The sequence below is a fragment of the Streptomyces adelaidensis genome (genome assembly GCF_016598475.1).
Lineage (GTDB): Bacteria > Actinomycetota > Actinomycetes > Streptomycetales > Streptomycetaceae > Streptomyces > Streptomyces adelaidensis.
In genome coordinates this window covers 1-56,039 of record NZ_JAEMUX010000025.1, presented here as the reverse complement: position 1 = coordinate 56,039, position 56,039 = coordinate 1, and the positions used below count along the sequence as shown (strand labels likewise).

Below are 56,039 nucleotides of genomic sequence, written 5' to 3'. Positions count from 1 at the left end.
CCGGGTCACGGAAGCGGATGAACCACCATGGTGGGTTGCCGAGTTGTTTGAGTAGGACGGGCAAGTGCTGGGAAAGCAGGGTGTCTTGGAGGCGGGCATCTCCGTACAGAGCGGCCAGAAGTACGGGGGAGGAAGCAGGGGTCTGGATCTGGGCCGGGCAGAGGAGACGGGCCTGCGTGGGCGCGGGCAGGGGCGGCCACGTCGACGGCCGGGTCGACTTGAGGGGCACTACGACCTCGTGTGCTCGCCCGTCGCACCAGCCGTACGCCTCCGGTTTCGGGGCCTCGACGAGTACGGCCAGGTGCGTACGGTCGAGGTGTTGGCGCAGGAGCGTCCGGTGGCCGGCCTCGTCGAGGTCGAGGAAGAGGCGTCGGTCGTCCTCCACGAGGTGGACGCGGCGAGGCAGCCGCCGCCGATCCCGCCAGCCGGTGAGCGCGGCGTCCCACTCGGCCCGAGGACGGGCGCGGCCGGGCAGCTCGAACGCCTCCAGCCGCCAGCGTGCCGGGGCCAGCACGGTGCGCCCGTACCGCAGGCGTGGAAGGAACGGCATCGCCGCGGCGGCGCCCCAGTCGAACACGGTGACCGGCGCGCACTGGGCGCGGGACAGTTCTGTGAGGAACCGCGCCAGCGGCGGAGTGTGGGTGCGCAGGTTCAACGCGTGCACCCCGACGGCCTCGACACGGTGGCCGCGGTCAGGGGCGGCGAGATACATGCGGCGGCCGTCACACCCCACCGCCAAGTCCGCCGGGGTGAGGACAGCGTCCTGCCGGGCGCGGTGTTCCTGGAGGCTGATCACGGTGGGCAGGACCTGCGGGGCGCGGGTGACGTGGGCGCTCTCGGGGAGCAGGGGCGGGAAAGAGAGCTGCGCGGGCACGGTGTTGCTGTCCGCCGTCGGGAGGTCGGCGAGTTCTGTGGCCAGAGCCTCGCGGTCGGAGGGGGCCAGCACGCTGAGGAACCGGCCCGTGGAGACGCCGACGCCTCGGGACACGCTCACGACCTCCAGCCGGAACCGCCCGCGCTGCAACTCCTCCAGGCCGGCCGCATACACCCTCACACCGACCTCCAAGTGCGGTGGCACCCGAGGCTCATCCGGCCCCACGTCCAGGGCCGCAACCAGGTCGTCGGTGAGTAGCGCCTCGTCGCGGCCGTCGAGTACGGCGGTCTGCGCCAGCCGTACGAGGGCGTCATCCCGGGCGGAGACGCGAGGCCGACGCGCGCCGGCCGGACTGCCCGGGTAGCCATCGGGATATCCGGTGCCGCTGTCCGCCACGACCTCTCGGAGCGGCACCATGGTGCCGATGCCATACCGCTCGTAGAACCGCTGGTGGTACTCGCCCCACGCCGCGGTCCCGTACGGGCGGGTGCTCACCCGGGTCAGGATGAGGGCCGCACGCTCGATCTCCCGGGCTGCATCGTCCGGCAGAACGATCTGCGCGTCCAGGCGCAGGTCGAGCGCGACGGGGTGGCGGCGCAGGCTGGGCACGAGGGCCCGCATCCGTGCTGCGACGCTGTCTCGGCCACCGCGTGTGGCGCACTCTTCCAGTCCCGCCCGGACCGCGCGAAGCTCGCGCACTGTCTCTGTGACCGGAGCGAGGGTTCCGGCATCGATCGCGTCGAGCTGGTCGAGTAGATAGCCGAGGGCGTCGGTCTCGGTGCTCGGCGCGTGCAAGCTCGTGATCAGCACCCGCCGCCGGATCAGCTCTGCCAGCAGATCACGCGCCCTTGCTGCCCCTGCTTCGGGGAACTCTGCCCGAAGCTTGTCCATGAGCATTCCGACCTGGATCGGCGCCAGGGCCACGGCGAGGATCGCGCGCACCGGTGCGGTCAGGGCCAGGGACGTTTCGACCGCGCGTGTCCGGTCGTCCTGGACGTCGGGCTGGAACGGCACGATGAGCCGGTCTCCCCGGCTGGTCACAGTGTTGTTGACGACGACGGGCAGCCGTTCGAGGAGGTCCGGGCACGACTCCAGCCGGTCGACCACGGCGGCCAGCCACTCTGCCCCCGCGCGGCCGACGGCCACATGCTCCACGCCCCAGCCCGAACGCGGCTGCGGACCGAACACTGCGGTGGTCACGCCGGCGAACAGGCCGAAAGGCGTAGCACGGTGCTCGGCCCGCAGCAGATAGCGGGCTTCGGACTGCGCCGCGCGCCGTACGTCCCGCACAGGAGGCCGCTCGGCCTTGCAGAGGGCCTGTAGCTGCGCGGCCAGGACCGGGCTGGAGTGTTGCAGTGCCTCGGCGACATCCTGGTTCGCCCAGACCGCCCGCAGCCACGTGAGACAGGCCGCCAAGCTGCTGGGCGAGCGGTCATCGAGGTCAGGGCACGGAGGAACCGGCAGCGACGGCCGGGCTACGGCGCGCACGAGAGTTGTTGTGCCGGTTCGGAACGCTGCGGGCGGAGCAATCACCGACTACCTCCGTGGAGGTGTGGGGACGGGCGGCTGGTGCCGCCACGCCGGGGCGCGGCGGCACCAGCCCGGATTGACCTGATGTCCGGTCAGGCGACGTTGGTGGTGCAGGCTCCGCAGGTGGAGCCGCAGCCGTCGTCGGTCAGATTGACCAGACCCGCCGGGTCGGCGATCTCAACGAGAGACATGAAGCGCCGTTCCCTCGTCGGCGGCATCGCAGCGGCTGCCGCCGCAGCAGCCTCGCCCGGCACCGCATCGCGCCGCATCGGCATGAGCGACGTCGACCGTCTACAGAAGCGCTTCGCCGAGATCATCGCCAGCGACCACCGCCACGGCGGCCAACTCGGCATCGAGCAGCGGGCCGCCGCGCTGGCCGACGAGGCCCTGAACCTCCAGAACGCCGGCAGCCAGCCAGCGTGTACGCAGCAACCTCTACGCCTCCGCAGCCGCGTTCCGCTCCTCGGCGATGTGGGCGGCCATCGACGGCCGCCGTTACGATGTTGCGAAGGCGCACATGCGTGAGGCGCAGGCCCTCGCTGAGATGTCCGGCGACCAGGAGATCAAGTTCCGCATCTGGAGCCACGCGGGCACCATGTACCGCCACATGGGCCGACCTGCCGACGCGTTCGCCGCCAACGACGTCGCCCGCAACCTGCACCTCACACGCCGAGACCCCCTGTTCGCGTCTCTCGGCCTGGCTCGCCAGGGGGCCATTCACGGGTCGGCACAGGACCGCGCCGGCACCCGTCGTGCCTTCGAGCAGGCCCAGGACGCCATGCTGCGCGCCGACCCCGCCGACTACCGACCGGTGTGGATGCTCGCCTTCTACGACCAGGCCGAGCTGGACTCCCTGGCCCTGTCAGCGCACTTGGCGCTCGGCGACTACTCCACCGCCGAGTACCACGCCCACCGCTGCCTGTCCGCCCTCCGGCCCCACATGATCCGGTCCCGGGCCATCACTACGACCCGGCTCGCCCACGCCCAACTCGCCCAGGGCGCACCCGACGCCGCCACGGCCACCGCGATGAAGGTCCCCGCCGAGGCCGCTACCCAGCACGCCCGGGTGACGCGCATGCTGCAGGAGTTCGGGGCTGCGCTGCGCGCCATCGCGCCGGGCGGTTCCAGCGTGCAGACCTGGACCGAGCACACCGCCGCCTGGAGGATGGCCGCATGACCACGGCACCTGCCATCGAACTGCGCACGTTCACCACCCTCGACACCGCCCGCGGCGACCTCCTCGACGTGTACGCCGACGTGCGCGCCCCACTGCTCCACCTGCCGAACTATGCGGTCACCGCGTTCGGCGAACGCATCGACCGGCATAGCACCGAGCCCGGATTCACGGCCGTCCTCGCATACGCGAACGGCCATCCGGTCGGCTACGCCTACGGCAACACCATCGAACACGGCGATCGGTATTGGCAGCGCACCAGCCCGACGCCGGCGGACAAGTACACCGAGCATCCGGCCGTGGCCTTGAAGGAGATCGGCGTCCGGCCGACTTGGCGGAAGACCGGCACCGCCCGCCGCATCCACGACGCCCTCCTCGCCACCTGTGAGGAACCGTACGTCACGCTTATGGTCAACCCGGCCGCTGGGGAAGGGAAGGTTCACGCGCTCTACGAGTCGTGGGGGTACGAGGGCATTGGGCAGAGCCAGCCCTCACCGGCCTCGCCGGTCCTCACCGTAATGATCCGCGCCAGCCACTGACCCGCGCCCATGGCTCCATTCGACGTGGGGCGGTTCACCTTCGGCTGATCCCATGACGCGTAGACGAGCGCCAGACAGCAGCGGACATCAACCTGGGAAAAGTACCCATGACGGCGCTGTGCGCCGGCACCGTGGCGGGATGAGAATCCGGGGCGCGCGACAGCTCCCGGTCGGTGGCTAGTTCGCTTCCTCACGCGGGTTGAGTGCTCTGTGGCGCCGTTCGCATGCTGGTGGGGTGCGGTCCGGGCAGACGTCGGTGACGCTTGGTATCCACGAGTCCGGGGAAAAGTATGACGCTGGGGCTTGAGGGATTGTTGACTGCTGCTGCGAGCGCGAATCTCAGACTCTTTGGATCAGTAGGCCCCTTCCGGACGGCACGTTGATGGGTGCTGTCACGGAGGAGGCCGGGCATGCAGGTGATCTTCGAGCGGTGTGCCGGACTGGACGTGCACCGGGACACGGCGGTGGCGACGGTCCGCGCACCGGGGCAGCGCAGAGGTTCACGGGCGACGGAGACCCGGACCTTCAAGACCACCGTGCGCGCGCTGGCCGACCTGGGTGACTGGCTGGCCTGCGAAAGCGTGGAGCTGGTCGGCATGGAAGCGACGGGGGTGTACTGGAAGCCCGTCTTCGCCTCGTTGGAGGGGCGGTTCACCTGTTGGCTGGTGAACGCGGCGCATCTGAGGAACGTGCCCGGCCGCAAGACCGATGTCGCTGATTCGGTGTGGATCGCCCGGATCCTGGAGTGCGGTCTGGTGCGGCCGTCGTTCGTGCCGGTGCAGGAGTTTCGTGAGCTGCGGGATCTGACGCGGGCGCGTACGGCGGTGTCCCAGGAGCGGGTGCGGGTGGTCCAGCGGCTGGAGAAGGTGCTGCAGGACGCCGGTATCAAGCTGACCTCGGTGGCCTCGCAGGTGTGGTCGAAGACGGCGCGGGCCGTGCTGGAGGCGCTGCTGGACGGGGTGACCTCGCCGGTGGAGCTGGCCGCGCTGGCCAAGGGACGCCTCCGCTCGAAGCGGGAGGCCCTGGAGGAGGCTCTCGAGCACCGCTTCCGTATTGAGCACCACGGCGTCATCGTGCGTGGTCTGCTGGCGCATATCGACGGGCTGGAGCAGCGGCTCGACGCCTACGATGCGGAGATCGCGATCCGGCTTGCCCCGCACCAGGAGGTCCTGGAGCTGATCCAGACCATCCCCGGGGTCGGGGCGAAGGTCGCCCAGGTGCTGATCGCCGAGATCGGTCTGGACATGTCGGCGTTCCCGTCCTCGGCTCATCTCGCCTCCTGGGCGGGGGTGTGTCCGGGTAATCATGCTTCGGGCGGCAAGCGCAGGGGCGGACGCAGCCGGCCCGGTCCGAAGTGGCTGAAGGCCGCGCTGACCGAAGCGGCCTGGGGCGCGGTAAAGGCCAAGGGCACCTATCTGCACGCGCATCACATGCAGATCAAAGGCCGGGCGGGCGGCTTCAAGGCTCTCGGTGCGACCCGTCACGACATCGTCGTTGCCTACTGGCACATCGTCCACGACCAGGTGCCCTACCGGGAGTTGGGCCCCGACTGGGCAGCGAGGCGATTCAGCCCCGAGCAACGCGCCAGGCGGCTGACCGCCCAGCTCGAAGCACTCGGTTTCGACGTCACCATAGAACCTGCAGGAACCGGACCCGCCTGAACCGCGCTCGACAGGAGTGCGGCCTCGCAGCGAGGCCGCACTCAAAGATGCCCGTGGGACGCCGGATTCACATCTCAGCGTCAGCACTTCAGAGGCGTCCGGCGACGCCTCACCCTCCTCGGATGCATCTAGGGCGAGGCGTGGTCTCGTCATGGTCGCGGTCGCGTAGACCTCGTTCGCGAGCTCGAACGGCAGGCCCGAGCGGGAGACAAGATCATCGAATGAAACGCCCGTCTCCTCACAGAGGCGGACCGCCTTTTCCAGCAGCAGGGGCGCTTCACGAGGTCCGAGGTCGCAAGGCTCCGGATCGCCGTGCTGAGAGAGCATCATCATGGCGCGCTTGTACGTCGTGTCCCGGAAGGCACCGAGAGCATGGGCACGGTAGATGAGAGCCTTGAGGGAAGTCCCCCAACGTCGCTTCAGCCCGTAGAGCGCCTCCCAGTCAAGCCTCTGCGGCAGCTCCGCAAGGATCTCGGCTCTGGGCATCAAAAACTCGGCGGCGAAGTCGTGCGCCTGGTTCTCGATAATGCGGCTGCCGGGCTCAGCGTCAAGGTGCATGACCAAGTGCCCAGCCTCGTGAGCCGCATCGAATCGCGACCGAGCCTTGTCGTTCTTGGCAGGGTTCCGGAAGACCAACGGCCTGCTCCCGTACCAGTGCGAGAAGGCGTCCACTCGTTTGGACATAGCCGGTAGTTCTAGGACGACGGCGCCATGGGCTTCGAGCAGTCGAGTCACATGGGGGATCGGGCCGCTGGGCACCCCCCTCGCGCGCTTCCTGTACGAGGCGGGGACGCTGAAGCAGACCAAGCGCACCGGCTGGTGGATGGCCGGCGTACGCGACCCCGAGTCGGTGGCGGAGCACTCCTGGCGCACCGCTCTCCTCGCGACGATCACCGCGAATCTCGAAGGCGCCGACCCCGCGCGGGCCGCGTACCTCGCGGTGTGGCACGACTCCCAGGAGACGAGGACCGGTGACGTGAACCACCTCGGGAAGAAGTACGCCACCGAGGCGGACCCTCAGGCGGTCACCGCCGACCAGGTCGCCGGTATGCCCGAGATCCTGGCCTCAGCCGTGCGGGAACTCGTCGCCGAATACGAGGCGAAGGAATCCGCCGAGGCGATCTGCGCCCGGGACGCCGACAAACTCGAATGCATGATCCAGGGCATCGAGTACAAGGCCCAGGGCTACGAGAACGCACAGCGCTGGATCGGCAACAGCCGCCGTCGGCACACCACCAAGTCGGCCAACGAACTCGCCGACGCGGTCCTGGCGACCGGGTCTCTGGACTGGCTGCGCTCAGCGCTGGGAGAGACCCGGAACTGACGCGGGGCCGCTCGTATAAGAGAGATCACGACCAGCGGAGTGAATGACATGGATGGGATGAATCGCGTGAGTGGGATGGACAACTCGTCTCGGCCCCCTCGCCGCGCCGCGCTCGCCCTCGGTGCCGGGGCGGTGTTCGCGGTCGGTGGGCCGGGCGGGGTGGCGCGTGCGTCGGGTGGCGGTGGCGCCGGAGGGGTTTCGGGGCGGTTGCGGGAGTTGGAGGAGGAGTACGCCGCGCGGCTGGGGGTCTTCGCTTACGACACGGCCACGGGGCGGAGTGTGGTGCATCGGGCCGACGAGCTGTTCCCGATGTGTTCGGTGTTCAAGACGCTCGCCGTGGGGTCGGTCTTACGGGACCTCGACCGCGACGGTGAGTACCTCGCGAAGCGGATCCACTACACCAGGGAGTACGTCACGGCGTCGGGGTACGCCCCGGTCACGGGCCGGGACGAGAACGTCGCGGGCGGTATGACCGTCGAGGAGTTGTGCGCCGCGACCGTCTCCCACAGTGACAACGGGGCGGCGAACCTGCTGCTGCGCGAGTTGGGCGGGCCGACCTCGGTCACCCGGTTCTCCCGCTCGCTCGGGGACCGGACGACCCGGCTCGACCGCTGGGAGCCCGAGTTGAACTCGGCGGAGCCGTGGCGCAAGACGGACACCACCAGCCCACGGGCGGTCGCGAAGACGTACGCACGGCTCGTTCTCGGGCGGGCGCTGGCGGACGCGGACCGGGAACGGCTGACCGCGTGGCTGATCGCCAACACGACCAACGTCCAGCGTTTCCGCGCCGGTCTGCCACCCGGCTGGACCCTCGCGGACAAGACCGGGGGCGGCGCGGCGTACGGCGTCGCCAACGACGTGGGCGTCGTCTGGCCGCCCGGGCGTCCCCCCCTCGTACTGGCCGTGTTGTCCACCAAGCACGACCCCGCCGGACCCACGGACAACCCGCTGGTGGCCAGGGCCGCCGGGCTGGTGGCGGCGGCACTCACCTGACGGAGACCGTGTGCGGTCGTGGGGCCACGGGTGACTCAGGGCCGGTCCCGAGCAGCCGTCGGGCCAGGGTCACCCGGTACCGCCCGAACGGCCACTGCCCGAACGGCCACTGCCCCTTCGGGCAGCGCCCTTTCGGGCAGCGCCCTTTCGGGCAGCGCCCTTTCGGGTGCTGGCTGGAGAGACAATTTCCGCGAAGTGGCCGGGTTCGTAGGGTCGTTGGTGCAGCTGAACGCACCACGTCCACGGGGAGCCTCACATGTTCACTTCCACCACCGGTCGACTGACGACCGCGGCCGTCGCGACGGTCGCCGGTCTCGCCGTACTCGCGCCCACGGCCCAGGCCGTGGAGCAGGCGGCGCCGGCGGTCAAGCTGACCGTCGCCGGTTACACCAAGTACCTCAAGGCCCAGGAGTCGCCCGCGGCGAAGGTGACCCTGAAGAAGTTCCAGGGGCTCAGCAAGGGTCAGCAGGCCGTCTTCGTGAAGGACCTCCAGGACCGCAGGATCTACCGGGCGCTGCTCGGCAAGGTCGCGGGGCCGGTGGGGAAGCCGGTCGCCATCACCGACCCGTACAACAAGGAAGTGCGCTTCGTCACCAAGGCGTCCTCCACCGTCTCCAAGGACAAGAACCGCACGACCACCGTCAGCTTCACGGTGACCCAGGAGATCTTCCGCATCCCGGTCACCAGCGAGACCCTCACCATCAGCTACCCGACCGCCGGCAAGGGCCCGAAGCGGGCCAAGGCCACCGCCAAGGTCACCAACGTCAACGCGGCCGTCGAGATCAAGCACGGCCGGGTCAATGTGAAGGGCTTCGGCGCCACGACCTCCTGGGCCGCCATTCCGCAGGTGAAGTCCTTCGGCAAGGCCGCCTACAAGGGGCAGAGCGTCATCGGCGCCAAGAGCAGCCACCGGGCCGCCCTCAGCAACGTCGGCTGATCCCTCGATGATCTGCCTCTGATCTGCCTCTGATCTGCCTCTGATCCACCGCCGGCCCACAACCGGTACGCCGCCGATCCACTCCCGCGCGCCCATAGCCACCGGGCGCGCACGCGAGGCCCAGGACCACCTCCCGCGTCCTGGGCCTCGCCCTCATGTCCGCGCGTCCGCCATATCGCCAGGCCCGTCGCACGGCCCGTCGCCCGGCCCGTCGCCCGGCGCTTTCAGCCATTGTCGGATTAGCGGAGAACGGAAAACGACCATGGCGCGATGAATTCCTTTCCCGGGGTCGAAGATCGCGTCGGGGAGGCCGAATCACCGGGGTGGCGGGTTTGCCCGGAGGAAGCTGGACAGCGCGGGCCCCGAGGGCGCATCATCGCCCGCGCGAGCGGAATCCGGCTCCACCTGAGGCATTCAGGCAAGGACGGGCCCCTAAACTCGAATATTCACTCGCCCTCCGCTCTCCCGTAGCGGCGAAAATCGCCCCTTGTGGGGCGTACCTCCCACATCGCAGCATGTATCCGGAATTTCCGCCGCGCACGGAAGGAGCCATGCGATGGAGCAGCCCCAGATGGACGAGAAGCCGGTGTACGAGCCGCCGGCCGTGGCCGAGGTCGCCGAATTCTCGGAACTGACCACCGGTTGCGGGTTCAACTTCTTCGAGATGCCCGCACAGCACAACATCTGTTGATCCCGATCGTCACCGCCTCACGTCACATGTGACGGGTCACGGCCGGGATCGATGCCCGCCGCCCTTTCGGGCCGGATGCAGCGATTCCCGGCCGCGGCCGCAATTCGCCAGTCCGACAATTCGAAACTTCGCAAATTCGGCAATTCGGCAATTCGGCAATCCAGTGGTTCAGTGGTTCAGTGGTTCAGTGGTTCAGTGGTTCAGTGGTTCAGCAATCGCCGGGATGTTTCTGCACACCAAAGCAAAACCCAGGGGGCAATGAGCGTGATGCCGGAATGTACGACGCCGGGCAGCGGCTGGTTCGCGGTGCTGCCCGACTGTGACGCGGCGCGGGCGGCGGCCGCCGTGCTGGGTACGACGGCGACGCGGCTCGTGGAGCACGCGTCCGGGCGGCCGTGGCTCGTCGGGCAGTGGGCCGAGGACGAGGTGACGGTCGCGACGGTCGGCGGCGGCCGGGTGGCGGTGGTGGGGCTCTCCCCGCTGACCGGACCCCGCCTCACCGCACTCGTCCGGCACGACGACGCGCTCGGCTCGCTCGACCGGATCGGCGCGGGGCCGAACGCCGGGCCGACCGGCAGTTGCCATCTGCTGGCGTCGCAGTCGGGGCGGCTGCGCTCCCAGGGCACGGCCTCGGGGCTGCGGCGGCTGTTCTCCGCCCGGTTGGCCGGTGTCGTGGTCGCCTGCGACCGCGCGGACGTGCTGGCCACGGCCGTCGACGCCGGGATCGACGAACGCCTGGTGGCGCTCCGGCTCATGGACCCCCTCATCCCGCACCCCCTCGCCGAACGCCCCCTGTGGCGGGGCGTCTCCGCGGTCCCGGCCGGTACGGCCCTGCTGACGGACGCCGCAGGCAACACCCGTACCCGGCGCTGGTGGCAGCCCCCCGAGCCGGAACTCTCCCTCGGCGAGGGCGCCGAGCTGCTGGCCGGGGCGCTCACCGACGCGGTGGCGCTGCGCACGGCCGGGGGCGGAAGCGGAGGCAGCGGCGGAGGCAGGGCCGGAGGCAGCGGCGGGGTGATCAGCTCGGACCTGTCCGGCGGGCTGGACTCCACCTCCCTGTGCTTCCTCGCCGCGCGCGGCCCCGCCCGGCTGCTCGCCCTCACCCTCACCGGCGCGGACCCCGCCAACGACGACCTCGCCTGGGCCCACCGCGCCGCAGCCCACCTCCCCGACCCGAACACCGAGCACCACGTGCTGCCGACGGCCGACCTCCCACCCCACTACACCGGCGTGCTCCATGCCGGCGAGGGCGTCGACGAGCCGTTCACCGGCGGCCGGGTCCGCGCCCCCTTCGCCGAGACCGCGCGCCGCATGGCCGCCCTGGGCTCACGGCTGCACCTGTCCGGCGAGGGCGCGGACCAGATCCTGTCCGCGCGCACGCCGTATCTGCACACCACACTCCGCGCCCGCCCGCGCACCGCCCTCACGCATCTGCGCGCCACCGTCTCCACCCAGCGCTGGCGGCTGCTCCCGACGCTGCGCGCGCTGGCCGACCGCCGCTCGTACGGGCGCTGGCTCGCGGACTCCGCCCGGGACCTGTCACCCGTACTGGCCCTGGACGGCACACCCGCCCTGGGCTGGCAGCCGCTGCGGCCCCAACTGCCGCCCTGGGCCGGCCCGGACGCGGCGGCGGCCGTACGCGAACTGCTCTGGCAGAGCGCCCTCGAAGCCGAGCCCCTCGCGCCGACCCGTGGACAGCACGAGGCCCTGTGGTCCGTACGCAACGGCGCCCGGCTCGCCCGCCAGCTCACCCGCGTCACCAGCGAGGCCGGTCTGCCGACGCACTACCCCTTCTACGACGACAGTGTGGTCGAGGCGGCCCTGTCCGTACGGCTGGACGAGCGCACCACCCCCTTCGTGTACAAGCCGCTGCTGGTGCGGGCGATGGGGATGCGGCAGGTGGTGCCCGCCGAGCTGCTCGCCCGCAGGACCAAGGGCGAGTACAGCGCCGAGATGCAGCACGGGCTGCGCACCCGCCGGGCGGACCTCGCGGAACTGCTCGACCGGCCGCTCCTCGCCACCCTCGGCCTCGTCGACGCCGACGCCCTGCGCCGGGCCTGCCTGAGCATGTTCCCGCCCCGGCTCTCCCCCGTGACCCTGGAGGCGACCCTGGCCGTGGAGACCTGGCTGCGCGCTCACGCCGGACCGACCGCGTCCACGGCCGTCAACGGAAGCGAGGCGGCGGCATGACCACAACCGGAAGGAGAAACAAGCACATGGGCATGGGCATGGGCACGGGTGCACGGAGCATGACACTGCGGCGGCACGTCTCCGTCTCCGACGTCCAGGACGGCATGGTCCTGCTCGACGAACGCAAGGGCCGGTACTTCAAGCTGAACGCGAGCGGCGCCCTGATCCTGCGGGCCCTGCTCGACGGCTCCTCGCCGGCCGACGCCGCCCGGGTCCTCGTGGAGCGGTACGAGGTCTCCGAGGAGCGGGCGGCGGCCGATGTCGAGGCGCTGGCCGCCGAGTTGGCGGGCAACGGGCTGGTGGTCGCGTGAGCGTCCCCTCCGTCTTCCAGACCCGGCGCCGGCTGCCCCCGCACCGGCGTCCGCTGCCGCTGCTCGCGGTGGGCGCCGCACACCTCGTCGGCCGGCTCTCCCCGCTGCGCATCCGGCAGCTCCTGACCGCCTGTTCGCGCGGCGGCCGGCCCGCCACCTACGCCGAGGCCGCCAGGGCGCGCGCCGAGGTGGTCGCGGTGAGCGTGCGCTGCGCCGGACAGGGCTGCCTGCCGCGCTCCATCGCCACCGCGCTGCTCTGCCGTGCCCGCGGCACCTGGCCCACCTGGCGCACGGGCATGCGTACGGTCCCGATGGTCGCCCACGCGTGGGTGGAGGCGGAGGGCCGTCCGGTGGACGATCTGCCGCTCACCCCGGGCATCCCGCCGCTCATCACCATCGCGCCGCGGGCGCGCTCGTAACGGGGCGGGAGGCCGTCGTGCCGGGCGACGACATCGCCGTACGCACCGAGGATCTGAGCAAGCTCTACGGGACGCGCGAGGCCGTGGTCGGGCTCGGCCTCACCGTCCCGGCGGGCCGGATCTTCGGCTTCCTCGGCCCCAACGGGGCGGGCAAGACCACCACCATCGGCATGCTCTGCACGCTGCTGCGCCCCACCCTGGGCGACGCGTGGGTGGCCGGGGCGCACGTGGTCCGGGAGGCCGCGCTGGTACGGCGCCGGATCGGCGTCGTCTTCCAGGAGCAGACCCTCGACCAGGATCTGACGGCCTTGGAGAGCATGCGGCTGCAGGCCGAGCTGTACGGGCTGTCGCGTCCGGCGGCCCGCGCGGCCGGTACGGCGCTGCTCGGCCTGATGGGTCTCGACGACCGGTCCGACGGCGTAGTCCGCACCCTCTCCGGTGGCACCCGGCGCCGCCTGGAGATCGCCCGGGCGCTGGTGCACGGCCCCCGGGTCCTCTTCCTCGACGAGCCGACCGCCGGTCTCGACCCGCAGACCCGGGCCGCCGTGTGGGAGCACCTTCGGCTGCTGTGCCGGGAGCACGGCCTCACCGTCTTCCTGACCACACACCATCTGGAGGAGGCCGAGCACTGCGACCGGATCGCCATCATCGACCACGGGGAACTGGTCACGGAGGGTTCGCCCCGGGAGCTGAAGTCGGTCATCGGCGCCGACCTCGTCACCCTGCGCACCGATGACGACGAGCGGGTCGCCGAGACCGTACGCCGGTCGTTCGGCCTGTCCACGGAGACCGGCCCCGACGGCGTACGCCTCCGCGCGCCCGACGGCGCCGCGCTCGTCCCCCGGCTCTGCGCCGAACTCACCGTCCCCGTCCGGTCCGTGACCGTCGACTCCCCGACGCTCGACGACGTGTTCCTGCACCACACGGGCCGGACGATCCGTTAGGCCCGCCCGCTGAGGAGGCCCGCCTTTGTCATCGGCAACCACGTCCACTCCCGGTTCCGCGACCACGCCCGGTTCCACGACCGTCGGCGGCGGGTCCGGCCGCCGCGCCGGGCCCCTCGCCACCGACCTCCGTACCGTGCGGATCCTGTGGCGGCGGGAGACCGTGCGGTTCCTGCGCAACCGGGCCCGGCTGGTGATGGGCCTTGCGGCGCCGCTGCTGTTCCTGTTCGTGCTGGGCAACGGGATCGGCTCCGCGAGCGTCGGTCTGGGGCACTACCAGGCGTTCCTGTTCCCCGGCATGCTGCTGATGGTCGTCCAGGGCCCGGCCGTCGCCGTCGGCACGGTGGTCATGTGGGACCGGCAGTCCGGGTTCCTGCGGCAGATGCTGGTGGCACCGGTGCGGCGCGGCGCGGTCCTGGCGGGCATCTGCCTCGGCGGCGCCACGACCGGCGCCCTGTACGCGCTGCCCGTCCTCGCCCTCGCCGGCCCCATGGGGCTGCCGTACCACCCCAGGCTGCTGCTCGTCCTGGCCGAGGTCGTCCTGCTGGCGTTCGCGCTCACCGCCCTCGGGGTCGCGGCGGCCGTGTGCATCCGGCGCCCGGAGACGTTCCAGATCGTGTCCGGCCTGGCGATGGCCCCCGCCATGCTCCTGTCGGGCGCACTCTTCCCGGTCGGCGGCCTGCCCTCGTGGCTCGGCGCCGCCGTCCTGGCCAACCCGCTCAGCTACGGCGTCGACGCCCTGCGCCGCACCATGCCCGAGCCGGACACGGGTGTCCCCACCCCCGCCTGGTTCCACGCCGGTCCCCAGTGGTGGGGCTGGACCCCGCCCGTCCTCCTCGAACTCGCCCTCGTCGTGATCCCGTCGCTGCTCCTGCTGGTCCTCGCGGGGCGCCGCTTCGCCCGTATCGACTGAGGCCGGCCGACGTGGGGAGGCCTCGGAAGGCGTCCGGGGCCGCGGCTGATCACGTCTTGGTAGCGGGTCGACCACTCGTCAAAGTGGCTCTATATGATCGGCGTTCGCATGTACGGGGGCATGTGCGGGTGCAACTCTGTCGTTTTCGTTCCGCGTTGCCGTTTTCGCTCACTCCTCCGTGCGTCGCGCGCCCTTTCAGTGACACCCGACGACGAGGAGAGGGGCCATGTCCTACCCGACACCGCCCCAGCAACCCGGCAGTGCCGGAGGCTACGGACAACCGCCCAATCCCTACGGACAGCCGCCCCAGCCGGGCGCCTGGCCGCAGGGCCAACCCCCGGGCCAACCCCCGAGCCAACCGCAGCAGTACCCGGCACAGGCGCCGTACCCGGGCCAAGCACCGTACGCCGCGTACGGCGGCCAAACCCCGTACCCGGGCCAGGCACCGCACCCCGCCCCCGCCCCGGCCCCCGCCCCGGTCCCACCCCGTCCCCCGGCCGCCAAGGGCGGCGGCGCGGCCCGCAGTTGTCTCTCCGCCACCCTCGGTTTCTTCGGCATCCTCGGCATGCTGGGCGGCGGTCTGCTGGTCGGTCACGCGTACTCGAACGCGAGCCAGGACATTCCCAACCGTGACGGCTACGGCCCGACCTTGTGGCGCAACGAGCCCGCGGACAAGCTCTTCCCCGACGCCCTGGCCCCCCGGCTGAGCGTGACGAACACCAAGCCGGACGCCGCGCGGGCGACCTGGCACCGCGTCGGCATATCCGAGGACACCGAATGCGCGAAGGGGCTGAACAAGGTCACCTCGGCCGCCGTGGCGAAGCTCGACTGCGAGGCGGTGCTGCGCGCCACGTACGTGGACCCGACGGGGAACACCATCGGCACGGTCGCGCTGATCGTGCTGCCCGCCGGGGAGTCCGCGAAGACGGAGATGACCGCGTTCTTCGAGAAGGACGAGGACAAGCTCGACCCCGAGGTCGGGGTGAAGGCGTTCGCCGTGCCCGACACGATCGCGGCGAAGTGGAGCGACGCGCGGAGCAACGGCGGGGCGGGGATCGCCGTACCGGAATCGTCGTTGCCGTACGTCATCGTGGCCTCCACCGGCGCGGTCGACGGCCGCGAGGCGGGCCAGCTGCCGGGTGAGTACGGCAGCCACAACTGGGACGCGGGCGACGACCGCGCCCCGTGGCGGGGCTCGGCGAAGGCCCTGTGCGAAGACGTCGGCTACCACCTCGGTGACCTGTTGCTGGAGACCTCATGAGCGGCACGACCATACGGCGGACCGGTGTCATCACGTCCACGGCGGCGCTGCTGCTCGCCACCGCGGCCGCGGGCACGGCGAACGCGGCCGAGACGACCCCGCGGTCCTGGGAGTACCAGGCGCTGAAGCTGGACGCGGCGCAGCGACTCGCGCAGGGCGACGGCATCACCGTCGCGGTCCTCGACACCGGCGTGGAGGCCGACCACCCGGCGCTCAAGGGCAAGGTGACCACGGGCCCGGACTACTTCGGGGAGGGCTCGGACTCCGAGCGGGCGGACAACGAGGGCCAGCACGGTACGGCGATGGCCTCGGACGTCCTCAAGGTCGCCCCGAAGGCGAAGATCCTCTCGCTCCGGGTGACCGACGGAAGCGAGGAGCCGACGTCCGTCAAGGGCGGCAACCCCATCGCACGGGGCATCGACTACGCGATCGAGCACGGCGCCGACGTGATCTCCATGTCGATCGGCGACCAGATGCTCGGCAACAGCTACGACGAGGACGAGACCGACGCCCTGGGCCGCGCGGCCCTGGCGGGGATCCCGGTCCTCGCCTCTGCGGGCAACAACGGCGACCTGTTCAACGACGCCCAGTACCCGGCGGGCTACCCGGGCGTGATAGCGGTCGCCGCGCTCCAGCAGAACGGCACGCGGGCCGCCTTCTCCACCGTACGGACGTACAACGCGGTCGCGGCGCCCGGCGTCGACATCATGAGCGCGAGCAACACCGGCGGCTACGCGACGATCAACGGCACCTCGCCCGCGACGGCGCTCGCCTCCGGCGTAGTCGCCCTGATGCTCTCCCACAACGACAAGCTGACCCCGGCGCAGGTGCGGACGATCCTCACGACGACCGCGGGGCACGCCGCCCAGGGCCACAGCCCGCTGGACGGCTACGGCATCATCGACGCGCCGGCCGCGATCGAGGCCGCCGCGAAGCCGCCGGCGGACCGGACCGAACCGGTCGCGTACGAGGGCGAGGAACACCTCGGCACCCCGGACGGCACCTCGAAGACCAAGCATCCCGAGCTGGAGACGGAGCTGGTGGGGATCGGCGGCGGCGCGGCGGCGGTCGGGCTGCTGATGGCCGTGGGGGCCGTACTGATCGGCCTGGCGGGTCGCCGCCGGGCGGGTCGCCGCCGCGCGGCACCTGCGGCGGGCGGCACCATGGCCCGCTGACACATATCTTGGCGCCCATGCAGTCCTACACGATCGGTCAGGCCGCGCGGCTGCTCGGGGTCAGCCCCGACACCGCGCGGCGATGGGCGGACGCGGGCCGGGTGGCGACCCGCCGCGACGAGAGCGGGCGCCGGCTCATCGACGGAAAGGATCTCGCGGCCTTCTCCGTGGAGCTGGCCGCGGACACCGCCGAGGAGGCCGAGGCGCCGTACACCTCGGCCCGCAACGCCTTCCCCGGCATCGTCACCGCCATCAAGCTCGGTGACGTCGCCGCCCAGGTCGAGATCCAGGCGGGACCGCACCGGCTGGTCTCGCTGCTCACCCGGGAGGCCGTCGAGGAACTGGGCCTGGAGGTCGGCGTGGAGGCCACCGCCCGGGTGAAGTCCACGAACGTGCACATCGACCGGACGTGAGGCCCAGCACCTTCATGCGAACGCACATGCCAGCCCACACACCACATCGTCATGGCTCATGCGATGCCACAGGAGACTTATCCCTTGCAGATGCGCCAGAATAGGCGGCATCCGCGTCGCGCCTACAGGGAGTAGTTGACCGTGATGAACCGTTCCGCGCTGCGGGCCGTCGGCGCGAGCGCCGCCGCGCTGCTGACCCTGAGTGCCTGCTCCTCCTCGGACGACTCCTCGTCGGCGAAGTCCGACGCCTCCGCCTCGGACAAGGTGTCCGGCGAGGTGACCGTGTTCGCCGCCGCCTCGCTGAAGAAGAGCTTCACGACGCTGGGGAAGCGGTTCGAGAAGGCCCACCCCGGTACGAAGGTGACGTTCAGCTTCGGCGGCAGCGACTCGCTCGCCGCGAGCATCACCGGCGGCGCCCCGGCGGACGTGTTCGCCTCCGCCAGCCCCAAGACGATGGCGATCGTGACGGACGCGGGCGACGCCTCCGGCGCGCCCGCCACCTTCGTCCGCAACCAGCTGGAGATCGCCACCCTGCCCGGCAACCCGGACAGGATCTCCTCCCTGAAGGACCTCACCGGGCCGGGCCTCAAGGTCGTGCTGTGCGACAAGGAGGTGCCGTGCGGCTCCGCCGCGCAGAAGGCCCTGGACGCCAGTGACCTCGAACTCACCCCTGTGTCGTACGAGCAGGACGTCAAGAGCGCCCTGACGAAGGTGGAGCTGAAGGAGGCCGACGCGGCGGTCGTCTACAAGACCGATGTGAAGGCCGCGGGTGACAAGGTGGAGGGCGTGGACTTCCCCGAGTCGGCCGACGCCGTCAACGACTACCCGATCGCCCTCCTCAAGGAGGCGCCCCACCCGACCGCGGCGAAGGCGTTCATCGAGCTGGTGCGGTCCGCCGAGGGCCAGCAGGTCCTGACCGAAGCCGGGTTCCTCCAGCCGTGAGCGAGCCCTCCGGCGGCGACCCGGGCCACGACACCCTGACGAGGGGGGCGCGCCGGGTACGGAAGTCAGGACAGCCAGGACGCGTACGACCGCTGCGCGGCTCCGTGCCCGTCCCCCTGCTGCTGCCCGCGTTGCTAGGACTCGCCTTCCTCGTGCTGCCGCTGGTCGCGCTGCTCGTACGGACGCCGTGGTCGAGTCTGCCGGAGCAGCTGACCAGCGCGGCCGTGTGGGAGGCGCTGCGGCTGTCGCTGCTGTGCGCGACGCTGGCCACCGCCGTGAGCCTGGTGATCGGGGTGCCGCTGGCCTGGCTGCTGGCCCGGGTCGAGTTCCCGGGCCGTGGTCTCGTCCGGGCCCTCGTCACCCTCCCCCTCGTCCTGCCCCCGGTGGTCGGCGGTGTGGCCCTGCTGATGGCGCTCGGCCGCAACGGTGTCGTCGGGCAGTGGCTGGACGACTGGTTCGGGGTCACCCTGCCGTTCACCACCGCCGGGGTCGTGATCGCGGAGGCGTTCGTCGCCATGCCGTTCCTCGTCATCAGCGTCGAGGGCACGCTCCGGGCCGCCGACCCGCGCTACGAGGAGGCCGCCACGACCCTCGGCGCCTCTCGCTTCACCGCGTTCCGCCGGGTGACCCTGCCGCTGATCGCCCCCGGGGTCGCCGCCGGCGCGGTGCTCGCCTGGGCGCGGGCGCTGGGCGAGTTCGGCGCGACGATCACCTTCGCGGGCAACTTCCCCGGCCGTACCCAGACCATGCCCCTCGCCGTCTACCTGGCCCTCCAGAGCGACCCGGCCGCCGCGATCTCCCTGAGCCTGGTGCTCCTGGCGGTCTCGGTGGCGGTACTGGCGGGGCTACGGGACCGCTGGATGACGGCGTCATGAGCGCCGACGGACTGGAGGGGCGGGAGGGGCGGGGCGGGCCGAACCGGCCGGACGAGCCGGACGAGCCGAACCGGCGGGACGAGCTGGACCGGCCGCACGGACCGGACCGGCCAGACGAGCCGAACCAGCCAGACGGACCGGACCGGCCGGACGGACCGAACCAGCCAGACGGACCGAACCAGCCAGACGAGCCGAACCAGCCAGACGGACCGGACCGGCCAGACGGACCGAACCGGCCGGACGAGCCGAACCGGCCAGACGGACCGGACGGACCAGACCGGCCGGACGAGCCGGACGAGCTGGACCGGCCGGACGGACCGGACGGACTGGACGGACTGGACGGACTGGACGGACTGGACGGACCGGACGGACTGGATGCCCATCTCGTCGTCCAGCGAGGCGACTTCCGCCTCGACGTAGCCCTGACCGCCGCCCCCGGTGACGTGGTCGCCCTGCTCGGGCCCAACGGTGCCGGAAAGACCACCGCGTTGCGCGCGCTCGCCGGTCTGACCCCACTGACGGGCGGTCATCTACGGCTGGACGGCGTTGCGTTGGAGCGTACGGCGCCCGAGTCCCGTCCGGTCGGCGTGGTCTTCCAGGACTATCTCCTCTTCCCGCACCTCACCGCCCTCGACAACATCGCCTTCGGCCCCCGCTGCCAGGGCGCGGGCAAGGCGGCGGCACGGGCCCGGGCCGCCGAGTGGCTGGAGCGGATGGGCCTCGCCGAGTACGCCGGAACCAAGCCGCGCCGGCTCTCCGGCGGCCAGGCCCAGCGGGTCGCCCTCGCCCGCGCCCTCGCCACCCGCCCCCGGCTGCTGCTCCTCGACGAGCCCCTCGCCGCCCTGGACGCCCGCACCCGCCTCGACGTCCGCGCCCAACTCCGGCGCCACCTCGCCGAGTTCGAGGCCGTCGCCGTACTGGTCACGCACGACCCGCTGGACGCCATGGTCCTGGCCGACCGGCTCGTCGTCGTCGAAGACGGCCGGGTGGTGCAGGAGGGCACACCACGCGACATCGCCCGCCACCCGCGCACGGACTACATCGCCCACCTGGTCGGCCTGAACCTGTACCGGGGGCGGGCCGAGGGCCACGTCGTACGACTGGACGCCGAGCGGACGGATGCGCTGATCACGACCACCGAGGACCTCACCGGACCCGTCTTCGTCGCCTTCCCCCCGAGCGCCGTGACCCTCCACCGCGACCGGCCCACCGGTTCCAGCGCCCGCAACCTCTGGCGGTGCGAGGTGGCCGGCCTGGAGGTGCACGGCGACCAGATCCGCGCCGACCTCACGGGCGAACTCCCGCTCACCGCCGACCTCACGACCGTGGCCGCCGCCGAACTCGGGCTCCACACGGGAACGCCGGTGTGGGCGACGGTGAAGGCGGCGCAGACCCACGCGTACCCGGCGTGAGACAGCCCGACCGGGGTGGCGCCCCGGTCACCACTCGGCGGCCAGCGCCTCCGTCAGCCGGCCGACGGCCGCCGGATCGGGCAGGCGCCCCAGCATGGCGACGACCTGTTCGCCCCCGAACGCGCGCTGCGCGTCGGTGACGGCCGGATCGATCGCACACTCGGCCTGTACGTAGACGTAGTTCAGGTCCGTGGCGAAGAGCATGGAGAAGGAGTCCAGGCTCTTGACGACCGCGCGGCCCCCGGCGTCGGCGTAGGCGCGTACGAGGCGCCGGGCGGAGTCGGCGTGGAAGTCGTTGCCGCCCGCCCAGACGTAGACGGCACGGGCGAGTTCACGCTCCGCCGAGACGGGACCGGCGTTGTCCCAGTCGAGGAGAGCGGGGCCGGCCGGACCGACCAGGACGTTCTGCGGCCGCATGTCGAGGTGGGACGTCACCACGTCACCGGGCCCGGACGGCGTGACATGCCGCGCCAGTTCCACCGCCGTGGTGGCGACGAACCGCTCCAGCGCGTCCGCCCACGGCAGCCCGGCCCGGCGCACCCCGGCGCACAGCTCCGCCCAGTCGCCCTCCCGGGGCGCCCGCTCGTACCAGTCGCCCGGCGTGCCGCCGCCCCCCTCGCCCGCCCTGTGCAGCAGCGCCAGAGTCCGGCCGCACCACGCCAGGGTCTCCGGATCGGACGGATCGGCGTCGCCCCCGTCGACCCAGTCGTACAGCTTCACGTACGACCCGCCGAACGAGTCGGGCAGCCGCGAGACATACGCCCCGGTGCGGTCCGCGAAGAACCGGGGCGCGGAGATCCCCAGCCCCTCGGCGGCGTTCCGCAACACCGCCTCCCGGCCGACCTGCTCCTCGTCACACCCGAACAGAAGCTCCTTCACCGCCCACGAGCCGCCTGCGCCGCCCCCGGTACCGTCCCCGGTGCCGTCCCCGCCCGACAGCTTCCAGATCTGCCCCAGCGCGCCCCGGGCGACGGGCACCATGTCCCACGCCCCGGCGCCGACGCCCGTACCCTGTGCGCCCGCGTCGAGGGCATACGTGTCCGCGATGAATTCGGCTCTGCTCCGCATGTAGTCACCTTCCGGTCGGCGTCCCGCTCCTCGGGCAATCGCCCCACGGCATCAAATACGCGGGAGGCGCCGGAAGAAAAGCCCGAATCCCCGCCCAGGGGTGACGGAGATCCAGCAGAAGGGCCCTAGCTCGGTGCCGCCAGGTCGAACCACACCGCCTTGCCGTCGGGGTGGACCGGGCCGGCGCCGTACGGGAGGGCGGCGGTGGTGCCCCAGTGGCCCTCGGTGAGGGCGTCCACGAGATAGAGGCCGCGGCCGCCCTCCTCCCAGCCGTCCGGGGTCAACTCCCTTATGACCGGCGGGTTCTCGTCGCCGTCGTACACGATCACTCTGACCCGCCACGCCTCCACCGCCAGCCAGAGAACCGATCCTCCTCCTTTGGCGTGCACACAGGCGTTCGTGACCAGCTCGGATGTGCACAGGGCGGCCGCGTCGACGAGGGCGTCGAGGCCGAGGGCGCGCAGGACGGTGGCGACGAAGTCGCGGGCGATGTGCGGGGAGGTTTCGAGTGGCGGACAGAAGAGCGTGTACGTCGCCGCCGTGGGCGAGAGCCAAGGGGTGGGGGCCGGGACGGGGGTTGGGGCGGGGAGGTGTCGGGCAGAGTCGGGCATGGCTGGCAACTCCATTGCGACGAGAAGGGATTGTCCGGTCCCTACCGCGTCGGTGGCTCCTCCTCGGGTGTCGCCGGCCCGGGGCGCGCAGTCAACGTGCAGGCAAGATATGTGTGAGTAATCAACTGAGCACTCTCCGTGAGCGCAACAATGACCGTAGTCGGCGGCTTCGCGCCGCCGCAATGGGGTCGGTGGAAGTACTACGAAAGCGATCGGCCACGGGAACAGGCCAGCCGGCTGCCGGCAGCCGGCAGCCCGGGGAAGTTCGCGGGCCTCGCTCGGGCCCGGCCCTCCGAGTGCCCCTCGGCCGGACCGCCCGTGTGATGATGGCCCGTGAGCGCCCGTAGGGGACGGGCACCGCTCACACGGGGACCGGTAGCGGGTGTCGGAGCCCGGGGACCGAGAACGAAGACGGGGACGCGGACCGCCATGACCAGTCGGTTGCTCATGTCGTACAACACGCAGGCGGAGCGGGCCGGGGCACGGCCCAGGGACCCGGCGGAGGTGGTCGGGTCCACGCGGGCCACCGCGATCCTGGACCACGACGACCCGCTGGTCGGGGCGGTCGCGCGCCGGGTGCTGAGCGAGGCGACGCCACGGGACGCGTTGCGGAGCGCGCACCGGATCATCGCGCGGGGCGTACGGCCGGTGTACTCGGTCGAGGACCGCCGGCGCGTCTCACGCACCCTGCGGCTCGGCCGCGGCTCGTGCAGTCAGCGGATGGCGGTGCTGGAGGCGGTCGCGCGGGCCGTCCGCATACGGACGCGGGTACGCGGACTGCTCGTCGACGGGAGCTTCTGGTATCCGCGTTTCCCGCGCCTGAAGCCCTTCGTGCCGGACCAGATCCTGCTGGCCTGGCCGGAGTTCAGGATCAGCGGCGCGTGGGTGCCGATCGGCGAACTGTTCGCCGGCCCCGACGGCCCCGACGGCCCCGCCGACCCCGGTGACACCGCCGACCCCGGTGACCCCCGTGACGGCTTCGCCAACAAGGGCGGGGAGACCCTGTTCGACGCGGTCGCGCGCACCGGCGTCCAGTGGGACACCTGCGGCGCCCCGCACGCCACCGCCTGCGACCTCTCCGCTCAGGTCGTCGCCGACCTCGGCCACTTCGACCACCGCGACGACCTGTTCGAACGCCACGGCCAGACCCTCTGCTGGACGGCCCGCACCCTCACCGAGCCGGTACTCGGCCGCTGGAGCGCGGGGGCGACCAGGCCCACGCCATGAGCCCCGCCGAGCCGCCCGGCGGGGGGCCGGCGGCGCCACCGCGGCCACCCGCGCCTACCCGTCCCCCTCGACCCCCCGCACCGTGAACCCGGTGACCAGCCCCCCGCCCGCCCGCCGGAACGCGAACGGCGCCCCGCCGTGTGCCGCCGCCACCGCCCGGACGATGGACAGTCCCAGCCCGGACCCGGGCAGGCTGCGGGCGTCCGGCGCCCGGTAGAAGCGGTCGAAGATCCGTTCCAGGTCGCAGTCGGGGACGCCGGGGCCGCGGTCCAGCACCTCCACACGGACGACGTCCGGCCCCGCACCCAACACACCGCCCAGCCCGCCGAGTTCGTCGAGATCGCCCAGCTCTCCCAGCTCTCCCGGGCTTCCCGCCGCCCCCCGCGCGACCACCACCTCGATCACCCCCGATCCCCCACGGTCGAACTTCGCCGCGTTCTCCACCAGGTTGGACACGGCCCGCTGGAGCGCGCCGGGGCGCCCCTCGACGGTCGTGTCGCCGGCCACCCGTACGACGACCTCGCGCCCGGTGCGCCGGCGGGCGGTCGCCGCGACGTCCTCCGCGAGGTCGGCCAGTTCGAGCCGCTGCACGGGCTCGGTGCTGGACTGCCCGGCCGCGAGGTCGACCAACTCGTTGACGAGGTCGGTGAGTTCGCGGGCCTCCTGGGCGAGGTCGTCGACGAGCTCCTCGCGCACCCCGGGCGGCAGCTCGTCGATGCGGCGGAGCAGCGAGATGTTGGTCCGCAGGGACGTCAGCGGGGTCCGCAGTTCGTGCCCGGCATCCTGGACGAGCCGCCGCTGGTCCTCCTCGGACTGCGCGAGCCGTACGAGCATCCGGTCGAAGGACCGCCCCAGCCGGCCCACCTCGTCCCGCCCGGCCACCGGCACCTGGATGCCCAGCCGCCCGGTCCGGGCCACGTCCTCCGCCGCCCCCGCCAGCTGCACCAGCCGCCGGGTCTGCCGCCAGGCCAGCCACCAGCCGAACAGACCCGCCGAGATGACGACCCCCGAGACGAACAGCAGGGTTCGCTGCTGCAACTCCCGCAGCAGGTCCTCCGTGTCGCTGAACTCCTGGGCGACCTGGACGGCGCCCCGGCCGCCGCCGAGCGCGACGGTCACCACCCGGTAGCGGTCGTCGCCGACCTCGACCTCGCCGTGCTCGACCATCACACCGGGGAGCGCCGCGTCGGCCGTACTGCGGTCGGCGTCGCGTACGGGCAGGCCGGGGGCGCCCTTGTCGAGGATCTCCCCGTCGGGGCCGAGGACCTGGACGTCCGTACGGCCGGAGCGGATCAGGTCGTCGCGCGGGCCGCCGCTGTCGCTCGGCGCGAAGTCCTCCGGGGTCAGCGGCTCCTGCTCGACCAGCTCCCGCAGATCCCGTACGACCTCCGCGAACACCGTCTGCTCGTCGACCCGCACCAGCCGCGCCGCCGCGCTGTAGCTCAGGATGCCGACGAGCACGGTGACGAGGCACGCCACCGCCACGAACGACACGGTGAAGGTCGCCCGCAGCGAGGGCACCGGGCGCAGCCGGGAGAGGAGACGGGACAGCACCCGCACGGGACGTGACGGCACGCCGCCCTCAGTCTTCCCGCAGCGCGTACCCCACACCACGCACGGTGTGGATCAGCGCGGGCGCCCCGGGCTCGTCGAGCTTGCGGCGCAGATAACCGACGTAGACGGCGAGGTTCTTGGAGCCGGGGCCGAAGTCGTAGCCCCAGATGCGGTCGTAGATGGTGGCGTGGTCGAGGACGATGCCGGCGTTGCGGACGAGCAGTTCGAGGAGGTCGAACTCGGTCCGCGTCAGCTCCAGCTCCCGCGCCCCGCGCCAGGCCCGCCGCGCCTGTACGTCCATCCGCAGCCCGGCGGCCGTGACCAGCCCACCGCCGTCGTGCGGCGCGGACGAAGCGGAAGCGGAGACGGAGGCGGGAGCGGGCTCCGGCGGCGACTGGGCCGGCCTCGTGAACGCGTCCGCGCCGCCCGTCCGCCGCAGCAAGGCCCGCAGCCGCGCGAACACCTCCTCCACGTCGAACGGCTTGACGACGTAGTCGTCGGCGCCGGCGTCGAGGCCGGCGATCCGGTCGGCGGTCTCGACGAGCGCGGTGAGCATCAGGATCGGCGTCCGGTCACCCTCCGCGCGGAGCACGCGGCAGACCTGGAGGCCGTCTATGCCGGGCATCATCACATCGAGCACGAGCACGTCGGGCCGGTTCCGGTGCGCCTGGGCGAGCGCCTCGACGCCGTCGGCGACCGCCGTGACCGCGTACCCCTCCAGCGTCAGCGCGCGTTCCAGGGCATGGCGGATGGCACGGTCGTCCTCGGCGAGCAGCACGTTCTGGGGCACCCCACCAGTCTGCCAAGGCCACGAGCACACACCACCACGCCGGAACCCCCGGACCACCCTTCTTACCGGCCTCTCACCCCCACCGAACGGTCGGCTTACCGCGCCGGAGCACCGTGGAAGCGCGACGCCCGTGTGACACCGCCCCGCACGGGAACCCGGACAGAGGGAGCACATGGAGTACAAAGGCCGAAACACCGGCTAGAACCACATCAATGAGAAGAAATGCAAATGCACCGCTACACCGTCGGGAAGGTGTGCATGAGCCGCCGCCGCATGAAGATCGTGTTCCTGCTGCACAACGCGTACGCCATCGGCGGCACCGTCCGTACGACGCTGAACCTGGCGGCGGCGCTGGCGGACCATCACGACGTGGAGATCGCCTCGATGGCCCGCCACCTGGACGAACCGCGCTTCGCCGTCGACCCGAGGGTCACCCTCGTCCCCCTGGTGGACGTCCGGCCGAGCAGCCCCGACCTGCGCGATCCCGACCACGCGCGGCCCGCCACGGACTTCCCGGCCGCCGACAAGCGCCACCACCAGTACAGCCGTCTCACCGACCTCCGGGTCCGCGCCCATCTGGCCGGCTGCGACGCGGACGTCGTCATCGGCACCCGCCCCGGCATCAACGTCTACGTCTCCCGTTTCGCGCCCCGCCGCGCCCTGCGCATCGGCCAGGAGCACCTGCGCCACGACGCCCACACCAAGCAGCTCCGCAAGGTCCTCGCCCGGCACTACCGCACCCTGGACGCGGTCGTCACGACCACGGAAGCCGACGCGGAGGTGTACCGCGCACGGATGAACCTGCCGGGCGTACGGGTGATGTCGGTCCCCAACATCGTCCCGGCGGCCGGGGTCGCCCCGTCCGACGGCACGACCCCCGTCATCGCCGCCGCCGGCCGCCTCGCCCGCGGCAAACGCTTCGACCTCCTCCTGGAGGCGTTCGCGAAGGTCGCCGCGAAGGAACCGGACTGGGAGCTGCGCATCTACGGCAGCGGCAAGCAGCGGGACCGTCTGGAGACCCTCGTCCACGACCTCCGCCTCACCGGCCGCGCGTATCTGATGGGCCCGCAGACCCCCATCGAGGCCGAGTTCGCGCGCGCCTCGATCGTCGTCAGCGCCTCCGCGGCCGAGTCCTTCGGCATGACCCTCGTCGAGGCCATGCGCTGCGGCGTCCCCGTCGTCAGCACCGACTGCCCCCTGGGCCCCGCCGAGATCATCACCGACGGCACCGACGGCCGCCTCGTCCCCATGGACGCCCCCCACGCCCTCGCCGACGCCATCCTCGACCTCGTCACCGACGCCGACCTCCGCCGCGCCATGGGCCGCGCCGCCCTGCGCAGCGCCCACCGCTACGACCCGGCCCCCATCGTCACCAAGTACGAGTCCCTCTTCACCGACCTACGCACGACCCGCCTCCAACGCACCTGGCAACGCGAGTCCGTCCGCGCGAGGACCTGGCTGAACAGAAGGACCCGCACACTGCGGAACGCGCGCCCCGCGAGGACCGGCGCGAGCAATCACAAACAACCCGTGGCCTGACACCGACCCCACAAGGGGCGCGGGGAACCGCGCGAGCAACCACAGACCACCCGCACCCCTTTACGCCACGGTCTCCTTCGCCGCGGCGGCCACCAGCGCCCCGTGCGTCGGCGCGTCCGGCACCTCCGCCGGCCGCCCCTTCGCGAACTCCTCCCGCAGCACCGGCACGACCTCCTCGCCGAGCATGTCGAGCTGTTCGAGGACGGTCTTCAGCGGCAGCCCCGCGTGGTCGATCAGGAACAGCTGCCGCTGGTAGTCACCGGCGTACTCCCGGAACGCCAGCGTCTTTTCGATGACCTGCTGCGGCGAGCCGACGGTCAGCGGTGTCTGGTCGGTGAAGTCCTCCAGGGAGGGCCCGTTGCCGTACACCGGCGCGACGTCGAAGTACGGGCGGAACTCGCGCACCGCGTCCTGCATGGTCGCTCAACCTCCAAGTTGTTGACCATTCAACTATAGCTCGACAGCGGCCGCCCCGCCTATTCCACCCCTGAGCATCGGCATCGCCACCGCCACCGCCACCGCCACCGATGTCAGTGCCACCTCCTACGATCCCCCTCATGGCCCCCGTACGCCGTGACACCCGAGGCATCGTCGACGCCGCGGACCTCTTCGCGCGCGTGGACTTCCGCCGCGTCGAGCCCGCCGAGCCGCTGCGCCGGTACGTAGAGCAGTACTGGCTGATCGACTGGGACCTCAGCGAGCCGTACGTCTCGTACGTGGTCCCGCACCCGGCCGTCAACATCGTCTTCCAGCGCTTCCCGGGCCAGGAGCCCTTCGTCGAGGTCGCGGGCGTCCAGCACGGCCTCTTCGCGCAGAAGCTGGAGGGGCGGGGCCGGGTGTGCGGCATCAAGTTCCGGCCGGGCGGCTTCCGTGCCTTCGCGCCGCAGCGGGCGGTGTCGCAGTGGACGGGCCGGCGGGTCCGGCAGCCCGAGGTGTACGCGGACACGGTCCCGGACACGGTCCTCGCCCCGGACGACGAGGACGCCCGCGTGACGGCCCTCGACGCGTTCCTGCTCGGCCTCGACCCGCGCCCCGACCCCCAGGCCGACCTCGCCATGGGCCTCGTCGACCGCGTCCGCACCGACCGCACGATCCGCCGCGTCACCGACTTCGCCCGCGCCGAGGGCATGTCCGTACGGCTCCTGCAGCGCCTGTTCTCCGCGTATGTCGGCGTCGGCCCCATGGGGGTCCCCCCGCTCGAGCGAAGCCGAGAGTGGGGGAGGGTGATCCTGCGCTTCCGCATCCACGAGGCCCTGGAGCGCGCCGAGACCGAACGGGCGGTCGACTGGGCGGCCCTCGCCGCCGACCTCGGCTACGCCGACCAGGCCCACCTCGTACGCGACTTCACATCGACGGTCGGGGTGCCCCCGACGGCGTACGCGGAGGCGGTGTCCCCGGCCGGCTGAGCCCGCGCTCCTCCCCCGGCTACCGGTCCGCGTGCATGACCGCGTAGATCATCACGAACGCGACGAGGTGGATGCCGAAGAGGAAGTAGCCGAGGTACCACCACACGATCCGCTCGTTCTTCGTCTCCTCGGCGAGCCGGCGCTGCTCGGGGGTGAGGGCATCGTCGTCGGACGGCGGCATCACAGCTCCCGATGGACCTTGGTGTTGGAGGCCTGGGCGCGGGGGCGCAGGACGAGGAGGTCGACGTTGACATGGCTGGGCCGGGTGACCGCCCAGGTGATCGTGTCGGCGACGTCGTCGGCGGTCAGCGGCTCGGCGACGCCGTCGTAGACGCTCGCCGCCTTCGCCGCGTCGCCGCCGAAGCGGGTCAGGGCGAACTCGTCCGTCCGGACCATGCCGGGCGCGATCTCGATGACCCGGACCGGCGTACCGACGATCTCCAGCCGCAGCGTCTCGGCGAGGACATGCGCGCCGTGCTTGGCGGCGACATAGCCCCCGCCGCCCTCGTACGTCCCGTGCCCGGCCGTCGACGACACCACGACCACCGTGCCGTCACCGCTCGCGGTCAGCGCGGGCAGCAGGGCCTGGGTGAGGTTGAGGGTGCCGATGACGTTCGTCTCATACATCTGCCGCCAGTCGGCGGGGTCGCCGGTCGCCACCGGGTCGGCGCCGAGCGCGCCACCCGCGTTGTTGACCAGCACGCCGATCGTCCGGAACGCGGTCGCGAACTCGTCCACCGCCGCCCGGTCCGTGACATCCAGGACGTACGCGGTGGCCTGGCCGCCCGCCTTCTCGATCTCCTCCGCCAGCGCGTCGATCCGGTCCCGGCGGCGCGCGGTCAGCACGACGCGGTACCCCGCCGCGGCGAGCTGCCGGGCCGTGGCGGCGCCGATCCCGCTGCTCGCACCGGTGACGACGGCGACGCGGGAGGCGGCGGACGGTGCGGCGGTGGCCATGAGCTGCTCCTGAACGTATGAACGCGTGTACGGGTCGAAGGACGTCCTGCCCGGCCAGGATAGGCGTGCGGTGGGACAATGAGACGGGTGATCCCCTGCACAGGAGGTGGCTCATGGGACAGGCACGTGAGGTCATGGACCGGCTCACGGACGCGGTGACCACGCACCCGGACCTGAAGGCCCTCAGCGCTCTGTACGCCGAGGACGCGGTCGCCGTCACCCCCGACGGCGGCGAGATCCGCGGACGCGACGGCATCATCGAGTACTGGCGGCAGATGACGGACGCCGTACCCGACGGGAAGTTCGAGACGCTGCACGCGTACGAGGTCGGCGACACGGCCATCGACGAAGGGTTCTTCAGCGGCACGAACACCGGGCCGATCCAGCTGCCCACCGGCGAGACCCTTCCCGCGACCAACAAGGAGGTCAAGATCCGCGGAGTGGACTTCGCCACCGTGAAGGACGGCCGGATCACCGAATACCGGCTCTACTTCGACGAGATGGAGTTCCTGGGCCAGCTGGGCCTGCTCCCGGACGAGCCCTCCTGACGTCACTCAGTTCCCGCGCGGCGCATACATGATCACCGCCATGCCCGCGAGACAGATCAACGCGCCCGCCACGTCCCACCGGTCGGGCCGGTAGCCGTCCGCGACCATCCCCCAGGCGATCGACCCGGCCACGAAGATCCCCCCGTACGCGGCGAGGATCCGCCCGAAGTGCGCGTCCGGCTGGAACGTCGCCACGAACCCGTACGCCCCCAACGCGACGACCCCCGCCCCGACCCACCCCCACCCCCGCTCCTCCCGCACCCCCTGCCACACCAGCCACGCCCCACCGATCTCGAACAGCGCGGCCAGCACGAACAGGGCAACGGAGCGGGCGATCACCATGCCAGCAGCTTCGCACGGCCATAACTCACAAGGGTGAACCATCTCGATCACCCACCCGCCGCCCGAACTCCCGACCTAGGCTCGCGCCACAACATCAACACGACGGCCCTCGGCCGGGCGGCATCCCGGACCGAGGGCCTGACCGACACGGAAGTAGAGGCTTCCCTGTGGCTGAATGCGAGCCTAACGCTCACCAGTTCATGGACCTCATGGTCCCCGAGTACGCGTACATGTTCGGCTTCTTGCAGATGGACGGGCATCTACGACAAGGAGTCGGCCAGAAGGGCAGTTTGACCGTCGAAATCAGCGCCCGGGACATCGACATCCTGCGCAAGTTCCAGAAGCTGACGCCGTATTACAGCAGCATCACCGAACGTACCCGCTCCACGAACTTCGCCGAGACTCACACATCGGCCGTCTGGAGCCTGTGTTCCCTGGAAGCCAGAACCACACTCAATGACCTCGGACTGCCCTACGGACGCAAGTCGAAGACGGTCTCTCCGCCAAACGGCGAATTCTCACATAGCGACTACCTGCGAGGCGTAATCGACGCCGACGGCTCAGTCGGCTTCACACGCAAGGGGAGGCCGTTCGTCTCCCTCACGACGGCCAGCACCGCCATCGCCTCTCACCTGCGCGACTACGCCACGGATGTGACCGGAACCGAGCGCGTCATCAAGCGCAATGCCCGGGACGACATCTACAACCTCTACTACACGATGGAAGCGGCCCAGCGCCTGGCAGCCAACCTGTACCACCCCGGTCGCCTGTCCCTGGAGCGCAAGCACACCACTGCCGACTCCATCGCCGCCTGGGCACGTCCTGCCGACATGCGAGCCGCGTACACAAGGCGCAGTTGGACCCCGCAAGAAGATCGCATCCTGCTGGAGTTGAACAGCCCATCGGCAGCCGCCGAAGAACTCGGCAGGACCGCCCAGAGCTGCACCCTACGAATGTGGCGACTTCGCACCGGCCAAGCGTCCATGCCCAGCGATCAGTAACCAGGAAGATGAGGCCCCGGTTTCGACCGGGGCCTTACCCATTTCAACCCTTCACGCAGACGACCTGCTTCAGCTTCGCCACCACCTGCACGAGGTCCCGCTGCTGGTCGATGACCTGCTCGATCGGCTTGTAGGCGCCCGGGATCTCGTCGACGACGCCGGAGTCCTTACGGCATTCCACGCCCCGCGTCTGCTCCTCCAGGTCCTTCGTCGAGAAGCGACGCTTCGCCGCGGTGCGGCTCATGCGCCGGCCCGCGCCGTGGGAGGCCGAGTTGAACGCCTTCTCGTTGCCGAGACCCTTCACGATGTACGAACCCGTGCCCATGGAGCCCGGGATGATGCCGTACTCCCCGGAACCCGCGCGGATCGCACCCTTGCGAGTCACCAGCAGTTCCATGCCCTCGTACCGTTCCTCCGCCACGTAGTTGTGGTGGCAGGAGATCTCCGGCTCGAAGGTCGGCTTCGCTTTCTTGAACTCCTTGCGGATCACGTCCTTCAGGAGCGCCATCATGATCGCACGGTTGTACTTGGCATACTCCTGCGCCCAGAACAGGTCGTTCCGGTACGCCGCCATCTGCGGGGTGTCCGCCACGAAAACGGCGAGATCGCGGTCGACCAGGCCCTGGTTGTGAGGGAGCTTCTGGGCCATGCCGATGTGATACTCGGCCAGCTCCTTGCCAATGTTGCGTGAACCGGAGTGCAGCATCAACCACACGAACCCAGAATCGCAAATATTCACTTCTGCAAAGTGATTGCCCCCGCCGAGCGTACCCATCTGTTTCCCGGCCCGCTCCCGCCGGAACCGCACCGCCTCAGCAACCCCCTCAAACCGCCCCCAGAAGTCGTCCCACCCCGCGGTCCGGAACCCGTGCAGCTGCCCCGGATCAACGGGATCGTCATGCATCCCCCGCCCCACCGGAATCGCCTGCTCGACCTTCGACCGCAGCCGGGACAGGTCGCCCGGCAGGTCGTTGGCCGTCAGGGACGTCTTCACCGCGGACATCCCGCAGCCGATGTCCACGCCCACCGCGGCGGGACAGACAGCGCCTCGCATCGCGATGACGGACCCGACCGTCGCGCCCTTCCCGTAATGCACATCCGGCATCACGGCGAGGCCCTTGATCCAGGGGAGGGTCGCGACGTTGCGGAGCTGCTGCAGAGCCCCCTCGTCGACCGACGCGGGGTCGGTCCACATACGGATGGGTATCTTCGCGCCCGGTATCTCGACGTACGACATATCGCCCTCATTCCCCCGGAATTCCATCAAAAGTCTCAGAACGCAAAACCGGCGCCAAGGGTCCACGAAAGGGATACCGGACCGGCGTCCACGGCAGTGCGTGCGATACACATGGTGCCCGGGGGTCACCCCCGGGCGGCAAGTGAATAACCACAGGACAGGACAGCGAAGGCGTCCCGAGGGACCCGTCGAGAGGAGCCCCACCGTGCAGCGGAAGGCGTACGTACCCGGCGTCGCCGTGCTCCTCGCGGCACTGCTGACCGCGTGCACGGGGTCGGACGACGGCGGTTCGAAGGACGACGCCCGCCCGGGTGAGACCGCGACGACGGCCACCACCGCCCAGCCCGGCCGCTACGACACGCTCCCGGAACCCTGCGGCTCGGCCGACCACGACTCCCTCGACTCCCTCCTCCCCGGCATCGAGCAGCTCCCCGACACCGAGCAGCGGGAGCAGGCCTACGAGGGCGAGGCGACGCAGACGTACGACACGGACCGGAAGGCCGGCTGCCGTTGGAAGGTGGAGTCCACCAACGCCACCGACTATCTGTTCGTCGATTTCGAGCGCGTGACGTCGTACGGCAACACGGTCAGCGACGACAGCAAGGCGCAGGAGGTCTACGGCGCCAAGGTGGAGGCGGCGGATCTTCCGGAGCCGTCGCCGAGCGAGAGCGCGTCCGAGGAGAGCCCTTCCGACGAGAGCGCTTCTCCGCAGACCGAGGACGGCGATCAGGCCGACCCGACCACCACCGACGCATCGGGCAGCCCCTCCCCCGACCCCTCCGGCCCCTCCGGCTCCGATTCCTCCTCGACCGCCTCCCCGTCCCCGTCCCCGTCCGTCTCCGGAACACCCGCCTCCCTCCTGCCCCGCACGCTCGACGATCTCGGCGACGAGGCGTTCCTGGACGACGCGCTCGGCACGAGCCGGCAGCGGACGGTGACTGTGGTGTTCCGCACGTCGAATGTGATCGTGACGGTGGAGTACGAGGAGCAGCCGGCGACCACGACGACCGTGCCGGACAGCGAGGAAATGCAGGACAAGGCCCGGAAACTGGCGGAACGGCTGGCCGCCGCGTTCGACGACTGAGCCTGCGTCGGGGGCGGTTCGGGCCCGCGCGCGAACCGTCCGAACCAGGACCGCACTTCTTCATCACCACGTACGGTGGCCCCTCGTACCCGATCCGACCGCAGGAAAGCCACAGGAAGCACGCAGGAACCCCGCAAGGAGATCGCGGGAACCGCGAGCGTGATGAACGTGATGGACGTGATGGACGTCATGAGTGAAGGAACCATGCAACGAGCCGCAGAGTCAGATCAGCATCAGTCGCCGCGAATCGTGCGCTCCGCGCGCGTCGCGCGCCGCGGGCGCACGGGCCGGGCCCGGGTCCTCGTGGGCGCGGCGGTCGTGCCGGTGCTTCTGCTGGCGGTCGGCTGCTCCTCTGACTCCGACTCCGACAGTGCCTCCGGTGACGAGACGCCGGCGGGGCTGAAGGAGACGGCGACGGAGAGTGCCACGCCCGAGGTGGTCGAGGCGGCGTACGCGGTGCTGCCGGACGCGTGCGAGGTGTTCGCGCAGAAGACGCTGAAGTCGGTGGTACCGGAGGGCGCGAAGTCCGGCAAGGCGATCAACGCCGCCGAGGAGAACGTGACCGGCGACTGCCGCTGGATCAGCCTCGACAACAACGGTGTGGACGGTTCCCAGTACCGCTGGCTGAGCGTGTCCCTGCACCTGCTGGAGTCGAACGCGGCGAACGGCCCGGGCGAGGACCGCGCGTACAAGGCGTACCGGTCGAAGGTGACCTCGGCGAAGTCGGTGGACGGGGCGAAGAACGTCAAGACGGAGCCGGTGAAGGGTACCGGCGACGAGGCGACGGTGGTCCGCTACGACCTGAAGAAGGACGGGGACACCTTCAAGCAGCAGACCATCGTGGTGCGTACGGAGAACGTCGTCATCACGCTGGAGTACAACGGGGCGGGCCTGGCCGGTGAGAAGACGCCGGACGCGGCCGTGCTGCTGAAGTCGGCGACGGCCGCTGCCAAGGAGGCCGTGGAGTCGGTGGAGGACGCGAACGACGGTTCGGACGCGTCGGCGTCGGCGTCCCCGTCGAAGAGCGCCTCCAAGAGCGCCTCGAAGACGCCGTCGGCGGATGCGACGAAGGCGTCGTCGTCGGGCGGTTCGGGCGCGGATGTGAGTTCGGACTCCACCCGTGAGAAGAAGAGCTAGCGGGGCCGCTGAGCCCTGGTCCCACCTGGTCTTTTGTCGGAGCCCGGTCCCCGTGGGGGCCGGGCTCCGCACCTGTCGGCAACCCGTTCGCCGTACACATGTGCCACCCTGTTGCGCGCAACAACACGCAAGGGGAGGGGAGTACGGGTGGCCGCGCCAATGCAGCTGACTCGAATGCACCGCGTTCTCATCGGCGTGGTCGTGTTCGGCGCCGTCATCATCGCCGGGATCGGCTTCGCGGGTTCCTACGCGGCAGTGCGGGAGCTGGCCCTGCAGAAGGGCTTCGGGAACTTCTCGTACGTCTTCCCGATCGGGATCGACGCGGGTATCTGTGTGCTGCTGGCCATGGACCTGCTGCTGACCTGGATCAGGATCCCCTTCCCGCTGCTGCGTCAGACGGCGTGGCTGCTGACGGTCGCGACGATCGCGTTCAACGGCGCGGCGGCCTGGCCGGACCCGCTGGGCGTCGGTATGCACGCGGTGATCCCGGTCCTGTTCGTGGTCTCGGTCGAAGCGGCCCGCCACGCCACCGGCCGCATCGCCGACATCACGGCCGACAAGCACATGGAAGGCGTCCGCCTCACCCGCTGGCTCCTCTCCCCCCTCCCCACGTTCCTCCTCTGGCGCCGGATGAAGCTCTGGGAGCTGCGCTCCTACGACCAGGTCATCAAGCTGGAGCAGGAACGTCTCGTCTATCAGGCCCGCCTCCGCTCCCGCTTCGGCCGTTCCTGGCGCCGCAAGGCCCCGGTGGAGTCCCTGATGCCGCTGAGGCTGGCGCGTTACGGCGTCCCGCTGGCGGAAACGGCCCCGGCGGGCCTGGCGGCGGCCGGCATCGAACCGGCGCTGCTGCCGCCGGCGCCCACGGAGATCGCCCCGGTCGCGGACAGCCGCGCCGCCGCGGCGGCCCCCGTCCCGCGCCAGGCGGCGCCTCCCGCCGAGCAGCGCCCCCAGCTGGAGAGCGCCCCCGCCCAGCAGCGGCCCGAGTACGCCGACTTCCCGGAGCAGGACTTCGCCGAGCAGGAACCCCCTGCCGAGACGAACCCCTGGCTCCACGCCCGCCACCCCCAGCAGGTCCCCTACCAGGGCGGCTACGACCCCTCGTACGTCCCCGAGGAGGAGTACGGGCAGTGGTACGAGGAGCAGGACCCGGAGCAGTACCAGGCGGAGCAGTACCAGCCGCAGCAGTTCCAGGAGCCTGAGGGCCTGCCGCGGGAGTCCTCTTCGGAGGAGACCGGCAGCTTCCCCATCCCGGCCGGCCCCGGCCGCACCCGCGAGCTGGGCGAGGGCGGCGGCACCCCCGAACCCGCCGCCCCGGACGAGGAGTCGTACTACCAGGTCTTCAAGCAGTCGATAGCCCCTGGCAGCGGCTACCCGACGCCCCGTGAGTTCAGCGACAACATCGAGATGACCTACGGCGTCTCCGTCCTGGACGCCGAGGCCAAGCGCCTGGTGCTGCGCTTCCAGAACCGCCACACCGCGGAGCTGGAGGACGAGCACATCGCGTGACCCGCGCACGTACGACCGTACGACGATGGGGGGCGCCCGGTGATCATCGGGCGCCCCCCATCGTCGTACACGCGGACTACGCACGCGTGGTCGGCCTACTCCCCGAGCAGCACCCGCACCCGCTCCTGCCCCACCGCGAGGAGCAGCGTGGGCAGGCGCGGACCGGTGTCGCGGCCGACGAGCAGGTGGTAGAGGAGCGCGAAGAACGTCCGCTGGGCGGTCTTGATCTCCGGCGGGAGTTCCTTGGGCGTGGCGTCGGCCGCGAACCCGGCCTGGACCTTGGGAACGCCGTAGACGAGGTGGGTGAGCCCGTCGAGTGACCAGTGCTCGGCGAGGCCGTCGAGCAGCAGCCGCAGCGAGCCCTGGGCCTGCTCGTCGAGCGACTTCAGCAGGTCGAGGTCGGGCTCGGTGCGCACGACGGTCCGCTGGTCCGCGGGGACCTGCGTGTTGATCCAGGCCTCGGCCTTGCCGAGCCGGGGCCGTACCTCGTCGAGGGAGGAGATCGGGTCGGCGGGGTCGAGTTCGCTGAGGATGCGCAGGGTCTGGTCCTCGGCGCCCGCGGTGATGTCTGCGACGGACGCGAGGGTCCGGTACGGCATCGGGCGGGGCGTGCGGGGCAGCTCACCGGTGGCCGTACGCACCGCGCGGGAGTGCGCGGCGATGTCGGCCGGGAGGGCCGACCCTTCGGCGACCTTGGCATCGAGCTTGTCCCACTCGTCGTAGAGCCGCTGGATCTCCTGGTCGAAGGCGATCTTGAAGGACTGGTTGGGGCGGCGGCGGGCGTAGAGCCAGCGCAGGAGCTGCGGTTCCATGATCTTCAGCGCGTCGGCGGGGGTCGGCACGCCGCCCTTGGACGACGACATCTTCGCCATGCCGGAGATGCCGACGAAGGCGTACATGGGCCCGATGGGCCGCTCGCCGCCGAAGATCCCGACGATCTGCCCGCCGACCTGGAAGGACGAGCCGGGCGACGAGTGGTCGACCCCGCTCGGCTCGAAGACGACGCCCTCGTACGCCCACCGCATCGGCCAGTCGACCTTCCAGACGAGCTTGCCGCGGTTGAACTCGTTCAGCGCGACGGTCTCGGCGAAGCCGCAGGCGGTGCAGGTGTAGGCCAGCTCGGTGGTGTCGTCGTCGTAGGCGGTGACGGTGGTGAGGTCCTTCTCGCACCGCCCGCAGTAGGGCTTGTACGGGAAGTACCCGGCGGAGCCGCTGCTGCCGTCGTCCTCGGCGGCGGCGCCGGAGCCCTCCGCCGCCTCCAGCTCCGCCTCGTCCACGGGCTTCTGCTGCTGCTTCTTGGCCGGGGCCTTCTTGGTCCGGTACTGGTCGAGGATGGCGTCGATGTCGCCGCGGTGCTTCATGGCGTGCAGGATCTGCTCGCGGTACACGCCGGCGGTGTACTGCGCGGTCTGGCTGATCCCGTCGAACTCGACGCCCAGCTCGGCGAGCGCGTCGGTCATCGCCGCCTTGAAGTGCTCGGCCCAGTTGGGGTGGGCGGAGCCCTGCGGGGCGGGCACCGAGGTGAGCGGCTTGCCGATGTGCTCGGCCCAGCTCGCGTCGACGCCGTCGACGCCGTTGGGGACCTTGCGGTAGCGGTCGTAGTCGTCCCACGAGATGAGGTGCCGGACCTGGTGCCCGCGGCGGCGGATCTCGTCGGCGACGAGATGCGGGGTCATGACCTCGCGGAGGTTGCCGAGGTGGATCGGACCGGACGGCGAGAGCCCGGACGCGACGACGACCACCGGAGCGGTAGCGAGTGATGTCGCTTTGCCCGGGGCCCGACGCTCCGACTCCTCGATGACCTCATCCGCGAAACGGGAGACCCAGTCGGTGGTCTCGGTGCTCTGAGCCACGATCGGCACGTCCTCTTTTTCTGAAGGTGATCCATGGCCGCCGGTACGGTCCCCGGCGACCGGGCCATTGTCCCAGAGAGCTCGGGTGGCCGAGGTATCCGGGCGGGGAGCGGGCGGGTGGGGGAAAAGCACGGGGCGCGGCCCCATGCTTTTCAGGGGCGGGGAACTGCGCGATCAGCCACAACTCACCCGCACCCGCCGACGAACCCCGTCCCCCCAACCCATTAGGCACCCCCCACTCGCCGAACGAAAACCCTTTTACCCCCCGTGGGATACTGGCGGCATCCACCCGTACCCCGAGGAGAACGGCTCCCCCCTCATGGCCCCGGTCACGTCCCTCACCGCCTCCGTCCACCAGCGCCTCGCCGACGCCCTCGCCTCCGCCCTCCCGGAAGCCGACGGAGTCGACCCGCTGCTGCGACGCAGCGACCGGGCGGACTTCCAGGCGAACGGGATCCTCGCGCTGGCCAAGAAGGCGAAGGCCAACCCCCGCGAGCTGGCCACCCAGGTCGTCGCCCGGGTGGAGTCCGGCGAGGTGATCAAGGAGATCGAGGTCTCGGGCCCCGGCTTCCTGAACATCACCCTCACCGACCGGGCGATCACCGAGAACCTCGCGGCGCGGTACGCGGACGCGGAGAGCCGCCTCGGTGTCCCGTTCGCGGAGCACCCGGGCACGACGGTCATCGACTACGCCCAGCCGAACGTGGCGAAGGAGATGCACGTCGGTCACCTGCGCTCCGCGGTGATCGGTGACGCGGTGGTCCAGATCCTGGAGTTCACCGGCGAGAACGTGGTCCGCAGGCACCACATCGGCGACTGGGGCACCCAGTTCGGCATGCTGATCCAGTATCTGGACGAGCACCCGCACGAGCTGGACCACAAGGAGGCCGGCGACGACCTCCAGGCGTCCGGCGAGGCCGCGATGTCGAACCTGGACCGGCTGTACAAGACGGCCCGGAAGCTGTTCGACGCGGACGAGGAGTTCAAGACGCGGGCGCGGCGCCGGGTGGTGGACCTCCAGGCCGGTGACCCGGCGACGCTCGCCGCGTGGCAGAAGTTCGTGGACGAGTCGAAGCTCTACTTCTTCTCGGTCTTCGAGAAGCTGGACATGGAGATCCGGGACGCGGACATCGTCGGCGAGTCCGGCTACAACGACATGCTCGCGGAGACCTGCCGCCTCCTGGAGGAGTCGGGCGTCGCGGTCCGCTCCGAGGGCGCCCTCTGTGTCTTCTTCGACGACGTGAAGGGCCCGGACGGCAACCCGGTCCCGCTGATCGTGCAGAAGTCGGACGGCGGCTACGGCTACGCGGCGACGGACCTCTCCGCGATCAGGGACCGTGTCCTCAACCTGAAGTCCGACACCTTGATCTACGTCGTGGACGCCCGGCAGTCCCTGCACTTCAAGATGGTCTTCGAGACGGCCCGCCGCGCGGGCTGGCTGAACGACGGCGTCAAGCTGCGGCAGCTCGCGTTCGGCACGGTGCTGGGCAAGGACGGCAAGCCGTTCAAGACCCGTGAGGGCGAGACGATCCGGCTGGTCGACCTGCTCGACGAGGCGATCGACCGGGCCACGGCGGTCGTCCGGGAGAAGGCCGAGAAGGTGGGCCTGACCGAGCAGGAGATCGTCGAGAACGGCCGGTACGTCGGCGTCGGCGCGGTGAAGTACGCCGACCTGTCGACCTCGGCCGTACGGGACTACAAGTTCGACCTGGACCAGATGGTGTCGCTGAACGGCGACACCTCGGTGTACCTCCAGTACGCGTACGCCCGTATCCAGTCGATCCTCCGCAAGGCGGGCGAGGCCACCCCGGCCGCCCACCCGGAGCTCGAACTGGCGGCGGCGGAGCGGGCGTTGGGTCTGCACCTGGACCAGTTCGGCGAGACCCTGGCCGAGGTGGCCGAGTCGTACGAGCCGCACAAGCTGGCCGCGTACCTCTTCAAGCTGGCGACGCTGCTGACGACGTTCTACGACCAGTGCCTGGTCCTGAAGGCGGAGACCCCGGAGCAGGTGGAGAACCGTCTGTTCCTGGTCGACCTGACGGCCCGGACCCTGCACCAGGGCATGGCGCTGCTCGGCATCAGGACACCCGACAAACTCTGACACGCGTCGAGCCGGCCTGTTGGGGCGCCCCCCGTGGCGCACCAACAGGCCGGTGATCAGGAGCCGGTCCTGGAATCAGACGTCGAGTCAGGCGTTGGAGAGGCGGGCGCCCAACTTCTGGGCGTTGAAGCTGGTGATGGCTTGCTTCTTCACGAGGGAGGTCTGGCCGGCGGACTTGTACTGCGGGGCCAGGTTCCAGGTGACGGTGGCGGTGACCGTGTTCTTGCCGGAGACGGAGTTCTTCACCGGCTTGACGACGAAGGCGCGGTTCAGGTTGACGACCGAGCGCTTGACCTTCGGCGACTTGATCCCGTTCTTGATCGTGTAGGTGAAGGCGACCTGCTGGGTGAGGACCGGGATGTTGTAGACGCGCTCGGTGGCCGTGAAGGTCAGCGAGACGTTCCGGCCGCCCGTGCCGACCTTGTTGGAGCCCTTGACGACACCGGAGAAGCGGACGTCGTTGTTGTACTTGACCTCCTTGGAGTTCCCCCGCGTCACACCGCCCGCGAAGCTCAGCGCGAAGGCCTTGGTGACGGCGCGGTTCTGGAGGTAGTCGACGAACTTCCGCTGCTTCGCCGCGGGCAGCTTGTCGAAGGCCTTGAGGACCTTCTGGGAGGCCGCGAGGTCGTCGTTGTTCATCAGCCAGGAGCGGTACTCCTTGACCGTGAGCTTGGCCGGCTGGGCCTGCGGGGCGGCCACGGCCGTGCCCCCGGCGACACCGGTGAACAGCAGGGCGCCGACGCCCGCGGCGAGGACTCCGGTACGGGTGACGGTGGCGAGTGTGCGCATGTCGAGGGTGCCTTCCGTGCGGTGAAGGGGATCGTCACTTGCGCCACCCGGGACTCAAGGTGCGCACAACCAGCCTATTTTTCTTCGGAGTTGGCAGAAATCGTCTCTTCGGGCATTGCCCTTTCGGGCACCGCGCGGGGCGCGGGGGAAGTCCGGGGCCGCACGGCGGGCGCCGGTGTCTGCCCCGTCCCGGTGACCCGCAGCGCGGACATCCCGGCGGCGATCGGCTGGACCGGCCCGGCCGACCACGAGGACGACGTGGCCCGGCTCTGCGCGATCCTGCGCTCCTGGGAGGACCGTTTCGGCATACGGATCGTCGCCCTCACCTTCGACCAGCTCGTCCTCTCCGTCGCCGCCCTGCCCACCACCCCGCCCGAGGCCGGGGCGGTCGCCGCCGAGCACCTCGCCTTCTGTCCCCACACCATCCGCCGGGGCTACGGCGACGACCTGCGGGCGTACGCCGAGAAGGAGCTGTCGGGGCAGCACCTGTGGGCGTTCCGGTGGGACTGATCCGGGTCCCTCGGGGCACTGTCAGTGCCTGCCCCTACAGTCACCGGCATGGCGACACTTCCCAACCCGCTGCCCAAGCTGGCGGCCGACCCGAGCGGGCGCGCGCTCGGGCTTGAACTCCCGCTTCCGCAGGGAAGACTGATCGACACGACGGACGAGGGCCCGTGGCACGAGCCGCTGCTCTGGTGCGCGGACGAGGCGGCCACCCCGGGCCTGTGGGCCGGCGTCCAGCCCGCCCGCCGTACGGCCGGTCTCCTCCCGGTGCTGCTGGACGTCGGCGACGGCCGGGGCGGGCCGGAGGAGTGGGAGTTGATGCCCGGCGAGATGTCCTACCCCGGCGACCACGACGCCGACGAGGTCCTGGCCGAGTTCTGGGACGAGCACACGACCGACGAGGACGACGACTGGCCGGGCCTTGCCGAAGCCCCCATGCCCGCCGAAGCACCCGCACTCGCCACGGCCCCGACCTCCGCCATCCCAACCTCCTACGCCCCAACCTCGGCCACCCCAACCGCCGACGCCCCAACCTCCGCCACCCCGACCGCCGCCGCCCCGGACCCGGACGCCCTCGCCGCCGAGCTCGCCGACACCCTCGCGCAAGCCCCCTCCTGGCTGAAGGAGCCCCGCCTCGCCCTGGTCCCGGCCCGCCGCAGCGCCGACATCCCGGCGGCGATCGGCTGGGGCGGCCCGATGAACCACGAGAACGACGTGGCCCGGCTCTGCGCCGTCCTCCGTTCCTGGGAGGACCGCTTCGGCATACGTGTCGTCGCCCTCACCTTCGACCGGCTCGTCCTCTCCGTCGCCGCCCCGCCCACCACCGAGGCCGAGGCCGAGGCGGTGGCCGACGAGCACTTCGCCTTCTGCCCGGACAACATCCGGCAGGGCACGGCGGACGGCACCCGTCACTCCTACGCCCGCACCCTCCCCGGCGAGCGGGCCTGGTCCTTCTGGTGGGACTGAGACCGGGACCGAGACCGGAACTGAGACCGGCACCGGGACACGGCGCCTCCCACCGGCGTCCCCCTCAGCCGTCGTCCCGCAACCGTTCCTGTGGACTGAGCAGGAGTGAGCCCGCTCAGCCGCACGCCCCGAACGGTCTTGGGCGTACTGGTCCCCGGCGTACTCGACCCCGGGGCAGCGACACCCATCCTGTGCGTGGTCCGATCTCGGGAGGCCAGTTCCCTGCTCGACCTGGCCATATGGGTACGGCCAGAGGCGACGGGGAGGCCCTGAACCATCACTCCGGTGGAGCAGGGGCCCCGCACACTGGCGCCGTACCCGGCGTCCCAGATCGCACAATCACCGTAGCCCGAACGGCCCAGGACGCTGCAAGCCCGGAAGCCGACCATCACACGATCGAGTTAAACCTCCCTCGTGCACGCTCCCCGGCGAGCAGCTGACAACCCCGCCCCCAACCTCCGCAGCCCCTCCCGTATCTCCCCCGGCGCCTGCGTCACGAAGCACAGCCGCAGGGTCGACCGGTCCGGCTCACCGGCGTAGAAGGGCGCGCCCGGCACGTACGCCACGTCGTGCCCGACCACGCGCGGGAGGAGGGCGGTGGTGTCGTAGGAGGAGGGGAGGCGGGCCCAGAGGAACATGCCGCCCTCGGGGCGGTGCCAGGTGGAGCCCTCGGGGAGGGCCGTAGCGAGGCCGTCGAGCATGACGTCGCGGCGCTCCCGGTAGGCGGCGGCGACCCGGACGACATGGGCGTCCAGGTCGCGGTCGGCGAGATAGCGGGCGGCGGCGAGCTGGTTGACGGTCGGGGTGTGCAGGTCGGCCGCCTGCTTGGCGACCGCGCAGGCCCGGCGCAGCCCGGCGGGCGCGCGCAGCCAGCCCAGCCGCATGCCGGGTGCCATCACCTTGGAGAAGGAGCCCAGCAGCGCTGTACGGTCCTCGGCGCCCGGATGGGCCGCGATCCACGGCACCCGCTCGCCCTCGAAGCGGAGTTCGCCGTACGGGTCGTCCTCGACGATCCACAGCCCGAGCCGGGCGGCGACGGAGGCGACGGCCGCCCGCCGCTCGGCCGGCAGGGTGCGCCCGGTCGGGTTCTGGAAGGTGGGCACGGTGTAGAAGAGCTTGGGCCGAGTCCGCGCCACCAGCTCCGCCAGCGCCTGCGGGTCCACCCCGTGCTCGTCACCGGGCACGGCCACGACCCGGGCGCCCGCGAACCGGAACACCTGGAGCGCCGCCAGATAGCACGGGTCCTCGACCAGCACGACGTCCCCCGGTTCGAGGAGCGCGGTGGCGAGCAGCGACAGCGCCTGCTGCGAGCCGGTGGTGACGAGCATCCCGTCCGCGTCCGTCGGCAGGCCCCGTGCCGTGTACCGCGCGGCGAGCGCCGCCCGCAGCACGGGCTCGCCCTCGGTCGTCGCGTACTGCAGTGCGCGCCCGGCCGACTCGGCGAGCACGTCGCGGTAGGCCGCCGCGATGCCCTCCGTGTCGAACAGCTCCGGGGCGGGCAATCCACCCGCGAAGTTGACGACTTCGGGCCGTGAGGTGACGGCGAGGATGTCCCGTACGGGGGAACCCCCGACGGCCGCGACCCGGCCGGCGAAGGCGGGCACGGGCACCCCGGGACCCGTCGGCCCCTCGCCGCCGGAACCGGCCGCGACCCCCTCGGTTCTCACAAAGCGCACGTCACTCGCGGCGCGCACAGCATCCACGGCACTCATCCCACGGCTCCTTCGACGCTCCAGGACGGCGCGACCCCGCCCCACTGCCCGCACCCTAGCCAGATGAGTGCCCCTTACATCCACCAATTTCGCGATGCGGGCCCTCCTCCGCACCCCCTAGGCTGCCCGCATGCTGCCCAGCGTGGACACGAACGACGAGTTGGAAGAAGTCGTCGGTGACGAGGCGCTGCTGCGACCGGCTGCCCAGGATCTCTGCGGTCAACTCGGTCTCGCAGGTGCGCGAATCGTACGTTTCCCCGAGGGCTCGCTGCCGGTGTACGCCGTCGGCGACGCCCTCGTCCTCAAGCTCTATCCGGGCTTCGAAGCGGCGGAAGCCGTCAGAGAGGCCCGCATGCTGTCCGTCCTGTGGGGCAAACTGCCCATCCCCACACCCCGGTTGCACGCGGCCGACCAGTACAAGAACGGCTGGCGCTATGTGCTGATGTCCCGGCTGCCCGGCGAGGATCTCAACGAGGTCTGGCCGCGGATCCCGAGGGCCGACCAGGAGCGGATCATCGTCGAGGCCGCCGAGGGCCTCGCCGCCCTGCACGCCCTGGACGCCGCACCGGTGGTCCCCATCACCGGCCCGCCGGACTGGGGCAGGTTCATGGCCGGGCAGCGCGCGGGCGCGGTCGAACAACAGCTGAGCGGCGGCCTCGCGGCCCCCTGGTTGGAACAGATCCCGGACTTCCTCCGCGCGGTACCGCTGCCGACCCACCGCCGCCCGGTCCTCCTGCACACCGAGTTCATGCGCGAGCACCTTACTGTCGACCCGCACGACGGCTGGCGCCTGACCGGCCTCTTCGACTTCGAACCCGCCATGGTCGGCGACCCGGCCTACGACTTCGTCAGCGTCGCCCTCTTCCTGACCCGGGCCGACCCCCGCCTCCTGAAACTCTTCTACGAGGCATACGGCCACCCCCCGTTCGACCACCGCGAACTGATGGCCTACACCCTCCTCCACGTCTACAGCGACCTGAACTGGTACCTGCGCAGCCTCCCGCCCCCACCCCGCCAGGACTTGGACTCCCTGGCGGAGACATGGTTCGGCGCAGGAGGCTGACCACGGACCCGCGCCCCCAAAGGCGAAAAGCACGGGGCGCAGCCCCTGCTTTTCAGGGGCGCGGGGAACTGCGCGACAAGCCCCCACCGGACCCGCACCCGACGATCCGCCCGCTACGCCCTACGCTCCGTCGCCCGCTACGCCTTACGCCCCGTCGCCACATACACATTGATGTCCGCGTCGGTCACATCGTTGATGTCCCGGTACCGAACCTTCTCGATGTCGTCCAGCCCGGCCAACGTGAGCGGCTCGACCGCCGGAGGCACCGGCGCACCGTCGGCGAACCGCCAGTGGTGGGCGGGCACGACACCGGGCTCGTCCACCACCAGCCCGCTCTGCTCGAAGAAGCGGGCGACCTCGCCCCTGGACCGCAGCACGAAGGTGAAGCCCCGCTTGGTGTACGTCTCCTGCACCGCACGGATCTTCGCCGGATTGAGGTCCTCGGTGAGATGGCTGAGCACAAGCCGGCTCCCGGCGGGCAGCGCGTCGACCAGCTCCCGTACGACCGGGTAGGCCTCGTCGTCCTCGACGAAGTGCAGGATCGCCACCAGGCACAGCGCGATCGGCTGGTCGAAGTCCAGCGTCTTGGCGGCCTCTTGGAGGATCTGCGCCGGCGTCTTGAGGTCGGCGTCGATGTAGTCCGTGGCGCCCTCGGGCGCGCTCGTGAGCAACGCGCGCGCGTGGGCGAGCACCACCGGGTCGTTGTCGACGTAGACGACGCGGGAGTCGGGGGCGATCGCCTGGGCGATCTGGTGGACGTTCTCGGCGGTCGGCAGCCCGGTGCCGATGTCGAGGAACTGCCGGATGCCCTCCTCCTGGGCGAGCGTGGTCACCGCGCGGCGCATGAAGTCACGGTTGTGCCGGACGTCGAGGTACCCGCGCGGATTGGCCGTCAGCGCCGCGCCGGCGGCCTCCCGGTCCACGGGGTAGTTGTCCTTGCCGCCGAGGAAGACGTCGTAGACCCGCGCCGGGTGCGCCTTGGTGGTGTCGATCCTCTTCCGCAGCTCGGCGGGGTCCTGACTGAGCGCGTCACCGGCCATGAAGTCTCTCCCTGGAGGGTCGGGTCATTGAATGACCAACAACCTAACCCCCGAGGGAAGTTGACCGTGACCGGATGCGGATGCCCGGCCGCCCGATCGCCCCGCCGACCAGCCGCCCAGCCGCCCGTCCGTCGGCGTCACTGGTAGGTCGGAAGCTCCTTGGGATCGGCGCCGTACCGGTTCTGGCCCCGCTCGCCCTCGGTGGTCATGAAGATGATCGTGACGATGCTGCCCACGCAGGGGACGAACCCGATGAGGACCCACCAGCCGCTGCGCCCGGTGTCGTGCAGTCGCCGAATGCTGACGGCCAGGGAGGGCAGGAAGATCGCGGCGAAGAAGAGGAGTTCGGGCGCCTCCGAATCCATGGAGAGGCCGAGGACGAACACGCCGAGCCAGATGAGCGCGCAGACCAGCGTGAACATCCAGGCGTCCTCCTCGCCTCCGCCGACGGCAGCGGCGAGAACGGCACCACCGCCAAGAAGGACGTCGTCTCCTTCCACGGCAAGGAGTACGACAGCGACGGCGGCGCCGCCGCGACCCCGCGCCTGCCGGCCGGAGGCGTCTACTACGACAGCACCCTGGCCGTCACCTACTGGCAGTCCACCGTGGACGACGCCCTCAAGTACTGAACGGACCGAAGGTACTGGGGGCGCTCAGCGCAGCATCCGAGCGGCCTCGGTCGCCCAGTACGTGAGAACGTTCCGCGCACCCGCCCGCTTGATCCCGGTCAGCGTCTCCAGGATGGCCCGGTCCCGGTCGATCCACCCCTTCTCGGCGGCGGCCTCGACCATCGAGTACTCACCGGAGATCTGGTAGGCGACGACCGGCACGTCCACGGAGTCCGCGACGCGCGCGAGGATGTCGAGGTAGGGCCCGGCAGGCTTGACCATCACCATGTCGGCGCCCTCCTCCAGGTCGAGGGCGAGCTCCCGCAGCGACTCCCGCACATTGGCGGGGTCCTGCTGATACGTCTTCCGGTCCCCCTTCAGCGAGGAACCGACGGCCTCGCGGAAGGGCCCGTAGAAGGCGGAGGCGTACTTGGCGGTGTAGGCCAGGATGACGACGTCCTCGCGCCCGATCTGGTCGAGGGCGTCCCGGACGACCCCGATCTGCCCGTCCATCATCCCGCTGGGCCCGACCACGTGCGCACCGGCGTCGGCCTGCACCTGAGCCATCTCGGCGTACCGCTCAAGGGTGGCGTCGTTGTCGACGCGTCCTTCCGCGTCGAGCACCCCGCAGTGCCCGTGATCGGTGGTCTCGTCGAGGCACAGATCGGACATCACGAGCAGCTCGTCGCCGACCTCGGCCCGCACATCACGGATCGCGACCTGCAGAATCCCGTCCGGGTCGGTCCCCGGCGTACCGATCGCGTCCTTCTTGGAGTCCTCCGGCACACCGAACAGCATGATCCCGGAGACCCCGGCCTCGACAGCCTCCGCAGCGGCCTTCTTCAGGCTGTCCCGGGTGTGCTGCACGACCCCCGGCATCGCCGTGATCGGCACCGGCTCACTCACACCCTCCCGCACGAACGCGGGGAGGATGAAGTCGGCGGGATGCAGCCGCGTCTCGGCCACCATCCGGCGCAGAGCGGGCGTCGTACGCAGCCGCCGCGGCCGCGTACCGGGGAAGGAACCGTACTTCGACATGCACCTACGCTACGCCCGCCCCGGGACCCCCTTTGCCGACGGCCCGTCGGCAGCCCCGCACCCGTCCTACGCCCCCTGAACTCCACTCCCTGGAACGCGGGCGCCCCCTTCTTCTTCCCGGACGACCCGCAGCACGGGCTCCGGCGCGAACTCACCGAGATCGAACGCGGCGTCCCGCCAGTGCGCGGCCAGGTCCAACAACTTCTGCGGGTCGTAGTCGACGGGCGGCCCCGGCTGACAGGGCAGCAGCGGGTAGAGGACGGCGGCGGCGAACCGGACACCCCACATCGCGGCCCCGGCATGAGGTTCCACACCTTCCTCCACCCCTTCCTGCTTCAGGTACTCCAGGGTGGCCGACGCATCGCGCAGGGCGTTGTACACCTGCACATAGGTGGCGTGGATCGTGTGGTCGGTCATGCTGCGCTCCTCGGGAGGCCGGGTGGATCAATCCGCCCCGAATCCGACTCAGACGACTCAGACGGTACGGACGGCTCAGACGGGACGGACGGTACGGACGGTACGGACGAATTCGGGCCCTGCTGCCCCACAGCCCCCACAGCCCCCGCGACCCCCGCAGTACGTCGCTCGCGTTCGGCGCGGCAATCTCGGCACCAGGTCCCCTCGGGCCTGCGGAAGGCCCGATTGCAGCCGCCCGCGCAGTCCACCATCCGGTACCACGGGGCCGGTTCGCCCTCTGCGGCCCGCCCCTCGGAGACTTCCGGCAGGACCGGCAACGGCGGTGGCAGCAGTTCACTCAGCCGGTAGGCGAGGAACCGTGCCGGATTCTTGAGAGGCACGGGAAGATCGGCCGTCATGGCGTGATGCACGGCCGCCTGACTGGCCCCGTTGTCGAACCAGGCGACGACGACCGGGGCGAGACGGCGCACATCCTTCTGCGAGAGCGTGAACCGGTCATCGGTCCGACGCAGCCCCACGAGCAGGGCGACAGCCTTGTCGTGGTGCTCACCGCGTTCCGACGACTCGGGGTCGACGTCCTCCGCGGCAGGCGGTACGACGGAATCAACGGCGCCGGGACCGCCTTCAACAGGCTCCCCGTCGGCCACCACGACCTCGACGGGCACCTCCTCGACCACCGGCCGTACGGGCACGGCGTCCACCGGAGCGGCGACAGCGACCGCCCCCGCCCTCTCCCCCATCACCCCACGGGCACGCGTGAGCGCCGGAGCGTTGTACGCGTACGTCCGCGTGACCACGCGCCCACCGTCGACCCGCTCCCGCACCCGCTCGACGTAACCGTGCGCCTCCAACTCCCGCAGGGCGAAGGCGATCCGGTCCCTTCCCTCGGTGAACCGCTCGGCAAGGGTGCGGATGTCGGCGGAGGCCCCCTGGGGCAGCGACAGAATGTAGGTACCGAGCCCGATGGCGGTCAGCGACAGCTCACGATGCTGGGCGAGGTGATTGCCGATGATCGTGTACCGGTCGGGCTGGTACTCCTTGACGTGAGTGACACCGGAACGGGTGGCACTTTGCCGGATACGGGACTGCGGGCGCACGGCGCCACTAGGCTTGGTCTCAGCCATGAGGGAAGCCCTACTTCTCCTCGGTGGTCAGGCCCTCGCACTGGGATTGCACTCCCGGCGAGGGCCGTCGCATGTCTGCGGTTGACGGTTGTCCGAGCCCCGAGCCTGCCCGCCCAACCCACCCCCACGCCAGCCGACTTGGGACAGTTCACTCCCCCGAGTGACGAACACGGGGTTTGGTTTGGTTTGGAGGGTTTCTCTCCCAAGAGTTCTTACTTCTTTACCGCCCGCACCCCCGACGCACGCCCCACCGGGTCCCGTGTTTCCGGGCTCCGGTGCGCGCGGGACCATCCCCTCAGCCGACCAGCCCGGCTTCGGGCGGCGCCCCGTACGACAACAAAGTGCCCGGCGGCCACCGAACGGTTCCAGCGAGCGCCCCTCCTCGGAAATGCGTGCGGGCGCGCTACGCAGGAGCCTGGCCGCGCACCATGAGTGTGCCCGGGCTCCCCGGTTCCGGAGCACTGAGGAGATGGGCGTCAATGTCGGTGAAGCCGTGCCGCTTGAGGATGTCCGCCCACGTCTGCGGGGCGTACTGCCAGCGAAGTACCGTCAGCTCCCGGTGCCGCCCTTCGAGCCACTTCCCCCGCATCGGCTGAGGTCCGTGGGAACCGACGACCGGTGCGGCCTGCGAGAAGGCGAAGACCCCGCCGGGGGACAGCCGTTCGAAGACACACGGGAACAGGTCCTCGGGGTCTGTGAACCAGACGGCCCCCCACACCGAATAGACCGCGTCGTACTCCGTGGGCGTGGACGACAGGTACCTGCACACCTCATCGTGGACGAACGACAGTCCAGGGGTGTCCTTCCACCAGGAACGGGCACGTGCCACCTGGACGGGGGAGAAGTCGACGCCGGTCACTTCGACACCCTGACGGGCCAGGTGGGCAGCCTCCTTGCCCTCAGCCGGCCCGAGCTCCAGCGCGCGGCGGGGAGTGCCGAGGACTTCGGCGCCGGGGCCGTGGCCGGGGTACTGCGTCCAGTCGAAGCGCTCGGCCGACGGAGCCGACTGGGGCCCCTCGCCCTTGTGAGGCTTGTACTTGTCCCAGTATTCGGCCGGTGTCGTGGGCGCGTGAGGCATGGAACTCCTCGGGAGGATGGAGTGACCGGTGTCCCTTGAGCTGGACACCGTATCCAGCCGTCCTCCCACACGCAGGGAAATGACGCCACCTCGCCCGGATGCGCACCTGAAGGGCGCGGGAGCGCTCAAGACGCCCCCGGGCCCGACCGGTTCAGGTCAGTGGCAGTCCGCCCCCGGACTGCATGGACCGCATGCGCCGTAGTCGCGCTCCCAGAGCTTCCAGTCCACGCCGAAGCCCGCGTCGGCGATGATCTGCGCCGTGCGCTCCACGGAGCCGTCGTACTTGAACTCGATCTCGGGAATGTGCTCCAGGAACCTGCCGTCGAAGTGCTCCTCGCAGAACTCGCGGTAGTTCTTGGTGTCGAGGATGAAGACGTGCACCGCCATGTCGACCAGGCGGCCACAGCACATCTCCAGGCCCTGGCCCCACTTCTCCATGGCCGTGATCAGGTACGAGACTGCCGCCCCGAACAGCCGGTCGGCCATCACCTCGTCCACCGGGTGGTCACGCATCAGGAGCTGGATCTCCCGGGCCCACACCTCCCGCTTCACGTAATCCCGAGGGTCTCGAACCTTGGTGTCCACTGCTGCCGTCATATTGCCCTCCGTGGCTTCGTCGGAGCCCGCCGCTCCGAGCGGGCCGTAGTGGAACGACACCACCAGCCGACAGCGTGCAGTGGTCAACTGCCCTGCCGCGCACACCGTTTGCAGATGCTGCACACGCCGTCGACGCGCCCTCCCCGACTGGCTACCGTGGATGGGCCCGGCCCCTGGCCAGTGGGAGGCGCGATGCGCACCGTGGACCCGCTGTGGAGTTCCGCTCAGGCCCGTACGCTCGTGGACCACCAAGACCCCGGAGGACTCATCCGCATGGGCCGGGTCGGGCGGGGATGGCGGCAAGCCGACCTTGGGGCGCGTCTTGGCTGCTCCGCCTCTACCGTCTCCCGAATGGAACAACGGGGCAGCCGAACAGCTGACCTACACCTCCTGCGCCGGGCAGCCCAAGAGGTCGGCGTGCCACCTCAGGTCTTAGGAGCGGCACTCGGATTGGGCATGCTCCATGCCACTAGAGTGGCGGCCGATGGTCCACGTTGCGTCAAGGAGGACCCCATGCGCCGCCGGACACTGCTCGCGGCCGCCGGGCTGACGGCCCCCGCCCAGCTCCTCGTCGGCGTGGACGACGCCTTGGCGATCACGCCTGCCCCGACCGGCTCGGCCGTACCCCTCGATACCCGCCTTACGCAGGCACGGTCTCTCTTCGACGCGGGCAGGCACACTGACCTTCTCGAAGTGCTACCCGGGCTCCTCGCCGACGCCCACGAGGCCGCCCGGTCCCGGACGGACCTCGCACACGCCCGGCTCTCATCGTGCTACAGCCTTGCCGCCCAGCTCCTCGTCAAGATCGGCCGCTACGACCGGGCCCGCCTCACCACGGACCGCGCCACCGTCTATGCGGAACTCTCCGGCTCCCCACTGGCCGCCGCCGCTGCCGCCCGGGAACTGAGTATCGTCCTGCGCCACCAGGACCAGCCCGGAGCCGCTCAGCGCCTGATCCTGAGCGCTGCCGCCCAGGTCGAGGCCACGGGGCTGAGGACTCCCGCGCAGTCGGCGGCCTACGCACAGATGCTGTGCACCACGGCGTACACGGCTGCGCGCGCTGGTGACCGGGAGCAGGCTCTGGCCATGATCCGTGAAGCGTCCCAGGCCGCGCGCAGTCTCCCGCGGCAAGCCCCGGCGGGACGCCTGTTCCCCATCACCCCGGCAGCCGTCGACCTCTACGAGGTCGGCGTTCACTGGGCTCTGGGTGACGCCGGGGCCGCCATCCAGGCCGGGCGGGGGTTGCATCCGGACCTGTTCCCCACCGCCGAGCGCAAGGGACGGATGCATACCGATCTCGGCCGTGCGTGGTGGCAGTGGGGCAAGCCGGAGCAGACGGCCCACGAGCTGCTTTCCGCCCTGCGCGTCTCCCCCGGAGAAGTCCGAGACCGCCCAGCCATCCGGCACATCGTCCGCGACCTGTCCACACGGCACCCACGCGTGAGCGGCGTCCGCGAGCTGGCTGTGGCAACTGGCCTTCGCAGCTGAGCGCCGGCCGTCGAGGGCAGGGGCGTGAGTTCAGGCGGGAACGCCGAGACCCCGTTGGCGCTGCGTGTGAAGCTTGGCAAGGGCCGCCAGTTGTCGCTGTTCCCACGCCGTGGCCGCTCGAACCGCGACCGTGTGTGAACGCCACTCAAGGCCGGTGGGACGGGCAAGGAAGACCACCGTGCCCTGAATGCCCGTGATCCTCGCGGGCATGTCGTAGTGCCGGTCGTAGACGATCTGACCGACCCTGAGTCCGTCCGCCTCCGCTCGCGCTCTTCGGACCGGTCGCTGCCGTACTCCTACGGCTGTTCTCATCGCTCCGTCCTTCCTCGGCATCGCTCGCACTCCGGGAATCGGCACGCCGAACAGTCCGGCCCGGGGAGGTGGACGACGCCGGAGGCCACGTCCAACACCCCTCCGTACTCCGTCCACCACCCTGTAGGGCTGCCCTCGTACGGGGTGCCCGCGAACCGTTCGACTGTCCCCTCCGGTGCCGTCGCCACCTCACAGCCCTCGGCGGGTACGGCGGTTGGTCTCAGCCACCCGAGGCACCAGAAGCTCACGGGTGGTCGGCCGGCGGAACTCCGCCGTGTCCCACTCCTCACCGTCGGACGCTCTCAGGGTCAGTGTCGAGCCGTCCCAACTCACGACGGAACCCACGCGGCCCGTACGGGCATCGGTGGTCCAGTCCCCCAGGCCGGGCACGTACGCGGGCTCCGCGTTCGCCTCGAAGGCGTTCACGCCGCCACCTCCTTCGCGTCCGTCGCCCGGCGGTGCGGATGCTGACTGATTACGTCGTTGGTGCTCCGGAGGCTTACGACACCGCCCAGCCGTCGAGCCGCTTCCCTCTTCGTCACGGCGGCAGTGCAGACGGGGCAGCCGTCCACGGGAACGGGCTCAAGGGCCGGTGCGCGGAGTGCCGGTGCGCGAAGGGCCGGAGTCGTCGCCGTCGTCTCGCTGGTCATCCCCACGGCCTCCTCTGGAGCCCTGCCTCAACTACCCGCAGCAGCTCAGGGGTTGGTGACGCGTATCCGGTGCGTGGAACCCACATCGGGGCGAGTCGCCAGAAGCCACCGGCATGTGCGAGTGCTTCCAGTTCCTCCACGCCGTCAGCCGGTGCCGCGCGGGCTGTCTCCTGATCGGACACGACCATTCCTCTCCGTAGCGACTCCACTACCAAGCGGGTTCAGCGTGGCCCACTGCGGGGAAGCAATCAACGTGTCAGACAGGAACGGAAGATTGGTGAAAGCTCTTTGAACCGCAAGGAGTTGGACCCGGAAAGCTCTCCTCAGGCCGCCTTCGGTGCGCGTTTGCGCAGCGAGCGGGAGGCGCGCGGCTGGAAGCAGGAGGACCTGGCGGAGCGGGTGGGGTATGCCAGTTCGCATATCTCGGCCGTGGAAACTGCTCGCAAGATGCCGACCTTGCGCTTCTCACGCAGTGTGGACCTCGCCTTCGGCATCGCAGATACGGAGCGAACGTTCGAGCGCCAGTGGCGCGAGATCCGCCACGGCAGCCTGTTGGAGGGCTTCCCGCAGTTCGTCGACCACGAGAGGCGTGCGGCGGAGATCCGGCTGTACGAGGTGGGGGTCATTCCTGGCCTGCTTCAGACGCCGGAGTACGCAACGATCGTGGCCGACAGCGCCGTCAAGCGGGGGGCAATCACCGCCGAGCAGGCAAAGGAGCGGGTCACGCTCGTCGCGGAACGGCAGACCGCGCTCGTCCGGACGCCCGCACCGCTGATCTTCGCGGTCCTGGACGAAAGCTGTCTGCGTCGACCCATCGGCGAACCCGGCGTCATGAACGCTCAGTTGGCACGGCTGGTCGAGTTCGCTGAACTGCCGAACACCGTGCTCCAGATCGCCCCATTCAGCATGGGCGAGCGCCGACCGCTCAGCCTGCCGCTCTACATCCTGACGATGGCGGACCGCTCCCTCATGTCGTACGCCGAGTCCGCGCACCGGGGCCATCTCGAACGGGACGGCAGGTTCGTCCTGCCCTTGCTGGCGGCCTACCATCAACTACAGGCTGAAGCCTGCTCACAGGCAGAATCCGTGGCCGTGATCAACCAGTTGCGAAAGGGCACCCCGTGACCACCGAATCCCCCCGTTGGTTCAAGTCCTCGTACAGCGAGAACGGCGGCGCCTGCCTGGAGGCCGCCGGAAACCTCGTCGCCTCGCGCGGCCTGGTCCCCGTCCGTGACTCCAAGAACCCGAACGGTCCGGTTCTGGACGTCCCCGCCGACGCGTTCTCGTCCTTCGTGGCGGGCGTCAAGGCCGGGGAGTTCGGCTCTGTCTGACCGCTCGGCCCGGCGCTCGCCTTCGAGCCCGGCGCCCGGCCGTCGGTCGTCGCTGCCGTCCAGCATGACGAGTTCCCCGTGTGAGTCTGACCCGACCACGTGATGCCCCGCCACTCCGCGAGGAGTAGCGGGGCATCACTGTCGCGTGTGGCGCCGCTGTCGGCCCGGCGGGCCCTGCTCACCGCTCTTCGGCCGGGCCCCCCGCCCACCATGCTGTCCATGCCCCTCGCCTGCTGCAACGTCTCCGCGAACTCCCCCAGCGCGGCCTGAAGATCCTCGACGATCTCGGCGGCCAGCACCTCGGGCGCGGGCAGGTTGTCCGCGTCGTCGAGGCTGGGGTCGCGCAGCCAGGTGATGTCGACGTCCGCCTTGCCGCGGGCGACCAGTTCCTCGTACGAGTACGCCTTGAACCACTCGGTCTCGACACGCTTGGAGCGGTCCTCAAACTGGGCCCGGGTGAGCGGGTTCTGCTTGAGGGTGAAGTGCTGGGCCGTACGGAAGTCGTAGACCCAGAGCTTCTCGGTCCACTGCTGGTTGGGCCGGGCCGGCTTGCGCTCGAAGAACAGCACGTTGAGTGCCTGATGTGGACGTAAGGGTCGTGTGTGGGGGCTGGGTGTCCCTGAGGGGCAAGCTTTGGCCAGAAGTGCATGGGATCGCGATCGCAATTTTGGTACAACTGATCGACTGGGCTTCCGTGTGTGCCGGAAGGTTTGTCCATGCGTCAGGTGTGGGGGCTGGGCGCCGAGTTGAGGGAACGAATCTGCGAGGGCGTCGACGGGGGTG

The 56,039-nt window shown here is 70.7% G+C and carries 52 protein-coding genes and 5 pseudogenes (1 of these 57 running past the window's edge); 34 read left to right on the top strand and 23 right to left on the bottom strand.

Annotated features, from left to right (window positions below; all coding sequences use genetic code 11):
- Both I8N67_RS16995 and fxlA read right to left on the bottom strand, forming a co-directional pair.
- Positions 1–2,290: the 5' portion of a lantibiotic dehydratase gene (locus I8N67_RS16995; protein ID WP_200303947.1), read on the bottom strand. Its footprint begins 677 nt before the window's first position; only the first 2,290 of its 2,967 coding nucleotides appear in the window; its start codon is at positions 2,288–2,290; the stop codon falls past the left edge of the window.
- A 206-nt stretch (positions 2,291–2,496) separates the two neighbouring features.
- Positions 2,497–2,595 (bottom strand): annotated as a pseudogene (fxlA, locus tag I8N67_RS16990) (FxLD family lanthipeptide); the annotation flags it as partial.
- A gap of 82 nt (positions 2,596–2,677) precedes the next feature.
- On the opposite strand from fxlA, the pseudogene I8N67_RS16985 reads away from it, so the two are divergent.
- From I8N67_RS16985 to I8N67_RS16975, 3 genes and pseudogenes are all read left to right on the top strand, one after another.
- Positions 2,678–3,581 (top strand): annotated as a pseudogene (locus I8N67_RS16985) (NsdA family TPR-like regulatory protein).
- Complete coding sequence (locus I8N67_RS16980) at positions 3,578–4,117, top strand: GNAT family N-acetyltransferase (RefSeq protein WP_200303946.1); 540 nt, start codon at positions 3,578–3,580, stop codon at positions 4,115–4,117. The pseudogene I8N67_RS16985 and the gene I8N67_RS16980 overlap by 4 nt, the downstream one beginning before the upstream one ends.
- Before the next feature lie 410 nt (positions 4,118–4,527).
- Positions 4,528–5,778, top strand: coding sequence for an IS110 family RNA-guided transposase (locus I8N67_RS16975; protein WP_200303945.1), 1,251 nt, complete (start codon positions 4,528–4,530; stop codon positions 5,776–5,778).
- Positions 5,779–6,213: 435 nt separating this feature from the next.
- Here the strand turns inward: I8N67_RS16975 and I8N67_RS44610 are convergent.
- A pseudogene (locus tag I8N67_RS44610) lies at positions 6,214–6,462 on the bottom strand (ImmA/IrrE family metallo-endopeptidase); the annotation flags it as partial.
- A gap of 58 nt (positions 6,463–6,520) precedes the next feature.
- Here I8N67_RS44610 and I8N67_RS16965 point away from each other — a divergent pair.
- The 15 genes from I8N67_RS16965 to I8N67_RS16895 all read left to right on the top strand — a co-directional run bounded on the left by I8N67_RS16965 (position 6,521) and on the right by I8N67_RS16895 (position 20,578).
- Positions 6,521–7,102, top strand: coding sequence for an HD domain-containing protein (locus tag I8N67_RS16965; protein WP_200303988.1), 582 nt, complete (start codon positions 6,521–6,523; stop codon positions 7,100–7,102).
- Between the two features lie 75 nt (positions 7,103–7,177).
- Positions 7,178–8,095 (top strand): class A beta-lactamase, encoded by a 918-nt coding sequence (bla, locus tag I8N67_RS16960; protein WP_200303944.1) that lies wholly within the window; start codon positions 7,178–7,180, stop codon positions 8,093–8,095.
- A gap of 256 nt (positions 8,096–8,351) precedes the next feature.
- Positions 8,352–9,032, top strand: coding sequence for a hypothetical protein (locus tag I8N67_RS16955; protein WP_200303943.1), 681 nt, complete (start codon positions 8,352–8,354; stop codon positions 9,030–9,032).
- 556 nt (positions 9,033–9,588) lie between these two features.
- The gene (locus tag I8N67_RS16950) at positions 9,589–9,723 is read left to right on the top strand and encodes a lasso RiPP family leader peptide-containing protein (protein WP_200303942.1); all 135 of its coding nucleotides are present in this window, start codon (positions 9,589–9,591) and stop codon (positions 9,721–9,723) included.
- Between the two features lie 267 nt (positions 9,724–9,990).
- Positions 9,991–11,913, top strand: a complete 1,923-nt coding sequence (locus I8N67_RS16945; RefSeq protein ID WP_200303941.1) for an asparagine synthase-related protein — start codon at positions 9,991–9,993, stop codon at positions 11,911–11,913.
- On the top strand, positions 11,910–12,224 hold the full coding sequence (locus I8N67_RS16940) for a lasso peptide biosynthesis PqqD family chaperone (protein WP_234045826.1): 315 nt from the start codon (positions 11,910–11,912) through the stop codon (positions 12,222–12,224). The genes I8N67_RS16945 and I8N67_RS16940 overlap by 4 nt, the downstream gene beginning before the upstream one ends.
- Positions 12,221–12,643, top strand: coding sequence for a lasso peptide biosynthesis B2 protein (locus I8N67_RS16935; RefSeq protein ID WP_200303940.1), 423 nt, complete (start codon positions 12,221–12,223; stop codon positions 12,641–12,643). The genes I8N67_RS16940 and I8N67_RS16935 overlap by 4 nt, the downstream gene beginning before the upstream one ends.
- Positions 12,644–12,660: 17 nt before the next feature.
- On the top strand, positions 12,661–13,587 hold the full coding sequence (locus I8N67_RS16930) for an ATP-binding cassette domain-containing protein (protein WP_200303939.1): 927 nt from the start codon (positions 12,661–12,663) through the stop codon (positions 13,585–13,587).
- Between the two features lie 25 nt (positions 13,588–13,612).
- A complete protein-coding gene (locus I8N67_RS16925; protein ID WP_200303938.1) occupies positions 13,613–14,500 on the top strand; it encodes an ABC transporter permease in 888 nt (295 codons plus the stop codon).
- A gap of 226 nt (positions 14,501–14,726) precedes the next feature.
- Positions 14,727–15,761: a hypothetical protein gene (locus tag I8N67_RS16920; protein ID WP_234045825.1), complete on the top strand. Its 1,035-nt coding sequence runs from the start codon at positions 14,727–14,729 to the stop codon at positions 15,759–15,761.
- Positions 15,758–16,936, top strand: a complete 1,179-nt coding sequence (locus tag I8N67_RS16915) for a S8 family peptidase (protein ID WP_200303937.1) — start codon at positions 15,758–15,760, stop codon at positions 16,934–16,936. Before I8N67_RS16920 ends, I8N67_RS16915 begins: the two co-directional genes overlap by 4 nt.
- A 17-nt stretch (positions 16,937–16,953) precedes the next feature.
- Positions 16,954–17,349 carry a TOBE domain-containing protein gene (locus tag I8N67_RS16910; RefSeq protein ID WP_200303936.1) on the top strand — a complete coding sequence of 132 codons (396 nt, stop codon included), beginning with the start codon at positions 16,954–16,956 and terminating at the stop codon, positions 17,347–17,349.
- 144 nt (positions 17,350–17,493) lie between these two features.
- Positions 17,494–18,291 (top strand): molybdate ABC transporter substrate-binding protein, encoded by a 798-nt coding sequence (gene modA / locus I8N67_RS16905; RefSeq protein ID WP_200303985.1) that lies wholly within the window; start codon positions 17,494–17,496, stop codon positions 18,289–18,291.
- Positions 18,288–19,166, top strand: coding sequence for a molybdate ABC transporter permease subunit (modB, locus tag I8N67_RS16900; protein ID WP_372443724.1), 879 nt, complete (start codon positions 18,288–18,290; stop codon positions 19,164–19,166). The genes modA and modB overlap by 4 nt, the downstream gene beginning before the upstream one ends.
- Before the next feature lie 326 nt (positions 19,167–19,492).
- Positions 19,493–20,578, top strand: coding sequence for an ABC transporter ATP-binding protein (locus I8N67_RS16895; protein WP_200303983.1), 1,086 nt, complete (start codon positions 19,493–19,495; stop codon positions 20,576–20,578).
- Positions 20,579–20,605: 27 nt separating this feature from the next.
- On the opposite strand, the gene I8N67_RS16890 is transcribed toward I8N67_RS16895, so the two are convergent.
- Both I8N67_RS16890 and I8N67_RS16885 read right to left on the bottom strand, forming a co-directional pair.
- A complete protein-coding gene (locus I8N67_RS16890) occupies positions 20,606–21,646 on the bottom strand; it encodes an aminoglycoside phosphotransferase/kinase family protein (RefSeq protein ID WP_200303935.1) in 1,041 nt (346 codons plus the stop codon).
- A 125-nt stretch (positions 21,647–21,771) separates the two neighbouring features.
- A complete protein-coding gene (locus I8N67_RS16885; RefSeq protein ID WP_200303934.1) occupies positions 21,772–22,257 on the bottom strand; it encodes an ATP-binding protein in 486 nt (161 codons plus the stop codon).
- Between the two features lie 429 nt (positions 22,258–22,686).
- Between I8N67_RS16885 and I8N67_RS16880 the strand changes: the two genes are divergently transcribed.
- Positions 22,687–23,484: a transglutaminase domain-containing protein gene (locus I8N67_RS16880; protein WP_200303933.1), complete on the top strand. Its 798-nt coding sequence runs from the start codon at positions 22,687–22,689 to the stop codon at positions 23,482–23,484.
- 54 nt (positions 23,485–23,538) lie between these two features.
- Here the strand turns inward: I8N67_RS16880 and I8N67_RS16875 are convergent, their stop codons facing one another.
- Positions 23,539–25,059, bottom strand: a complete 1,521-nt coding sequence (locus tag I8N67_RS16875) for a sensor histidine kinase (protein ID WP_200303932.1) — start codon at positions 25,057–25,059, stop codon at positions 23,539–23,541.
- 7 nt (positions 25,060–25,066) lie between these two features.
- Positions 25,067–25,828 carry a response regulator transcription factor gene (locus I8N67_RS16870; protein ID WP_200303931.1) on the bottom strand — a complete coding sequence of 254 codons (762 nt, stop codon included), beginning with the start codon at positions 25,826–25,828 and terminating at the stop codon, positions 25,067–25,069.
- Between the two features lie 273 nt (positions 25,829–26,101).
- Here I8N67_RS16870 and I8N67_RS16865 point away from each other — a divergent pair, with 273 nt between their 5' ends.
- The gene (locus tag I8N67_RS16865) at positions 26,102–27,367 is read left to right on the top strand and encodes a glycosyltransferase family 4 protein (protein ID WP_200303982.1); all 1,266 of its coding nucleotides are present in this window, start codon (positions 26,102–26,104) and stop codon (positions 27,365–27,367) included.
- A 60-nt stretch (positions 27,368–27,427) separates the two neighbouring features.
- Here the strand turns inward: I8N67_RS16865 and I8N67_RS16860 are convergent.
- Positions 27,428–27,781, bottom strand: a pseudogene (locus I8N67_RS16860) (5,10-methylene tetrahydromethanopterin reductase); the annotation flags it as partial.
- 143 nt (positions 27,782–27,924) lie between these two features.
- Here I8N67_RS16860 and I8N67_RS16855 point away from each other — a divergent pair.
- Complete coding sequence (locus I8N67_RS16855; RefSeq protein WP_200303930.1) at positions 27,925–28,773, top strand: DUF6597 domain-containing transcriptional factor; 849 nt, start codon at positions 27,925–27,927, stop codon at positions 28,771–28,773.
- Positions 28,774–28,792: 19 nt separating this feature from the next.
- On the opposite strand, the gene I8N67_RS16850 is transcribed toward I8N67_RS16855, so the two are convergent.
- Both I8N67_RS16850 and I8N67_RS16845 read right to left on the bottom strand, forming a co-directional pair.
- Positions 28,793–28,954, bottom strand: coding sequence for a hypothetical protein (locus tag I8N67_RS16850; RefSeq protein ID WP_200303929.1), 162 nt, complete (start codon positions 28,952–28,954; stop codon positions 28,793–28,795).
- Positions 28,954–29,730 carry an SDR family NAD(P)-dependent oxidoreductase gene (locus tag I8N67_RS16845; RefSeq protein ID WP_200303928.1) on the bottom strand — a complete coding sequence of 259 codons (777 nt, stop codon included), beginning with the start codon at positions 29,728–29,730 and terminating at the stop codon, positions 28,954–28,956. The genes I8N67_RS16850 and I8N67_RS16845 overlap by 1 nt, the downstream gene beginning before the upstream one ends.
- Positions 29,731–29,843: 113 nt before the next feature.
- Between I8N67_RS16845 and I8N67_RS16840 the strand changes: the two genes are divergently transcribed.
- Positions 29,844–30,278: an ester cyclase gene (locus I8N67_RS16840; protein ID WP_200303927.1), complete on the top strand. Its 435-nt coding sequence runs from the start codon at positions 29,844–29,846 to the stop codon at positions 30,276–30,278.
- Positions 30,279–30,284: 6 nt separating this feature from the next.
- Here the strand turns inward: I8N67_RS16840 and I8N67_RS16835 are convergent, their stop codons facing one another.
- Positions 30,285–30,620, bottom strand: a complete 336-nt coding sequence (locus I8N67_RS16835) for a YnfA family protein (protein ID WP_200303926.1) — start codon at positions 30,618–30,620, stop codon at positions 30,285–30,287.
- A 200-nt stretch (positions 30,621–30,820) separates the two neighbouring features.
- Between I8N67_RS16835 and I8N67_RS16830 the strand changes: the two genes are divergently transcribed.
- A complete protein-coding gene (locus I8N67_RS16830) occupies positions 30,821–31,621 on the top strand; it encodes an LAGLIDADG family homing endonuclease (protein ID WP_200303925.1) in 801 nt (266 codons plus the stop codon).
- Positions 31,622–31,664: 43 nt separating this feature from the next.
- Here I8N67_RS16830 and I8N67_RS16825 read toward each other — a convergent pair whose 3' ends face one another.
- Positions 31,665–32,858 carry an RtcB family protein gene (locus I8N67_RS16825; protein WP_200303924.1) on the bottom strand — a complete coding sequence of 398 codons (1,194 nt, stop codon included), beginning with the start codon at positions 32,856–32,858 and terminating at the stop codon, positions 31,665–31,667.
- A 205-nt stretch (positions 32,859–33,063) separates the two neighbouring features.
- Between I8N67_RS16825 and I8N67_RS16820 the strand changes: the two genes are divergently transcribed.
- The 3 genes from I8N67_RS16820 (at position 33,064) to I8N67_RS16810 (ending at position 36,585) form a co-directional block, all read left to right on the top strand.
- Positions 33,064–33,942 carry a DUF3558 domain-containing protein gene (locus I8N67_RS16820; protein WP_200303923.1) on the top strand — a complete coding sequence of 293 codons (879 nt, stop codon included), beginning with the start codon at positions 33,064–33,066 and terminating at the stop codon, positions 33,940–33,942.
- Positions 33,943–34,146: 204 nt separating this feature from the next.
- Entirely contained in the window at positions 34,147–35,079 is a 933-nt protein-coding gene (locus I8N67_RS16815) for a hypothetical protein (protein ID WP_372443723.1), read from the top strand.
- A gap of 174 nt (positions 35,080–35,253) precedes the next feature.
- Positions 35,254–36,585, top strand: a complete 1,332-nt coding sequence (locus I8N67_RS16810) for a DUF2637 domain-containing protein (protein ID WP_200303981.1) — start codon at positions 35,254–35,256, stop codon at positions 36,583–36,585.
- A gap of 95 nt (positions 36,586–36,680) precedes the next feature.
- Here I8N67_RS16810 and lysS read toward each other — a convergent pair whose 3' ends face one another.
- Positions 36,681–38,447, bottom strand: a complete 1,767-nt coding sequence (lysS, locus tag I8N67_RS16805) for a lysine--tRNA ligase (RefSeq protein ID WP_200303921.1) — start codon at positions 38,445–38,447, stop codon at positions 36,681–36,683.
- A gap of 310 nt (positions 38,448–38,757) precedes the next feature.
- Between lysS and argS the strand changes: the two genes are divergently transcribed.
- Positions 38,758–40,539 carry an arginine--tRNA ligase gene (gene argS / locus I8N67_RS16800; RefSeq protein ID WP_200303920.1) on the top strand — a complete coding sequence of 594 codons (1,782 nt, stop codon included), beginning with the start codon at positions 38,758–38,760 and terminating at the stop codon, positions 40,537–40,539.
- Positions 40,540–40,626: 87 nt separating this feature from the next.
- Here the strand turns inward: argS and I8N67_RS16795 are convergent, their stop codons facing one another.
- Positions 40,627–41,328 (bottom strand): hypothetical protein, encoded by a 702-nt coding sequence (locus I8N67_RS16795; protein WP_200303919.1) that lies wholly within the window; start codon positions 41,326–41,328, stop codon positions 40,627–40,629.
- A gap of 186 nt (positions 41,329–41,514) precedes the next feature.
- Here I8N67_RS16795 and I8N67_RS16790 point away from each other — a divergent pair.
- Both I8N67_RS16790 and I8N67_RS16785 read left to right on the top strand, forming a co-directional pair.
- A pseudogene (locus I8N67_RS16790) lies at positions 41,515–41,838 on the top strand (DUF4253 domain-containing protein); the annotation flags it as partial.
- Positions 41,839–41,886: 48 nt separating this feature from the next.
- Positions 41,887–42,798 (top strand): DUF4253 domain-containing protein, encoded by a 912-nt coding sequence (locus I8N67_RS16785; RefSeq protein ID WP_200303918.1) that lies wholly within the window; start codon positions 41,887–41,889, stop codon positions 42,796–42,798.
- Positions 42,799–43,199: 401 nt separating this feature from the next.
- On the opposite strand, the gene I8N67_RS16780 is transcribed toward I8N67_RS16785, so the two are convergent.
- The gene (locus I8N67_RS16780) at positions 43,200–44,510 is read right to left on the bottom strand and encodes an aminotransferase-like domain-containing protein (RefSeq protein WP_234045824.1); all 1,311 of its coding nucleotides are present in this window, start codon (positions 44,508–44,510) and stop codon (positions 43,200–43,202) included.
- A gap of 130 nt (positions 44,511–44,640) precedes the next feature.
- On the opposite strand from I8N67_RS16780, the gene I8N67_RS16775 reads away from it, so the two are divergent.
- A complete protein-coding gene (locus I8N67_RS16775; RefSeq protein WP_200303917.1) occupies positions 44,641–45,573 on the top strand; it encodes a phosphotransferase family protein in 933 nt (310 codons plus the stop codon).
- Positions 45,574–45,710: 137 nt separating this feature from the next.
- Here the strand turns inward: I8N67_RS16775 and I8N67_RS16770 are convergent, their stop codons facing one another.
- Together I8N67_RS16770 and I8N67_RS16765 are read right to left on the bottom strand one after the other, a co-directional pair.
- The gene (locus tag I8N67_RS16770) at positions 45,711–46,613 is read right to left on the bottom strand and encodes an SAM-dependent methyltransferase (protein ID WP_200303916.1); all 903 of its coding nucleotides are present in this window, start codon (positions 46,611–46,613) and stop codon (positions 45,711–45,713) included.
- Positions 46,614–46,750: 137 nt separating this feature from the next.
- The gene (locus I8N67_RS16765) at positions 46,751–46,978 is read right to left on the bottom strand and encodes a DUF805 domain-containing protein (RefSeq protein ID WP_234045823.1); all 228 of its coding nucleotides are present in this window, start codon (positions 46,976–46,978) and stop codon (positions 46,751–46,753) included.
- Here I8N67_RS16765 and I8N67_RS44220 point away from each other — a divergent pair.
- Positions 46,898–47,242 (top strand): hypothetical protein, encoded by a 345-nt coding sequence (locus tag I8N67_RS44220; RefSeq protein ID WP_307835261.1) that lies wholly within the window; start codon positions 46,898–46,900, stop codon positions 47,240–47,242. The two genes, I8N67_RS16765 and I8N67_RS44220, sit on opposite strands and share 81 nt — an antisense overlap.
- 24 nt (positions 47,243–47,266) lie before the next feature.
- On the opposite strand, the gene hemB is transcribed toward I8N67_RS44220, so the two are convergent.
- From hemB to I8N67_RS16740, 5 genes are all read right to left on the bottom strand, one after another.
- Positions 47,267–48,259 (bottom strand): porphobilinogen synthase, encoded by a 993-nt coding sequence (gene hemB, locus I8N67_RS16760; RefSeq protein WP_200303915.1) that lies wholly within the window; start codon positions 48,257–48,259, stop codon positions 47,267–47,269.
- Between the two features lie 66 nt (positions 48,260–48,325).
- Positions 48,326–48,676 carry a hypothetical protein gene (locus tag I8N67_RS16755; protein ID WP_200303914.1) on the bottom strand — a complete coding sequence of 117 codons (351 nt, stop codon included), beginning with the start codon at positions 48,674–48,676 and terminating at the stop codon, positions 48,326–48,328.
- Positions 48,673–49,800, bottom strand: a complete 1,128-nt coding sequence (locus I8N67_RS16750) for a helix-turn-helix domain-containing protein (protein ID WP_234045822.1) — start codon at positions 49,798–49,800, stop codon at positions 48,673–48,675. The genes I8N67_RS16755 and I8N67_RS16750 overlap by 4 nt, the downstream gene beginning before the upstream one ends.
- Positions 49,801–50,203: 403 nt before the next feature.
- Complete coding sequence (locus I8N67_RS16745) at positions 50,204–50,878, bottom strand: class I SAM-dependent methyltransferase (RefSeq protein WP_200303913.1); 675 nt, start codon at positions 50,876–50,878, stop codon at positions 50,204–50,206.
- A gap of 156 nt (positions 50,879–51,034) precedes the next feature.
- Positions 51,035–51,475, bottom strand: coding sequence for a UCP032817 domain-containing protein (locus tag I8N67_RS16740; protein ID WP_200303912.1), 441 nt, complete (start codon positions 51,473–51,475; stop codon positions 51,035–51,037).
- A gap of 192 nt (positions 51,476–51,667) precedes the next feature.
- On the opposite strand from I8N67_RS16740, the gene I8N67_RS16735 reads away from it, so the two are divergent.
- The gene (locus I8N67_RS16735) at positions 51,668–52,963 is read left to right on the top strand and encodes a helix-turn-helix domain-containing protein (RefSeq protein ID WP_200303911.1); all 1,296 of its coding nucleotides are present in this window, start codon (positions 51,668–51,670) and stop codon (positions 52,961–52,963) included.
- Positions 52,964–53,464: 501 nt separating this feature from the next.
- Here the strand turns inward: I8N67_RS16735 and I8N67_RS16730 are convergent.
- Positions 53,465–53,701: a hypothetical protein gene (locus tag I8N67_RS16730; RefSeq protein ID WP_200303910.1), complete on the bottom strand. Its 237-nt coding sequence runs from the start codon at positions 53,699–53,701 to the stop codon at positions 53,465–53,467.
- A 512-nt stretch (positions 53,702–54,213) separates the two neighbouring features.
- On the opposite strand from I8N67_RS16730, the gene I8N67_RS16725 reads away from it, so the two are divergent.
- Together I8N67_RS16725 and I8N67_RS16720 are read left to right on the top strand one after the other, a co-directional pair.
- Entirely contained in the window at positions 54,214–55,050 is an 837-nt protein-coding gene (locus I8N67_RS16725) for a helix-turn-helix domain-containing protein (RefSeq protein ID WP_200303909.1), read from the top strand.
- The gene (locus tag I8N67_RS16720) at positions 55,047–55,256 is read left to right on the top strand and encodes a DUF397 domain-containing protein (protein WP_200303978.1); all 210 of its coding nucleotides are present in this window, start codon (positions 55,047–55,049) and stop codon (positions 55,254–55,256) included. Before I8N67_RS16725 ends, I8N67_RS16720 begins: the two co-directional genes overlap by 4 nt.
- Positions 55,257–56,039 lie beyond the last annotated feature (783 nt).

Excerpts from the sequence above, each read along its gene's own strand:
- I8N67_RS16775 (WP_200303917.1), top strand. The coding sequence starts at position 44,641 with ATGCTGCCCAGCGTGGACACGAACGACGAGTTGGAAGAAGTCGTCGGT.
- I8N67_RS16770 (WP_200303916.1), bottom strand. The coding sequence starts at position 46,613 with ATGGCCGGTGACGCGCTCAGTCAGGACCCCGCCGAGCTGCGGAAGAGG.
- I8N67_RS16950 (WP_200303942.1), top strand. The coding sequence starts at position 9,589 with ATGGAGCAGCCCCAGATGGACGAGAAGCCGGTGTACGAGCCGCCGGCC.
- I8N67_RS16825 (WP_200303924.1), bottom strand. The coding sequence starts at position 32,858 with ATGTCGTACGTCGAGATACCGGGCGCGAAGATACCCATCCGTATGTGG.
- I8N67_RS16745 (WP_200303913.1), bottom strand. The coding sequence starts at position 50,878 with ATGCCTCACGCGCCCACGACACCGGCCGAATACTGGGACAAGTACAAG.
- I8N67_RS16920 (WP_234045825.1), top strand. The coding sequence starts at position 14,727 with ATGTCCTACCCGACACCGCCCCAGCAACCCGGCAGTGCCGGAGGCTAC.
- argS (WP_200303920.1), top strand. The coding sequence starts at position 38,758 with ATGGCCCCGGTCACGTCCCTCACCGCCTCCGTCCACCAGCGCCTCGCC.
- I8N67_RS16910 (WP_200303936.1), top strand. The coding sequence starts at position 16,954 with ATGCAGTCCTACACGATCGGTCAGGCCGCGCGGCTGCTCGGGGTCAGC.
- hemB (WP_200303915.1), bottom strand. The coding sequence starts at position 48,259 with ATGTCGAAGTACGGTTCCTTCCCCGGTACGCGGCCGCGGCGGCTGCGT.
- I8N67_RS16795 (WP_200303919.1), bottom strand. The coding sequence starts at position 41,328 with ATGCGCACACTCGCCACCGTCACCCGTACCGGAGTCCTCGCCGCGGGC.
- bla (WP_200303944.1), top strand. The coding sequence starts at position 7,178 with ATGGACAACTCGTCTCGGCCCCCTCGCCGCGCCGCGCTCGCCCTCGGT.
- I8N67_RS16955 (WP_200303943.1), top strand. The coding sequence starts at position 8,352 with ATGTTCACTTCCACCACCGGTCGACTGACGACCGCGGCCGTCGCGACG.
- I8N67_RS16765 (WP_234045823.1), bottom strand. The coding sequence starts at position 46,978 with ATGGATTCGGAGGCGCCCGAACTCCTCTTCTTCGCCGCGATCTTCCTG.
- I8N67_RS16890 (WP_200303935.1), bottom strand. The coding sequence starts at position 21,646 with ATGCGGAGCAGAGCCGAATTCATCGCGGACACGTATGCCCTCGACGCG.
- I8N67_RS16830 (WP_200303925.1), top strand. The coding sequence starts at position 30,821 with ATGGACCTCATGGTCCCCGAGTACGCGTACATGTTCGGCTTCTTGCAG.
- I8N67_RS16810 (WP_200303981.1), top strand. The coding sequence starts at position 35,254 with ATGCACCGCGTTCTCATCGGCGTGGTCGTGTTCGGCGCCGTCATCATC.
- I8N67_RS16865 (WP_200303982.1), top strand. The coding sequence starts at position 26,102 with ATGAAGATCGTGTTCCTGCTGCACAACGCGTACGCCATCGGCGGCACC.
- I8N67_RS16915 (WP_200303937.1), top strand. The coding sequence starts at position 15,758 with ATGAGCGGCACGACCATACGGCGGACCGGTGTCATCACGTCCACGGCG.
- I8N67_RS16835 (WP_200303926.1), bottom strand. The coding sequence starts at position 30,620 with ATGGTGATCGCCCGCTCCGTTGCCCTGTTCGTGCTGGCCGCGCTGTTC.
- I8N67_RS16840 (WP_200303927.1), top strand. The coding sequence starts at position 29,844 with ATGGGACAGGCACGTGAGGTCATGGACCGGCTCACGGACGCGGTGACC.
- I8N67_RS16975 (WP_200303945.1), top strand. The coding sequence starts at position 4,528 with ATGCAGGTGATCTTCGAGCGGTGTGCCGGACTGGACGTGCACCGGGAC.
- modA (WP_200303985.1), top strand. The coding sequence starts at position 17,494 with ATGAACCGTTCCGCGCTGCGGGCCGTCGGCGCGAGCGCCGCCGCGCTG.
- I8N67_RS16885 (WP_200303934.1), bottom strand. The coding sequence starts at position 22,257 with ATGCCCGACTCTGCCCGACACCTCCCCGCCCCAACCCCCGTCCCGGCC.
- I8N67_RS16755 (WP_200303914.1), bottom strand. The coding sequence starts at position 48,676 with ATGACCGACCACACGATCCACGCCACCTATGTGCAGGTGTACAACGCC.
- I8N67_RS16780 (WP_234045824.1), bottom strand. The coding sequence starts at position 44,510 with ATGAGTGCCGTGGATGCTGTGCGCGCCGCGAGTGACGTGCGCTTTGTG.
- I8N67_RS16945 (WP_200303941.1), top strand. The coding sequence starts at position 9,991 with ATGCCGGAATGTACGACGCCGGGCAGCGGCTGGTTCGCGGTGCTGCCC.
- I8N67_RS16980 (WP_200303946.1), top strand. The coding sequence starts at position 3,578 with ATGACCACGGCACCTGCCATCGAACTGCGCACGTTCACCACCCTCGAC.
- I8N67_RS16880 (WP_200303933.1), top strand. The coding sequence starts at position 22,687 with ATGACCAGTCGGTTGCTCATGTCGTACAACACGCAGGCGGAGCGGGCC.
- I8N67_RS16735 (WP_200303911.1), top strand. The coding sequence starts at position 51,668 with ATGCGCACCGTGGACCCGCTGTGGAGTTCCGCTCAGGCCCGTACGCTC.
- I8N67_RS16940 (WP_234045826.1), top strand. The coding sequence starts at position 11,910 with ATGACCACAACCGGAAGGAGAAACAAGCACATGGGCATGGGCATGGGC.
- I8N67_RS16785 (WP_200303918.1), top strand. The coding sequence starts at position 41,887 with ATGGCGACACTTCCCAACCCGCTGCCCAAGCTGGCGGCCGACCCGAGC.
- I8N67_RS16845 (WP_200303928.1), bottom strand. The coding sequence starts at position 29,730 with ATGGCCACCGCCGCACCGTCCGCCGCCTCCCGCGTCGCCGTCGTCACC.
- I8N67_RS16750 (WP_234045822.1), bottom strand. The coding sequence starts at position 49,800 with ATGGCTGAGACCAAGCCTAGTGGCGCCGTGCGCCCGCAGTCCCGTATC.
- I8N67_RS16740 (WP_200303912.1), bottom strand. The coding sequence starts at position 51,475 with ATGACGGCAGCAGTGGACACCAAGGTTCGAGACCCTCGGGATTACGTG.
- I8N67_RS16850 (WP_200303929.1), bottom strand. The coding sequence starts at position 28,954 with ATGCCGCCGTCCGACGACGATGCCCTCACCCCCGAGCAGCGCCGGCTC.
- I8N67_RS16855 (WP_200303930.1), top strand. The coding sequence starts at position 27,925 with ATGGCCCCCGTACGCCGTGACACCCGAGGCATCGTCGACGCCGCGGAC.
- I8N67_RS16815 (WP_372443723.1), top strand. The coding sequence starts at position 34,147 with ATGCAACGAGCCGCAGAGTCAGATCAGCATCAGTCGCCGCGAATCGTG.